The organism is Bradyrhizobium sp. (assembly GCF_035935975.1).
Lineage (GTDB): Bacteria > Pseudomonadota > Alphaproteobacteria > Rhizobiales > Xanthobacteraceae > Bradyrhizobium.
The window spans coordinates 1-55,800 of the sequence record NZ_DASYWN010000051.1 but is presented as its reverse complement, the minus strand read 5'-3'; the positions used below and the strand labels follow the sequence as shown (position 1 = coordinate 55,800).

The window sequence follows — 55,800 nt, the reverse complement described above, 5'->3', positions numbered from 1 at the left end:
TGCTGGGCGAGTTCGGGTACTCCAAGGCCGAGATCGACGCGATGGTCGAGAAAGGCACGGTCTGCGGCCCCGAGCGCAAGCGCTAGGGGCCCTCGCCTCCTCCAACAACCGATGCCGCAGTGCGGCGCAGGCACGCAGGTGTGCACTGCGAACGGAGGAGGCTGCCCGCGTCGCATTCGCCTATTTGACGGCTTCCCTTTGGGCAGCGCTTGCTGCTTTCGTTTCTCCCGCTTACACAGTCATGTGAACGTCATATGGCGCTGCTAGCGCAAGCGCTTCTTTTTGACGGCCAAGGGAGGTTTACTTGATGGCTCTTCGACATTTTGGAGCGGCTGCTGCATTTGCAATCACGGTCGGCATGGGCGCTTCGCCGGCCCTGGCCGTGACTGAAATCCAGTGGTGGCACGCGATGACCGGCGCCAACAACGACGTCATCGTCAAGCTCGCCAACGACTTCAACGCGTCGCAGACCGACTACAAGGTCATCCCGACCTACAAGGGCAACTACCCCGACACGATGAACGCCGGCATCGCGGCGTTCCGCGCCGGCAACGCCCCGCACATCATGCAGGTGTTCGAAGTCGGCACCGCGACCATGATGGCTGCGACCGGCGCCGTGAAGCCGGTCTACAAGCTGATGGCCGAAGCCGGCGAGAAGTTCGATCCCAAGATCTATCTGCCCGCGATCACCGGCTACTACTCGACCTCGAAGGGCGAGATGCTGTCGTTCCCCTTCAACTCGTCGTCCACCGTCATGTGGGTCAATCTCGACGAGCTGAAGAAGGCGAATGTCGAGATTCCCAAGACCTGGCCCGAAGTGTTCGAGGCCGGCAAGAAGCTGAAGGCTGCCGGTCACGACACCTGCGGCTTCTCCGGCTCCTGGGTCACCTGGGTCAATCTTGAGCAGCTCTCGGCCTGGCACAACGTGCCGCTCGCCAGCAAGGCCAACGGCCTCGACGGCTTCGACACCGTGCTCGAGTTCAACGGACCGCTCCAGGTCAAGCACCTCGAGACCCTGGTCGAGTTGCAGAAGACCAAGGTCTACGACTACGCCGGCCGTACCAACACCGGTGAAGGCCGCTTCACCTCGGGCGAGTGCGCGATCTACCTGACCTCGTCGGCGTTCTTCGGCAACGTCAAGGCGCAGGCCAAGTTCAACTTCAACGCCGTGCCGATGCCGTACTATCCGGACGTCAAGGGCGCGCCGCAGAACTCGATCATCGGCGGCGCTTCGCTCTGGGTCATGGGCGGCAAGTCGGCTGAGGAATACAAGGGCGTCGCGAAATTCCTGACCTTCCTCTCGGACACCGATCGCCAAGTCTACATCCACAAGGCGTCGGGCTATCTGCCGATCACCAAGGCGGCCTATGAGAAGGCCAAGGCCGAGGGCTTCTACAAGGATCAGCCCTATCTCGAGACCCCGCTGCTCGAGCTGACCAACAAGGAGCCGACCGAGAACTCTCGCGGCCTGCGCCTCGGCAACATGGTTCAGCTGCGTGACGTCTGGTCGGAAGAGATCGAGCAGGCGCTGGCCGGCAAGAAGACCGCCAAGCAGGCGCTCGATGCCGCCGTCGAACGCGGCAACACGATGTTGCGCCAGTTCGAAAAGACTGCCGTCAAGTAAGGCGATGAGCGGCGGGCCGGTCACCCGGCCTGCCGCTCACCCGGCATCATGCAAAAGCAAGCCATTTTCCAGTCAAAGCTGTTGCCCTACGCGCTGGTTGCCCCGCAACTCGCGATCGTCCTGATTTTCTTCTACTGGCCGGCCCTGCAGGCGGTGATCCAGTCCTTCCTGCTCCAGGACGCCTTCGGCCTGTCCACCACCTTCGTCTGGTTCGACAATTACATCGAGCTGCTCAAGGACCCCGCCTATTTCGAAGCGGTCGTCCGGACGTTCGTCTTCTCGTTCGCGATCGCAATCCTGTCGCTGTCCTTCGCGCTGCTGCTCGCCGTCATGGCCGACAAGCCGCTGCGCGGCTCGATGCTTTATCGCACGCTGCTGATCTGGCCCTATGCGGTGGCGCCGCCCGTGGTCGGCGTGCTCTGGATCTTCATGCTGCATCCCTCGCTCGGCGTGCTCGCGCGTTATCTGCGCGCGCTGGGGGTCGACTGGAATCCGCTGCTCGACGGCGATCAGGCCGCAGCGCTGATCATCCTCGCCGCCGCGTGGAAACAGATCTCCTACAATTTCCTGTTCTTCCTCGCCGGCCTGCAGGCGATCCCGAAAAGTGTGTTCGAGGCTGCCGCGATCGACGGCGCGCGCCCGATGCGCCGGTTCTGGACCGTGACCTTCCCGCTGCTGTCGCCGACCATCTTCTTCCTGCTGGTCGTCAACATCGTCTACGCCTTCTTCGACACGTTCGGCATCATCGACACCATGACCCGCGGCGGTCCGGGAACGTCGACGGTCACGCTGGTCTACAAGGTCTATTCCGACGGCCTGCTCGGCGGCAATCTCGGCAGTTCGGCGGCGCAATCGGTGATCCTGATGATCCTCGTCATCGTGCTCACCGGAATCCAGTTCCGCTTCGTCGAACGCAAGGTGACCTACTGATGGTCGAGGAAGAGGGCTTCCGGCGCTACGTCGCCCATTTCATCCTGTGGATCGGGATCGCGATCGTCGCGTTCCCGGTCTACATCGCCATCGTCGCCTCGACCCAGGACAACGCGCTGATCGCCAACGGCCAGATGTCGCTGCTGCCCGGCGGCCACTTCTTCGAGGTCTACTACCAGACCATCTTCGTCGGCACGAGCGGCTCGACCCGCGAGCCGGTCGGCAACATGATGCTGAACTCGCTGGTGATGGCGCTGGCGATCGCGATCGGCAAGATCGCGATCTCGATCATCTCGGCCTATGCGATCGTGTATTTCCGCTTTCCGTTCCGGATGTCGATCTTCTGGATCATCTTCATCACCCTGATGCTGCCGGTCGAGGTGCGCATCTATCCGACCTACAAGATCGTCGCCGACCTGCACATGCTCGATAGCTATGCGGGCCTTGCGCTGCCGCTGATCGCATCCGCCACCGCGACGCTGCTGTTCCGGCAGTTCTTCATGACCGTGCCGGACGAGTTGCTGGAGGCCTCACGCATCGACGGCGCCGGCCCCTTGCGCTTCTTCTGGGACACGCTGCTGCCGCTGTCGCGCACCAACATGGCGGCGCTGTTCGTGATCCTCTTCATCCTCGGCTGGAATCAATATCTCTGGCCGCTGCTGATCACCACGCGCGACGACATGCAGACCATCCAGGTCGGCATCCGCAAGATGATCACCACCACCGACGCGCTGACGGAATGGCCGATCGTGATGGCGACCGCCGTGCTGGCGATGCTGCCGCCGGTGTTCGTCGTCGTCGTCATGCAGAAATTGTTCGTGCGCGGTCTGGTCGAGACCGAAAAGTGAGTTTCAATGGCTAACGTCACCTTGCGCAACGTCCGCAAGACCTACACGGGCGGCTTCGAGGCAATCAAAGGCGTCAACGTCGACGTCGCCGACGGCCAGTTCTGCGTGCTGGTCGGCCCCTCCGGCTGCGGCAAGTCCACGCTGCTGCGCATGGTCGCAGGCCTGGAGACCGTCACCGGCGGCGAGATCGACATCGGCGGCCGCGTCGTCAACCAGATCGAGCCCGCCGATCGCGACATCGCGATGGTGTTCCAGAACTACGCGCTCTATCCGCATATGAGCGTCTTCAACAACATGGCCTACGGCCTGCGCAACCGCGGCATGGCGGAGGCCGAGGTCAAGACCCGCGTCGCGGAAGCCGCGCGCGTGCTCGAGCTCACGCCGATGCTGGAGCGCAAGCCGCGCCAGCTCTCCGGCGGCCAGCGCCAGCGCGTCGCCATGGGCCGCGCCATCGTGCGCCAGCCAAAAGTGTTCCTGTTCGACGAGCCGCTCTCGAACCTCGACGCAAAGCTGCGGATCGCGATGCGCGTCGAGATCCGCAAATTGCAGCGCCGGCTCAACACGACGTCGATCTACGTCACCCACGACCAGCTCGAGGCGATGACACTCGCCGACATTCTCGTGGTGATGAACGGCGGCCAGGTCGAGCAGGTCGGCAATCCGCTCGCAATCTACGAGAAGCCGGCGACGACCTTCGTCGCCTCCTTCATCGGCGCTCCCCCGATGAATTTGATGTCGACGCGCGCAGATGAAATCAAATCGCAGCTCGGTGGCACCGCCAGCGAAGCCGGCATCCTCGGCATCCGCCCGGAAGACTTTGTGATCACCGACCAGACGCCCGCCGGCGGCGTTGCGCTGCCGCTCACCGTCGAAGCGATCGAGCGCGTCGGCGCCGAGACCTTCGTCTATGGTTCACGCGCCCAGGACGAGCAGCGCGTCGCCGCCACCCCGGGCGAGCTGCCGCCTGGCGAGATCATCGTCCGCATCCCCGGAACCGAGGCTCCCGCCATCGGCGCGAGGATCCGCGTCGCCGCCGTGCGGCCGAAGCTGCATTTGTTCAGCGGCGACGGACGGACGCGGATCGAGGCCTGAGCGGCTCCGGAACGGCCGATCAAGCAAAAAGGGCGAAAACAACCCCATGCACAGTAGAAGGGGGTCTGTTTCTATTGGGAAAATTCGCCGCGAAAAATCGTCCTGCCGAAGCTTGTCGTCTCAACGCTCCGAACGGGTGTTCGGAGACATAGCTGACACGTTAACGACGGCAGAATGACGCGGGCGACCGGGCATGCCCCATCCACAGGGCACCCGCTACGTGCTTGAACCCACTCAGGGATATGACCATATTGTTGACCAAGGGGCGCCGCTTCCGGGCCCTGAAACATCAAAGTCGCTTCGAAAGGACTTTGTAAACTATGTCTCGTGTTCCCACGTTATCCAGCCCGTTCCTTCTGGGCTTCGACGAGATCGAGCGCGTGCTCGACCGCGTCGTCAAAGGCGCCGACGGCTACCCTCCCTACAATATCGAGAGGTGCGACCGGTCGGACGGCCAGCCCGAGCGTTTGCGCATCACGCTGGCGGTCGCCGGATTCACCCGCGACCAACTCGATGTAACCATTGAGGAAAACCAGCTCGTGATCCGCGGGCGGCAGCAGGACGACAAGACCCGGCAATACATCCATCGCGGCATCGCCGCGCGCCACTTCCAGCGCACCTTCGTGCTGGCGGAGGGGATGCTGGTGCTGGGTGCGGATCTGAAGAACGGGTTGTTGTCGATCGACCTCGCCCGGCCAGAACCGGAGAGGATCGTTAAGACAATCGCTATCAATGAGCACGAATAATGGAACGAGTAGCGGACTCGACCGCTTAGTGTTCCAGAGGAGTCGAGACCATGAGTGAAGGTCACGTTGCGTTCGAATACGAAGCCAAGAACGTCTCGCCCGAGACGCTGGCAACCCTCGGCGAAGGTCACATCGCCTATGTGAAGCAGATCCGCTCCGAAGACGTGCCGGGCCTGTTTCCCGAAGCCCCGCAAATCGCGCCGGGCCTCAAGCTTTTCGCGCTCCACGCCGCCGACGGCACGCCGATCATGTTGACCGACAGCCGCGAAGCCGCAATCGCCAACGCCTGGAGCAACGAGCTGCAAGCCGTCAGCGTGCACTGAGCGCACGCGCGTCGCACGAATGAAGTTTTGACGGGCATGCCTTCGAACGAAGGCGTGCCCGTTTTGATTTGTAGCGATGACGTTTCCGCAGCGGAATTGCGAGGAGCGAAGCGACGAAGCAATCCAGAATCCCTCCGCGGAGAGATTCTGGATTGCTTCGCTTCGCTCGCAATGACGGAGTGTGAGGCGGCAGCGTGCTCAGCTCTCGTGTCCCGGACGCGCTGCAGCGTGCAACGCTGCTGCGCAGAGCCGGGACCCAGAAAGCAACACGGACATTGTGGAGACATGGGCCCCGGCTCTGCAGCGCACCGCTGAAGACGCGTTGCGCTGCGTCCGGGGCACGAGAGCGCGTTGCAACGCTCGCATTCTCGCCAGTCGGCAATGGCTGAAAGATCAGGCCGCGGTCGCCGGCGGCAGCGCGAGCACCGAATAGATCGCCTGGGCATCGCGCGAGGCGCGCAGCTTCTTGGCGATGTCCTGGTCGCGCAGCAGGCGAGCGATGCGGGCGAGGGCCTTGAGGTGATCGGCACCGGCGCCTTCGGGGGCGAGCAGCAGGAAGACGAGATCGACCGGCTGGCCGTCCATCGCCTCGAAATCGATCGGGCGATCGAGACGCGCGAACAGGCCGAAGATCTTCTCGAGCTTGGGCAGCTTGCCGTGGGGAATGGCGACGCCGTAGCCGACCGCAGTGGTGCCGAGTTTCTCACGCTGCAGCAGCACCTCGAACACCGAGCGCTCGTTCTGCCCGGTCAGCTCGGCGGCCTTCGCCGCAAGCTCCTGCAAAGCCTGTTTCTTGCTGTTGACCTTCAATGCCGGGAGAATCGCCTCGGGCGCGACCAGATCGGTAATCGGCATGAACGTCTTCCGAGGTGAATTAAACCGTCAGGTTCCGAATTGGCCTGCTCAGTGAACCGAGCCCGGCCGGCGTCAAGAAGGTGAAGCAGGAGGGGGACTTAGCCCAAGCCCAGCCAAGCCCTGATGTGGGGCGCTTCTACTCCAACGCAATCCCGGTGCCAACTCCTGCGTGCGGCTTTGCCCCGGTCATTGTTAAGGGCTGCGGGTCGTACGGGGCCGGTTCCGGCCCTAACCACCCGCATTGCCGTCCGGTTTCGCGCCCGGCGGGTCGATCCAGCCGACATTGCCGTCGGCCCGGCGGTAGATGATGTTCACCCGTCCGCTGGAGCCGTGCTGGAATACCAGGCAGGGTGCCCCGCTGAGGTCGAGTTCCATGACGGCCTCGCTGACCGAGAGCTGTTTCAGGGACGTCGTGGCCTCGGCGATGATCACCGGGCTGTAGCCGGTGACCTCATCGTCGTCCTCGCCCTCGCCCGGGGCTTCCAGCACGTAGCTGGTGGCATCGAGCGCGGCCAGCGCAGCGGAGGCGACATGGGCCTTGCGGGCCGAGCGGTCCTTCAGCCGGCTCTTGTAACGCTTGAGGCGCTTCTCGATCATGATCAGCGCCTGGTCGGCGCTGGCATAGGCGTCCTGAGCGTTCGAATCGGCCTCCAGCGTAATTCCCGAATCGAGATGCAGCGCGCAATCGGTTCGGAAGCCGAAGCCGTCCTTGGACAGCGTGATGTGGCCGGAATAATTGCCGTCGAAATATTTGCGCAGGACCTCTTCAGTCCGGTCGGTCACGCGGCCACGCAGGGCCTCGCCGACGCTGACGCTCTTGCCCGAAATCCGAAGAGTCATGTGATGCCTCGCTTGGTTGCCCAGCTTGGATCGGTCGCGGTGGGGGGATGAGAGTAGCGCGATTTCGCGCCAGCGCAATCAGGCCGGTTCGGTGTTGCGGGAGCGATCCGACAGTGCGGTAGAGAGGACGTTACCAAGAGCGCTCTGCTTATCGCGGCGGCGTTGCACCGAGGACGGAATGCGCATGGCTTCGCGATACTTCGCGACCGTGCGGCGGGCGATATCAATGCCCGAAGCGCGCAAACGTTCCACGATGGTATCATCCGACAGGATCGCGGACGGCTCCTCCGAATCGATCAGCTGCTTGATGTGGTGACGCACGGCTTCGGCCGAATGCGCCTCGCCGCCGTCGGCCGAGGCAATCGAGGCCGTGAAGAAATATTTCAATTCGAATGTGCCGCGATTTGTCGCCATGTATTTGTTGGCGGTGACGCGCGACACCGTGGATTCATGCATCTGGATGGCGTCCGCGACGGCCTTCAGATTCAGCGGCCGCAGATGCGCAACGCCATGCGTGAAGAAGCCGTCCTGCTGGCGAACGATCTCGGTTGCAACTTTCAGGATGGTACGGGCGCGCTGGTCGAGCGCGCGCACCAGCCAGGTCGCGTTCTGCAACGCGTCGGTGAAGTAGGACTTGTCGCCGTCCTTGCCGATCTTCTTGGATAGCTCGGAATAGTAGGTCTGGTTGACCAGCACGCGCGGCAAGGTGTCACTGTTGAGCTCGACATGCCAGCCGCCGTCCGGACCCGGACGGACATAGACGTCGGGCACCATGGTCTGGAGCCGCGCCGAGCCGAACTTCATGCCGGGCTTGGGATTGAGGCGGCGGATCTCGCCGATCATGTCGGCGATGTCCTCGTCGTCGACACCGCAGAGCTTGCGCAAGGACGCGATGTCACGCTTGGCGAGAAGATCGAGATGCTCGACCAAAGCCTGCATCGCGGGATCGTAGCGGTCGAGCTCGCGGAGCTGGATCGCCAGGCACTCACTCAGATTGCGTGCGCAGACACCGGCGGGATCGAATTTTTGCAGCACGGCAAGGACGTCCTCGACGTCGGCCTGCGTTGCGCCGAGACGCTCGGCGGCCTGGCCGAGATCGGGCGGCAGATAGCCGGCCTCGTCGACGAGGTCGATCAGGTACTGGCCGATCATGCGCTGCGCCGCGCCGGTGAAGGCGACCGAGAGCTGCTCGGCGAGATGGTCCGACAACGTTGTCTCAGCCGCGACAAAAGCTTCGAGATTGTAGTCTTCGTCACCCGAGGCGCCGCCGCCCCATTCGGTATAGGTGGTCGGCGCGGCATCCTGGGCGTTGCGCGCGGCGGCCTCGGCGGGCTCCTCGGAGAAGACGTTGTCCAGGCCCGTATCCAGGGTCTGCTCGATCTCGGCGCGGGTGCCGAGATCCTTGCTCATCCATTCTTCCTGGCCCGGCTCGAAGGCGTCACCGCTGCCGCCAAAGCCGTCGTCGCCGTGCCCCTCGCCCTGACCACCGGAATCGTCGCCATCGCCGAACTGGCCGGCCTCGGCCGGGGCCTCGCCGCCGGGGGCCTCGTCATTGGCCCGCTCCAGCAGGGGGTTCCGCTCGAGTTCCTCTTCCACAAAGGTCGTGAGATCGAGATTGGACAATTGCAGCAGCTTGATCGCCTGCATCAGCTGCGGCGTCATGACCAGCGACTGCGATTGCCGGAACTCTAATCTCTGCGTAAGCGCCATGAAGCAAGAACCGATCCAAAAAGTTGGTCCGATTTTTGCTTATCCTAGTCCGCGCCCGATGTATACGCCTTGACGAAATCGAAAAACGGGCTAGAGGCGGAATTCCTCGCCAAGGTAAAGCCGGCGAACATCCGGATCAGCCACGATCTCCTCCGGGCTGCCCTCCGTCAAGATCTCACCGGCATAGACGATATAGGCACGGTCGGTGAGACCGAGCGTTTCGCGGACATTGTGGTCGGTGATCAACACGCCGATGCCGCGGTTGGTGAGATGGCGGACGAGGTCCTGAATGTCGCCGACCGCGATCGGATCGATGCCCGCAAAGGGCTCGTCGAGCAGCATGTAGTTCGGACGCGTCGCCAGTGCGCGCGCGATCTCGACGCGGCGGCGCTCACCGCCCGACAGCGCGATCGACGGCGATTTCCGCAGGCGCGTGATGTTGAATTCGTCGAGCAGCGAGTCGAGCTGCTGCTCGCGCTTCTTGCGCGAAGGCTCGACCACTTCGAGCACGGCGCGGATGTTCTGCTCGACGGTGAGGCCGCGGAAGATCGAGGCTTCCTGCGGCAGATAGCCGATGCCGAGCCGCGCGCGCTGATACATCGGCAGCTTGGTGACGTCGTGGCCGTCGAGCTCGATCGCGCCGCGATCGGCCTTGATCAGGCCGGTGATCATGTAGAACACGGTGGTCTTGCCGGCGCCGTTCGGGCCGAGCAGGCCGACCGCTTCGCCGCGCCGCACATAGATGCTGACGCCGCGCACGACCTGGCGGCTGCCGAAACTCTTTTCCACGCTATGCACAGCCAGGAAGCCCGGCCGTTTCAGAAGCTGCGGTCCGCCTGAGCCATTCGGCCTGGCGGCTGCCCTGACCGGATGCTCCGCCTGGGCGCGCGGCGGCTCGGCCTGGTAATTGGCTTGATAGTCGTCCTGATAGGGATCGGGCGCATGGATCGCCTGGTCGCGCGCGATCGGCGGAGCATCACGCACCGGGCTTGGCACCGGACTTGGCACCAACCCGCCGACGCTGTCGCCGAGCGAGGTGATGTCACGCGCAAATCCTGGCCGGCCGCGTTTGGCGGGGCGCCGACGGAACATGCTGAAAAGATCGACCATCCCCGCCTACTAGCCTTCTACGGTGATCCCGCGCGGTGTTCGCGCGATCTGGCGCGCCGGCCTCTCGATTCGCCGACGCAGCATGAATGAAGGGATGTCTCATGCCCAGTGAAACACGCCCGAAAAGCGGCGGACCCCGCTTCGAAAGCCCTGCGCGGTAAATACAGTCTCGCCGGGCAAGCTTCAACCTCGGATCGACCGAATCCTGTCCAAGCCATTGAAATCGTGACCTGAATTTACTTTTTACCGGCCCCGGGCAGTTGCAGCGGCGCCGCCGCGGGCTTGCCAGAGCCACCCGATCCGCAGTCACTGCTGCCCCCCTGCGGCAGCAGGGCCTGCACCCGGCCGCTGTCGGATTCGACGCGCGAAACGCCGGTCGTCATGTCGACCGCCAGACGGTCGCCGCGCAGCACGTTCTTGCACTGCGTCAGGACCACACCGCCGAGCATGGTGATGAGATTGGTCCTGGTGTCGAACACGGCGGTCTCGCCTGTCACCACCTGGTCCTTCTGGGTGACCACGACATTGCCGCGCGCCTCCAGCCGCTTGATCGAGGAGCTGCCGCCGGGGCCGGGCGTCGACGACTGCATCGGCGCGCCCTTGGCGCCCTTCGCCGCAGGCTGCGGCGCGGCCGGCTTGCTGTCGCCGCCGCCGGAATCGTAAAACACCACCAGCGTCTTCGAGGTCATGGTGGTGTCGCCCTGGATGACCTTCACATTGCCGGAGAAGGTCGCCTCCTTCTTCTTGTCGCGCATCTCGAGCGAGGCGGCTTCGATCTGGATCGGCTGATCGCGATTCTGCGAGAAACCCTGCATCGCGTTCGGCACGCCTTGCATCGTGCTCTGTGCGAATACGGCGCCAGTTGCAGCAAGCACGACGATGGCGGCAAGCGCAGCCGCGCTGAGCATGGCGTTGCGCGTGTGGTTGCGCGGAAAAGACCTGGTCATGAAAATCACTTTGAATTGGCCGATTTGTTCTTTGACTTGGCCGGCGGTGGCGCCGGCGCCGGTTCGACCGGCGCAGCTTGTGCGGCGGGATCGTCCAGCTTGTCCAGATGCATCACCACATTGCCTTCGAAGCGGATGACGTCGCCGCCTTCGGTGATGCGCAGCCGATCGGCGGTCAGCGTGCCGTTGGTGAGCTTGACGTCGACGCGCTCATCCGAGCTGACCGTGCCCTTGCCCATGTCGACGAAGGCCGAGTTCAGCCGCGCCTCGTAGCCGGTCGAGGTGCGCAGGAAGATATCCTTGTGCAGATCGAGCTGCTGCTGCTTGTTGTCGAAGCGGCCGGTGCGGGCATCGAGGAACAGGCTCGATTGATCCTCCATCAGCACCTTTGCGCGCAGGTCGTTGAGATCGACATGGTCGGGGTCGGTGATGTCCTGCGTCGCGGTCTTGGCCCAGAGCTCGTAGGGCCGCTGGTCCGGGGTGAAGCCGGACAGATGCGGCGATTCCATCGTGATCTTGGTGCCTGTCACCACGAGGTTTCCGGAGTCGAGCTTCAGCGGGATCTGGAAGGGATTGAGGAAGGTCGAGACGATGACGATCGCCGCCATGGACGCGGCCACCGTCAGCGGCACCGCGACGCGCAGAATCCGGACCAGGCGGCTGTGGCGCGCCGCGCTGGCAAACTTCGCCGCAAGCGCGGCGTCGTAGGTTGGAATCTGGGCCGAATTCACCTGAGCTCCCGAGCTGTCGCTCGCCTGGTCCGGTTAGCAGGCACGCCATTGTACCCGGCGCCACCACAATATGCAGCCCGCGACAGGCCGCACGAAAGTGTCCGAAACGGGGCGATCACCCGAGCCTAGCCGCCGGATGACGGCTCAGGAATGCGCGAAAATGTCCTCTTCGTCCCAGCCCTGCAGGTCGAGCAGGGCGCGGGTCGGCAGGAAGTCGAAACAGGCCTTGGCCAGCGCGGTGCGGCCCTCCCGGACCAGCATGGCATCGAGCCGCTCGCGCAGGGCATGCAGATGCAGCACGTCGGAGGCGGCGTAAGCGAGCTGCGGCTCGGTCAGGCTGTCGGAGCCCCAGTCGCTGGACTGCTGCTGCTTGGAGAGATCGACATTGAGCACCTCGCGGACGAGGTCCTTGAGGCCATGGCGGTCGGTGTAGGTGCGGGTCAGGCGCGAGGCAATCTTGGTGCAATAAATCGGCCCGGTCATGACGCCGAAGGTCTGGTACAGCACCGCGACGTCGAACCGTGCGAAATGGAAAATCTTGGTGATGGCGGGATTGGCCAGGAGCGCCTTCAGGTTCGGCGCATCGGTGTGGCCCTTGGGGATCTGCACCACGTCGGCGCTGCCGTCGCCGGGCGAGAGCTGCACCACGCAGAGCCGGTCACGGTGCGGGTTCAGCCCCATGGTCTCGGTGTCGATCGCCACCGCTCCGGAGTAGCGCGTGAGGTCGGGCAGGTCGCCGCGATGCAGGCGTACGGTCATGGCGTGTCAAAACCTCAATCGAATCTGTCTGTCGGCATCATAAGATCATCGGATGGACCGCGATGTAGCCACTGGCGGCGGGCCGCGCAAGCTGCCGCCAGCTCAGATCGCCGCCAGCATGATGCAGATCATCGCCGCCACGGTGGTGCGGCTGGGGCCGTCGCGGAACGCGTAGAGAATGGGGTCGTCGGGCATCTCGCGGCGATGCGCCATCATCAGGGCCCGGCCGAACCAGTACAGCAGCAGCGGATTGAGCAGCCACAGCATCCAGGGCCGGCTGTAGAGCGGCGTCACCGCCGTCGACGAGACGTAGAGCGAGAACACGGTCACCGCGTTCATCGCGCTCGCGGCCGCCATCGCGGCAATGATCTGCAGGTCGGTGATCCTGTAGTCGCGGTTGGAGGGATCGGCGAGGCCGGCGCTCTCGCGCATGCTGAGCTCGCTGAAGCGCTTGATCAGCGCCAGCGAGGTGAACACGAACAGCGAGAAGATCAGCAGCCATTCCGACAGCACCACGCCGACACCGACGGCGCCGGCGATGATGCGCAGGCTGTAGAGGCCGGCGAGCGTGACGACGTCGACCAGCATCTTGCGCTTGAGCACGAGCGAATAGGCGATCGTGGTGGCGAGATAGGCGCCGAGCACGCCGAGGAACAGCGGCGAGATGCAGAGGCTGGCGACGAGCGCGAACAGCCACAGCGCCGGGATCGCGAGCAGCGCCGAGGAGATCGGCAGATCGCCGGCAGCCAACGCGCGATGACGCTTGGTCGGATGCTGCCGGTCCGCGGCGAGGTCGAGCAGATCATTCATCAGATAGGCGCCCGACGCACAGGCCGAGAACGCCATGAACGCCAGCAGCGCGTAGCCGAGCGTCGGCAGATTCATCTGATGCGCGGTGATCGCCGGCACGAACACCAGCGTGTTCTTGGCGTATTGATAGACGCGCAGCGCCTTCGTCCAGGTCTTGAGGCTGGCGCGGCGATGGCTTCGGCTCTCGACGCGTTCGATCGACGCACGATCGAACGGCAACCTGTCACCCGCGGCAAGATCAGCCGGCGTCACGACACCATCGAAGCCGAGATGCGCGGCGATGCCGGCGGCATGAGCGGCGAAGCGGCCGGCGACCAGATAGATCTTCTCGCCCCGCGCCCGCGCCGCCAGCGCCTGGTTCAGCACGTCGGAGTCGTAGGGCAGATGGGCGTAGTCGAGCTCGGCCTGCGCCAGGATATCCGTGAGCGCCGCCATGCCCGGACGTCCGCCCGCGCCGAACCGGGCCAGCATCAAGGCGGGCCTGGAGAACAGCGCTTCCATCAGCAGCTCGGAGCGGAGCAGGGCGCCTTCGAGATCGATGACGAGCGTCCGCGCAGCCGCCGACGGTGCCAATGGCTCCGTCGCGCCAGATTCGTAACTCCAGGCAGGCTGCTCCATCCGAAAACGCTCTGTTGACCGCAAACTGACCGGCCCTCAGGGCCGGGGAGCAGGGAAATGGACGCCCGCGAGCCTAGGGAGCATTCGCTAAGGGCGGCTTAATCCGGCCCGAACGGGCGGCTGGCCCTTGGAATACCAGAGCCGACCCGTCCAGCCGGCTGTTGCAGGGATCCCACAACCCGGCGGGAGCTTCGTGTTCCCGCTGGGCATTTGGCGTGCGCCCCGTAGACATCATCCCGGTCCACCCTATCTGCCAATCTCCCTCCCGCTCGCCAGAACCAGGTGCCATGACCGAACAGACGCTCGCCGCGCCTCTCGACGACCAGCAGGAACGCCAGCGCGGCTTCTCGCGCTACCAGGCGCTCCTCATCGCGCTGCTCGCGTTCACGCAGTTCACGATCATCCTCGACTTCATCATCATGTCGCCGCTCGGCGCCATCCTGATGCCCGCGCTCGACATCACGGCGACCCAGTTCGGCGTCGCGGTGTCGGCCTACGCATTCAGCGCGGGACTCTCGGGCATTCTGGCCGCCGGCTTTGCCGATCGCTTCGATCGCAAGCGGCTGCTGCTGTTCTTCTATGTCGGCTTCACGCTCGGAACCCTGCTGTGCGCGGCCGCGCAGAACTACCATGTGCTGCTGCTCGGCCGGATCGTGACCGGATTGTTCGGCGGCGTGATCGGCTCGGTCGTGCTCGCCATCATCACCGACCTGTTCCCGCTGCATCTGCGCGGCCGCGTGATGGGCTTCGTGCAGACGGCGTTCGCCGCGAGCCAGGTGCTCGGCATTCCCGCCGGGCTGTTTCTCGCCAATCACTGGAACTGGCACGTCTGCTTCGTTGCGATCGTCGGCCTGTCGATCGTCACGATCGCCGTGATCGCCTTCGCGATGGAGCCGGTCGACGCGCATCTGAAGCTGAAGCAGGACAAAAATCCGGTTCACCATCTGGTCGCGACGGTCGTCGAGCCGCGCTACACGCTGGCCTTCGCGGTCACGACGTTGCTGGCAACCGGCGGCTACATGCTGATGCCGTTCTCCAGCGCCTTCACCGTGCACAATCTCGGCATCGACATGGCGCATCTGCCGACGATCTATCTGGTCTCCGGCCTGTTCAGCATCGTCACGGGGCCGCTTGTGGGCCGGGCCAGCGACGCCTTCGGCAAGTACCCGACCTTCGTGTTCGGCAGCGTGGTCTCGGTGATCATGGTGCTGATCTACACCCATCTCGGCCACGTCACGCTGACCACGGCGATCCTCGTCAACGTGCTGATGTTCGTCGGCATCTTCTCGCGCATGATCCCGTCGCAGGCGCTGATGTCGGCGATCCCCGACCAGACCCAGCGCGGCTCCTTCAGCGCCATCAGCGCCTCGCTGCAGCAGCTTTCCGGCGGCCTCGGCTCGGTCCTCGCCGGCGCCATCATCGCGCAAGCCCCCGACGGCTCCCTGATCCATTTCGACCGGATCGGCTACGTCGTCGTCGCCTCGGCCATGGTCGCGCTGGTGGCGATGTATTTTGTGCAGAAGGCGGTGGCGGAGAAGGCGGGGAAAAGGGTGGTGTGAGGGGGGCGCTGGAGGGGGCGGCCAGCGGGAGTCGGCTTGATGCAGAGGGGATTCAATAATAGTTATTAAGTACCAGCGCTGGCGGGAGAAGCAGCATGGCGGTAAGTGCAGATCTAGGCGAAGCCCTTGAAAACTTTGTCACAAAGCTAGTCGCCTCGGGTCGCTATCACTCCAAGAGCGAGGTGCTGCGCGAGGGCGTGCGGCTGATTCAAGAGCGCGAAGTGCGGCTGGCCGCGTTGGACGCCGCGATTGCTCGCGGGCTCGATGACGCTGACGCGGGTCGGCTGAAGCCGAGCTCTGAGGTTTTTGACCGGCTGGAAGCGAGATTGGCCGGCAAGGCCGACCGCTCGTGATCGTCGTCCTCACCGCGGAAGCCGAACGAGACCTTGAGGACATAGCGTCGTACGTCGCCCAGCAAAGCCCGCGAGGCGCTCTCACACTTATCCGCGGACTACGTGAAAAGTGCGAATCCCTGGCCGACGCCCGCGGGGCTATCCGCTGGTGCCGCGCTACGAAAACAAGGGCGTTCGTCGGCGCCCGTTCGGCAGCTATCTGATTTTCTATCGGGTCGGTCGCGATGCGATCGAAGTGATCCACATCCTTCAAGGCGCACGGGACTACGAGCCGCTGCTTTTCCCGGAGGACTAGATCTTCTTCGAGATGGCGCCCGCCGAACAACAGTCGCACCGACCTAAAGTGGTGCCCAGGAAAGGACTGGATCGCCACTAACCAAGAAGCTTGAATTTGCTAGGGTTTCTGGTTCGCCCGGCGAACCCGTGTGCCGGTTTTGTGTACCGGGAGCAAACGACTTTGATCCAAATCAAGCCGATGAACCGAGCGCATTCCATGTTCGCATTTTTCGGCTTTTGATCACTGATCAAGGAGTCAACAATATGCAGACACGGGGCTCATTTTCGCATCGATCCTTCATAAAAGCTCTCCTGGTCGCAAGCTCATTTGCGATCACCAGCCAGGCGCTGGCACAGCAAATCACTGGCACGCCCGGCTCGCCCGGCGCCACGTCTACGATCGATGGAAAACAGCTCCCACCGCCCGACCCGACATTCGGCGGCGTGATCAAGAACGACGCGCTGCAATCGAAGCCATGGTGGGCGCCGCGCGTCGTGCCGCCGCAGGCCGCGCCGAACGTGCTGCTGATCATCACCGACGACGCCGGCTTCGGCGTACCCAGCACTTTCGGCGGTGTCATCCCAACCCCGACGATGGACCGCATCGCCAGCGAGGGACTGCGCTACAACCGCGTCTTCTCCACCGCGCTGTGCTCACCGACCCGTGCGGCGCTAATCACCGGGCGCAATCACCATTCGGCCGGCTTTGGCGTGATCTCCGAGCAGTCGACCGGCTTCCCGGGCTACAACAGCATCATCGGCAAGGACAAGGCGACGATCGGGCGGATCCTGCTCGACAATGGCTACGGCACGTCCTGGTTCGGCAAGGACCACAACACGCCGGTCTACACGGCCAGCCAAGCCGGCCCGTTCGACCAATGGCCGACCGGCATGGGCTTCGAGTATTTCTACGGCTTCGTCGGTGGCGACGCCAACCAGTGGGAGCCAAATCTCTTCCGCAACACGACGCAGATCTATCCGTTCCAGGGAAAGCCGCCCGGCACCTGGAACCTCGTCACCGCGATGGCCGACGACGCCATCGACTGGATGACGCGGATGCACCAGACCGACCCAAGCAAGCCGCTGTTCATCAAGTACGCGCCCGGCGCCACGCACGCGCCGCACCACCCGACCAAGGAGTGGGTGGACAAGATCAGCGCGATGCACCTGTTTGACGACGGCTACGAGAACGTGCGCGACCGCATCCTGGAGAACCAGAAGCGGCTCGGCGTCGTCCCGAAGGACACCAAGCTGGCACCCTGGCCCAAGGACATGCTGAAACCGTGGGACCAGTTGAGCACCGAGGAAAAGAAGCTCTTCGTCCGCCAAGTTGAAGTCTACGCCGCCTACGCCGCCTATAACGACCACGAGATCGGCCGCGTCATCCAGCACTTCCAGGATATTGGCCGGCTCGACAACACGCTTGTCGTCTACATCAACGGCGATAACGGCACCAGCGCCGAAGGCGGACCGCTGGGCACGCCGAACGAAGTGGCGTTCTTCAACGGCATCAACATGATGCCGGTCGACGTGCAGATGAAATTCTACGACGTCTGGGGCACCGAGCAGACGTACAACCACATGTCTGCTGGCTGGTCTTGGGCGTTTGACACGCCGTTCGACTGGTTCAAGCAGAACGCCTCACGGCTCGGCGGCATCAACCAGAACATGGTGGTGTCGTGGCCGGCACGCATCAAGGACAGAGGCGCATTGCGCGAGCAATTCGTCCACGTGATCGACGTCGTGCCGACGATCCTCGAGGCCGCCGGCATTCAGGCCCCCGAGTTCGTCGACGGCATCAAGCAGGCGCCGATAGAGGGCACGAGCTTTGCCTACACGTTCGATGGGCCGAACGCCAAGGTGCCATCGCGCCACCAGACGCAATACTTCGAGATGTTCGGTCAATGGGCGCTCTATGACAACGGCTGGATGCTTTCCACCAAGGTCAACCGCGCGCCCTGGGAGGCGTTCGGTCCGGCCAATCCGGATCCGCTGAACAACCAAGTGTTCCAGCTCTATGACCTGACCAAGGACTTCAGCCAGGTCGACGACATCGCAGCCACGAACCCGCAGAAGGTCAAGGAGATGAAGGAGGCTTTCATCGCCGAGGCCAAGAAGTATCAGGTCTTCCCGCTGGATGCATCGGTCGCGGCGCGCATCGTCGCACCGCGCCCGAACATCACCGCGGGCCGCAAGGAGTTCGTGTACACGCGGCCGATGACAGGATTGCCGCAGGGAGACTCGCCGCTGCTGCTCAATACTTCCTACTTGATCACCGCCGATATCGACGTGCCGCAGGGAGGCGCCGAGGGCATGATCCTGACCTCGGGCGGGCGCTTCGCCGGTTACGGCTTCTACCTCTTGAAGGGCAAGCCTGTGTTCCTGTGGAACATGGTCGACCTCGAGCGGATCAAGTGGGAGGGGCCGGATGCGCTGTCACCGGGCCGACACACGGTCGAGTTCGACTTCAAGTACGATGGCATTGGCGTCGGCACGCTCGAATACAACAACTTCAGTGGTCTCGCCCAGCCCGGCACCGGCACGCTCAAGGTCGACGGCAAGGAGGTCGCCACGAAACGGATGGAGAAGACGCTGCCGATGATTCTGCAGTGGGACGAAAGCTTCGACATCGGCTCGGACACGCTGACGGGCGTCAACGATGCCGACTACAAGCCACCGTTCCCGCTGACCGCCAAACTCAACAAGCTGACGATCAAGGTGGACCGGCCGGAGCTGTCGGCCGCAGACATCAAGAAACTCCAAGCGGCGATGACTGAAAAAGCGAAGAGCGACTGATAGGTGGCCGGCATTGATCGTTTTCGGCGCGAGCCCCCGACCGACCAGGTGATCCTTCCATGCAACGACACCGGACACCTGTAGGCGCCCGATCTCATCGTGTCCCTGAGCGACTTGAAATTGCCGCGCCACATTGACGGGGTGCTCGGTGCCGGCCGGGCTTCCCGTTTCCAATCCTCGAACGCCTGCGCGATGGCCCTGCCGGTCCTCTGCTCAAAAACCGGATATCGCGCGAGGCGGTGATCCACGCCGTAGTCACCGGCAATTTTGTCACTGAGTTTCCGAGCCCCGGTAGTCGCATGCGCTACCAGCGCCAGCAGGCGCTTCCGCGTTTGGCCGGCTGAACATGAACTCTGGAAATTGGATCAGGACGCCCCGGTTCATCCCGCCGTGCGCCAGGACATCGGCAGGCGTTCCGAGTAGAAAGATGTGGCTGGAAGAATCAGCCCGAGAGGTGATGTTGGCTATTCCAAACGCCATTAGAGCTGTGTCCCGGTGTTGGGTACCGGTCAGCGGCTGAAATTCCCAGCAAATGAGTGATTTCAGACCCTTAAAGGGTAGGTGGTGCCCAGGAAAGGACTCGAACCTTCACGGCCGTTAAGCCACTGGCACCTGAAGCCAGCGCGTCTACCAATTCCACCACCTGGGCATGCCGTTTGGGGCACGGAGGCGGTTACTACGGTTCGGTGACGCCGTTGTCAATTCATGCTTGCCCGGTTTTGGCGATGCGGATTGCGCATCGCAAACCGGACCGGTAGAAGCCTGATAACACGCACTCTTCCCGCAGGAATGGACCTCCATGGCAACGAATTCGGAAACTCTCGTCACGGTTTTCGGCGGATCGGGGTTTTTGGGCCGGAATGTCGTCCGGGCGCTGTGCCGGCGGGACTACCGGGTCCGTGTTGCGGTGCGGCGGCCGGAACTAGCCGGTTACCTCCAGCCCTCAGGCAAGGTCGGGCAGGTCCACGTCGTGCAGGCCAATCTGCGCTACCCGGCCTCGGTCGAGGCGGCGGTGCGTGATTCGGACGTCGTGATCAATCTGGTCGGCATCCTCACCGAGGGCGGCGCGCAGAGCTTCGACGCCGTCCAGGCCAAGGGCGCCGAGACCGTGGCCAAGGCGGCCGCGGCTGCCGGGGCCCGGCTGATCCACGTTTCGGCGATCGGCGCCGATGCCGAATCACCCTCACGCTACGCCAAGGCCAAGGCGGCCGGCGAGGCGGCGGTGCTCGCCGCGGTGCCGACAGCCACGATCTTCCGCCCCTCCGTGATGTTCGGCCCCGAGGACCAGTTCACCAACCGCTTTGCGGCGCTGGCGCGGATGTCGCCGGTACTGCCGCTGATCGGCGGCGAGACGAAGATGCAGCCGGTCTATGTCGGCGATGTCGCCACCGCGATTGCCGATGCGGTCGACGGCAAGGCCAAGGCGGGCGCGACCTACGAGCTCGGCGGGCCGGAAGTGCTGACCATGCGCGAGATCATCGAGGCGATCGTCACCATCGCCGATCGCAAGCCGACGCTGATGCCGATGCCGTTCGGCCTCGCCCGCCTCAACGCCTCCTTCCTGCAATTCGCGCCCGGCGCGTTCAAGCTGACGCCGGACCAGGTCACGCTGCTCGAGCGCGACAATGTCGTGTCGGATGCGGCGAAGGCCGCGGGCCTGACGCTGGAAGGCCTCGGCATCACCGCCGATTCGCTGGAAGCGATCGCGCCGCAGTACCTCTGGCGCTTCCGCCCGCAGGGGCAGTTCCAGCGCAAGAGCGCGTAAGTTGGTTTGACCTCTTCCGCTTGCGGGAGAGGTCGCCGCGCAGCGGCGGGAGAGGGCCTTCTCCTCTTGGGGGTTCTCGCCCGCGGAGATACCCCCTCCCCAGCAAGCGGGAGAGGGAGCGCACCGTCAGCGCGGCAACACCTCAAAACTTCAGCTTCTTGAACACCGCTTCCGGCAGCGTCTTGATGATCAGCATCACGAGACGCCATTTGCCGCTGACATAGACGACATCGGTCTTCTTCTCGACGGCGGCCAGGATCGCATCGCCGACGACAGGCGCTTCGACCGTCAGCGGGCCGATCAGCTTCATGCCTTCCGTCATCTTGGTGCGAACAAAGCCGGGTTTGACCGTGACGACGTGCACGCCGCCGCGGCTCGCACGCGCGCGCAAGCCTGAGAGGAAGGCGGAGAAGCCGGCCTTCGCCGAGCCGTAGACGTAGTTGGAGGCACGGCCGCGGTCGCCGGCAACCGACGACACGCCGACGATCGTGCCGTTGCCGCGCGCCATGAATTTTTCGGCGAACAGGCCGAGGATCAGCGACGGCCCCTCGTAGTTCGAGCGCATGATCGTGGTGGCGTGCGCGAGGTCGCTCTCGGCGTTTTGCTGCACACCAAGGAGACCGATGATCGAGACGACGACGTCGGGCAAGGCGGGAAGGCCGGCAACGAAGCCGTCGAACGAGGCGGTGTCGAGCACGTCGAATGTCAACGTGCGCGCTTCGATATTGTAGCGCGCGCGCAGATCCGCCGCGTCAGGCTCCAGCGCAGCAGCGTCGCGGCCTGCGAGGCCGACATCGTAACCGGCCTTGGCGAAAGCGCGCGCCGCGGCGCGGCCGATATCGGAGGAGCCACCGAGCACAATTGCGGACTTGCGTGACGTCACGGCCTAGACCTCATCGAACAGGCGTTGTGAAAGCTTTGAGCGGATGTTGCCGGCGGGATCGAGCGATCTGCGGATCGCGTTGAAGCGGGGCAGGGCGGGATAGCCGGCCTCGAAGGTCGCACGCGACTGGCGCGCATCCTTGGCGAGATAGAGCCGGCCGCCGCTCGCGACGACGAGGCGATCGATCTCGTCGAGGAAATTCAGGATGTCGCCCTTCAGCGGAAAGTCCAGCGCCAGCGTGTAGCCGGGCAGCGGGAACGACAGGATGCCGTCGCCATGACCGAGCTTCTTGAGCACCGCGAGGAAGGACGCATCGCCGCGCCGCGTGATGCGGTCGAGAATGTCGGCGAGCACGGCGCGCGCGCCAGCTTCCGGGATCACGCATTGATGCTGCAGGAACCCGCGCCTTCCATAGATGCGATTCCAGTCGGCAATGCTGTCGAGCGGGAAGAAATAGGGATAGAGCGAGACGATCTGGCTGCCGCCGGCGCGGCGCGCACCCATGCGGTAATAGAGCTCGTTGAAGGCGCGGATGCTGTAGCGATTGAGCGTCATCGACGGCAGGTCCATGGGCACCGCGAGCCCGGGATTCCTGCCGACGGGAAACGCAGCGGCGGCCTCAGTGAGCTCGTCTTTGCCGGCGTGCTCGCCGAGATAGATCAGCGAGCGGCCGAGATCGGGCCCTCGCGCGGCGCAATCGATCCATGCCACCGAATAGGTCGCGGAATCTCCGGCATCGAGCGCGCGCATCGCGGCATCGAGGTCGGATGTCGCGATCACGCGTTCGCGGATCCAGCCGGTCTCGACGGGACGCAGCCGCATCGATGCTTCAAGGATGACGCCGGTGAGGCCCATGCCGCCGACGGTCGCGAAGAAGGCATCGGAATTTTGCTCGCGCGAGGCTTCGATGACGTCGCCCTGTCCGGTGCGAAGCAAAATGCTATCGACATAGCGGCCGAAGCCGCCTTCGCAATGATGGTTCTTGCCGTGCACGTCGGCCGCGATGGCACCACCGATCGAGACGAAACGCGTGCCCGGCACGACGAAGGGCAGGAAGCCGCGCGGACCAAAGGTGTCGATCAGGTCCGCGAGCAGCACGCCGGCTTCGAGACGGATGCGCCCGGTCGCGGGATCGAACGACCTGACCCGGTCGAACCCGGTCATCCCGATCGTCCTGACCGCACCGATCGCGGCATCGCCATAGGCGCGGCCATTACCGCGCGCCACAGAGCCGGCCACCACGGCGTCGCCCACGGCCTCGAACGACCGCGGCCGCAGCACATCGCTATCGACGACCGGGAAACGCCCCCAGCCGCTGACGAGGGTCATGGCTCAGCTCCTGCGCCGGACGCGCGCCACCCGGCTCTGGAAACTGCCTACCGATCAAAAGCTTATTTTGCGTTGAGGCTTATCGGCAAGTTGCAAAGGTTAACGGCCGAGCGCGAGCCCCGTAGCCCGGATGGAGCGCAGCGTAATCCGGGGCCGGCAGAGCTTGTGGCACGATCCCGGATTATGCTTGCGCTCCATCCGGGCTACGGACCTCAATCCGGGCTATGGCCGTGCGCTTAATGGCCGAGCGCGAGCGCGATCAGGCCGAGCGTGCCGACGATGACGCGCCACCAGGCGAACACGACGAAACCGTGGCGGGTGACGTATTCCAGGAACGTCTTCACCACGATGATCGCTGTGATGAACGACACGATGAAGCCGATCGCGACGATGCCCATGTGGTCCATCGTCATCTCGGAGCGGTTCTTGTAGAAATCGTAGGCGAACGCGCCGATCATGGTGGGGATGGCGAGGAAGAACGAGAACTCCGCCGCGGCGCGCTTGTCGGCGCCCAGGAACATCGCGGCGACGATGCTGGCGCCGGAGCGCGACACGCCGGGGATCATGGCGACGCACTGCGCGATGCCGATATAGAGATACATCAGCAGCGGGAACCGCGTCGCGTCGTGCTCACGCGGCTTGAGGTCGAGCTTGTCGACCCAGAGCAGGATGGCGCCGCCGACGATCAGCGTGAAGCAGACGACCCACGGATTGAACAGCACGCTCTTGATGTATTTGCCGGCGACGAGGCCGACGACGACAGCGGGCAGGAACGCCACCAGCACGCCGATCACGAAGCGGCGGGAATAGGTGTCGCCCGTGAAGAAGCCGATCACGACGTCCCACAGCTTCTTGAAATAGAGGCCGACGATCGCGAGGATCGCACCCAACTGGATCAGAACAGTAAACGAATCCCAGAACGCGCCCTCGCCGAGATGGAAGAAGCGCTCCGCGAGCAGCAGATGGCCGGTCGAGGAAACGGGAAGGAACTCGGTCACACCCTCGATGATGCCGAGGATCACTGCCCGTATTACATCTGACATATTTACGGTCCATTTCCGCTGGAAAAGCGGGGCTCTTCTCGCCTATTCCCCCCAATGCTGCAATCGCAAAATGCGGCATCTCGCACTTGCTTCGCGGTTTTGAAGGACTAGTGTGGCGCCGCACAAACATTGATGGATTCTTAAGCACCATCAAATAGTCAAAGGCTTCATGTTTACGCTGTTTCATCATCCGTTCTGTCCGCATTCGCGATTCATCCGCCTGATCGCGGGCGAATACGGGCTCGACGTGAAGCTGGTCGAAGAGCGCAGCTGGGAACGGCGCGAGGCATTTCTGCTGCTCAATGCAGCCGGCGCGACGCCGGTCCTGCTGGACGACGAGCAGCCCCCGATTCCGGGCGCGGCCATCATCGCCGAATATGTCGACGAGGCCTATGGCGCCGACATGGGACCCAAGCGCCTGATGCCGCAGACGGTCACCGAGCGCGTCGAGGTGCGCCGGCTGATGGCCTGGTTCAACGAGAAGTTCTTCGAGGAGGTCTCGCACCCGCTCGTCACCGAGCGCATCTACAAGCGCTTCATGAGCGAGGAGAACGGCGGCGGCCCGCCTTCGGCCGACGTGATGCGCGCGGCGAAGGCCAACGTGCGCTATCATCTGGCCTATATCGGCTGGCTGGCGCAGACGCGTAATTTCCTCGCCGGCGACCGGCTCACCTACGCGGATCTCGCCGCCGCGGCGCATCTCTCGGCGATCGACTATCTGGGCGACGTGCCATGGAGCGAGGACGACGCAGCAAAGGCGTGGTACGCGCGGGTGAAATCCCGCCCGTCGTTCCGTCCGCTGCTGAGCGAATGGCTGGCGGGCGTGCCGGCGTCGCGCACCTACGTGGACCTGGATTTCTGAACTCCGATCCGACTGAACTGAAGGCGGCGCTGGCGCGCGAGGCGCGCACCCTCGGCTTCGACTGTATCGGCGTGACCGCGCCAGGCACGATCGAGAACGCCGGAAAGCATTTTCTCGAGTTCATCGCCTCGGGCGGCCATGGCGACATGGACTGGCTCGCCAACCAGCCGGAGCGCCGCGTCGATCCGCGCGGGCTGTGGGCCGACGTGCGCAGCGTCATCATGCTCGGCCTCAATTACGGTCCCGACCAGGATCCGCTCGCGATCCTCAAAGAGCGCACGCGCGCGGCGATCTCGGTCTATGCGCAGGGCGACGATTATCACGACCTCATCAAGAAGCGCCTGAAGGCACTGGCGCGCTGGCTGGTCGCGACCGCGCCGTCGGAAGTGAAGGTGTTCGTCGACACCGCGGCGGTGATGGAGAAGCCCTTAGCGCAGGCCGCGCATCTCGGCTGGCAGGGCAAGCACACCAATCTGGTCTCGCGCGAGTTCGGCTCGTGGCTGTTTCTCGGCGCGATCTACACCACGCTGGAGCTGCCGCGCGATCATGCCGAGATCGATCATTGCGGCTCGTGCCAGGCCTGTCTCGACATCTGCCCGACCTCGGCATTCCCCGCACCCTACAAGCTCGATGCGCGGCGCTGCATCTCTTATCTCACCATCGAGAACAAGGGGCCGATCCCGCACGAGTTTCGCAAGAGCATCGGCAACCGCATCTATGGCTGCGACGATTGTCTTGCGGCATGCCCGTGGAACAAGTTCGCGCAGGAAGGGCGCGAGGCCAAGCTTGCCGCGCGTGATGAATTGCGTGCGCCTGGCCTTGCGGAGCTTTCTCGACTCGACGATGCAGCGTTCCGCGCGCTGTTCACGAAGTCGCCGGTGAAGCGCATCGGCCGCGATCGCTTCCTGCGGAATGTGCTGATTGCGATTGGCAATTCGGGTGACGCGGCGCTGGCGGAAGAAGCACGGCGACTGCTGGACGACGCGAGCCCGCTGGTGCGTGGGGCTGCGGTGTGGGCGTTGGGGCAGTTGGTGACGCGGGATGCGTTTGACGCGATGAAGAGCGCTGCGATGAGCGGCGAGCACGACGAGAGCGTGCGCGAGGAGTGGCAAGCCGCTCTCTGACCCTCATCCTGAGGAGCCGCGTAGCGGCGTCTCGAAGGATGGAGGCCACGATGCAGCAGCGGGGACCTGCATCCTTCGAGACGGCGCTTCGCGCCTCCTCAGGATGAGGATTGGCCACCCTTGATTTCCCCACCCGTTCCCGCAATGTCGCGCGCCATGACAAACATGCCTTTCTTCACGCGCGACGGCGACACATTCCACCCGACGGAAGTTGCCAACGGTCCCTGGGATCCGAAATCGCTGCACGGACGCGTCATCATCGGCCTGCTCGGCTTCGCCATCGAGGAGCGCCATTCCGGTCCGGACTATGTGCCGGCGCGGCTCACGGTCGACATGTTTCGGCTGCCGACCATCGATAAGCCGATCGAGGTGACGACGCGGCTGGTGCGCGACGGCTTGCGCATCCGCGTGATCGAGGCGGAATTCTTGTCCGGCGGCGTCAGCATGGCGCGCGCTTCCTGCCAGTTGCTGCGGCGGACGCAGAATCCCGACGGCAATGTCTGGTCGCCGCCGAACTGGGACGTGCCGAAGCCTGATGACATTCCAAAGCCGACCGATCCCAGGCTCGGCATGAACGGCAAATGGACGACGCGGCCCATCGTCGGCCATATGGGCTCGCTCGGCCCGCGCCGATTGTGGATGAGCGAGGTGCGTGAGCTCGTTGCGGGCGTGCCGATGACGCCGTTCGTCCATGTCGCCACCGGCGCCGATTTCGCCAGCCCCTTTGCCAATGCCGGCGACAAGGGGCTCGGCTACATCAACAGCGACGTGACGATCTATCTGCACCGTCTGCCGGTGACGAACTGGATCGGCTTCGACGTGGTGAACCACCAGGCCACCGACGGCGTCGCGATCGGCGAGTGCTGGCTCTATGACGAGCAGGGGCCGATCGGCACCGCGACCGTCGCCGCGCTGGCGCAGCGCAAGCCGATGGCGAAGCCACCGCCTCGGTAGGTGTTGTCATTCCGGGGCACGCGAAGCGTGAGCCCGGAATGACGGGCGGAGAGAGGCGCACCTACACCAAATGCCGCTTCATCTCCGGCCGCGCCTTCAGCTCCGCGCCCTGCTTGCCGACGATCTTCGCAATACGCTCAGGCGCAAATTTCAGATCGACGAATGCCGGCGCAGTATTGGCGACCTCGTGATAGCTCACGATGCTGCCGTCACGCAGCGTCATGATCGCGACGCCCTCGAACATCGCCCGCGCGCCGGCGGCTTCCGGCAGCGTCGATCTGTAGCTGAACGTGTAGCGCGCATAGAGCGTGGTGCCGTCGGTGACGGGATCATGCATGTCCCAGCGGAAATCGGTCGCCGTGCGATAGAACCAGTCGTCGACCATCGCCGCGATCTTCTCGCGGCCTTCGAAGGCGCCGTAGAACACGTCGTGATAGACGCCGTCCTCGGTGAAGAGCTCGGCAAAGGCACGGCCGTTGCGCTGCTCGACAGCATCGCAGAAGGCGCGGAGCATGGCGGCGGTGGTTGTCATTGACGTTTCTCCCTTCCCGTTTCTGTCATGCCTCGCTTCGCGAACAATGACAGGGCGTCCTACAACTTCACCCGATCTCGGCCACGGCGGCAAGAATGCGCGCGATGTCCTGCGGGCGGGAGAGGCGGTGGTCGCCGTCCTGGATCAAGGTCAGCACGACGTCGTCGGCCGGCAGGCGATGCGTCAGCGCGAAGGCGTGCTGCCAGGGCACGTCGGGATCCTGCGCGCCCTGCAGGATGCGGACGGGGCAACCGAGATCGATGGCGCTGCCGAGCACGAGATGATTGCGGCCCTCCTCGATCAATTTGCGCGTGATCGGATAGGGTGAGCCGTCGCCATATTCGGACGGCCTGAGCCAGAAGCCTTTGGTCTCGATCTCCTGCTTCACCTCGGGCGAGAACTTCTTCCACATCAGCTCCTCGGTGAAATCGGGCGCGGGCGCGATCAGCACGAGACCGGCCAGCGATCCCTTCAACGATCCCTTTAATGATTCCTTGCCGGAACGCTTCCTGATCTCGCGCGCGAGCAGCAGCGCCATCCAGCCGCCCATGGAGGAGCCGATCAGGACCTGCGGGCCGTCGCAGAACCGCTCGAACACCGCAACGCTGTCCTCAAGCCAGCTTCCGATGGTTCCATCGGCGAAATCGCCACCGGATTCGCCGTGACCGGAATAGTCGAACCGGACCACGGCGCGGCCGCGGTCCCCGGCCCAGGCGTCCAGCGCGACAGCCTTGCCGCCCTGCATGTCCGACTTGAACCCGCCGAGCCACACCAGCCCGGGTCCACCGCCGGCGCGATGGCGCACCGCGATCCTGCGTGCAGCCTTGCCCTCACCTGCCTTGCCTTCGCCTACTTCGATGAAGTCGAGCGTGGCCTCGGGAATTATATCGGTCATGGAACGTTTACTCTGGCTGTGCGGTTTGAGCTGTTCGGACCTGTTCCGCAGCCCGGTGTCGTCTATTGCCCTTTGGGACGCTTGCGGAACAGAAGCAACGTGTCTATGTCGGTCAGCGTGCCCAGGCGTGACTAAAATGCCTCGCATTTGAGGGTTTTTCGAGCGGGGCACGAGCGAATTGCTTGCCGCCAAACGCATCTTCCTTCAAGATAGCCGCTTCTTTCACAACTTTGGAGAACCACCCATTCGCCGTCCCAATAAAGCCCCGCCCGTTGCCAGCAAAGACGGGCCGCGCATCAATGATGATATTCGCAATGCGCAGATCCAGCTGATCGATCAGGCCGGTGACAACAAAGGCACGGTCGAGACCGTCATGGCCATCCGGATGGCCCAGGAAGCTGGCATGGATCTGGTCGAGATCTCGCCGAATGTCAGCCCTCCCGTCTGCAAGATCATGGACTACGGGAAGTACAAATATTCCGCCCAGAAAAAGGCCGCCGAAGCCCGGAAGCGGCAGAAGATCGTCGAGATCAAGGAGATCAAGCTCCGTCCGATGATCGACGATCACGATTACGACGTGAAGATGCGCGCGATGCAGCGGTTCTTCGAAGAGGGTGACAAGGTCAAGATCACGCTGCGCTATCGCGGCCGCGAAATGGCGCACCAGGAAATCGGCACCAAGCTGCTGGACAAGATCAAGACCGACGTCGCCGAGCTCGCCAAGGTCGAGCAGGACGCACGGTTCGAAGGTCGCCAGGTCGTCATGGTGCTGGCACCGCGCTGATAGCGCTCATTGGGACTTGAGAGTTCAACGGCCCGTCCGGATCTCCGGCGGGCCGTTTGTGTATCAGCTCCTCGTCGCCTGCCAGGTGCCGCTGCACTGGTCGCCGGAGATGATGCCGCGCCACGAGCCGACACCGTTCACGCCGGCGAGCCGGCCACCGCCGCTGGCATGGGACGCGCCGACCGAAACCTGGACGGCGACGGAGCCGGCGCGGTTGACGGTGCCCGAGACCCGGCCGCCGCCGGCGGAGGTGACGCGGCTGCCCGTGACGGTGAAGGGGACGCTGTAGCCCGAGCTGCAATTGCCGCGGGTGGTGGCGAAGGTGACGTTCCAGATGCCGTCATAGCGGGCGATGCGCGCGTCGGCGGTCGATGGCAGCGCCGCGGTGGCGAGCACGGCGAGCAGCGCCAGATGGCGCGGGCGGGCGAAATCGGTCAAACGGGAAAGAAGCTGCGGGGAATGGGCCATTTTAGTCCTGCTCCGAGCGACACGGCTCGGACATGAGTGTACCAGCTCCGGATAGTCGGCCGGTAGGTTCCACCGGTTCATCGTTGCCAATTCGCCCGTTCTCTGTCATAAGCCCGGCCTTCATCGCCCGGCTGATTAAGGGCTGCCGTGGCGGTGTTTCGTGCGGGTTTCGCGCTTGTTCGTAAAACCTGAGCACAATCAACGCTCTAACGAGCATTTTTGACGGCCACGCCGCCTTCGCGGGCGGATTTCGTTGGCCATTAGGAGAGCCAAATGCCCAAGCTGAAGACCAAATCGGGCGCTAAAAAGCGCTTCAAGGTGACTGCCACCGGCAAAGTGATGTTCGCCCATCGCGGCAAGCGTCACGGCATGATCAAGCGGACGAAGAAGCAGATCCGTCAGCTGCGCGGCACCTCGGTGCTGTTCAAGACCGACGGCGACAACGTCAAGAAGTACTTCTTGCCGAACGCCTGATCGCGTCCACGATCATTGCCAGCTCCGCCGCGTCCTGCGCGGCGATCCGAAAAACAAGTCATCTCTGAAGGATATTCGTCATGGCTCGCGTCAAACGCGGTGTGACCGCCCACGCCAAGCACAAGAAAGTCTACAAGGCCGCCAAGGGTTTCTACGGCCGCCGCAAGAACACCATCCGCGCCGCCAAGCCGGCCGTGGAGAAGGCCCAGCAGTACGCCTTCCGCGACCGCAAGCGTAAGAAGCGGACGTTCCGCGCGCTCTGGATCCAGCGCATCAACGCTGCCGTCCGTCCGTTCGGCCTGACCTACAGCCGATTTATCGACGGCATGGCCAAGTCCGGGATCACCGTGGACCGCAAGGTGCTGTCGGATCTCGCGATCAGCGAGCCCGCCGCGTTCCAGGCGATCGCCGAGAAGGCCAAAGCCGCTCTCGCCGCCTGAGGCTTGCGCTAGCGGGCCTTCCGGCCCGCAGCCTTCAGCGCGCGCTGCGAGTAACGCTGGGCGACCTCCGCCCGGCAGAACGCCCCAAACGACAGATACATGGTGCCGGATTTATTCCGGTACTTGAGGTCGCATGCGCGCATCTCGCGCTTGTAGGACTGTTTTCGGAGGGCGCTGAGGCCGGGCATGAAATCCGCCTCGCATTTCTTCTCGACGGCGGCCCCGAGTTGGACATCGCCGCTCGCGGTCAATTGGCAATCCTGAGCCAGCTTCATCGCGCTGTCGCAGCTCTTCTGGTCGCCGATGGCGGCCACGACCTCGTCCAGCGTCATGGACTTGTCCATGCAGACCATGGCGTGCGCCGGTGTGCCGGCAACCGACAGAACGACGGTCGAAGCGGCAAAAAGAACGGCCAGACTGGGTTTCGTGAGCATCGCAAAAGTCTCCTCGTATCCCCGTTGGTGCCGGGCCCCCGCGCGAGGTTCAACCCAGCCGTTCAGAGCGCCAAATGACCGGCTTTTCGCTTGACGTTACGCCCTTCTCGCGGCGACAACCCAGCCGAATTTAGCAGCAAGGATTTGACTGTGTCCGACCTCGCAACGCTCGAAACATCCATCCTCGACCAGGTCGCCGGCGCCGGCGACGAAGCCGCGCTCGAAGCGGTGCGCGTCGCAGCGCTCGGCAAGAAGGGCTCGATCTCGGCGCTGCTCGCCACGCTCGGCAAGATGTCGCCCGACGAACGCAAGACGCAAGGCGCCGCGATCAACCAGGCCAAGGACAAGGTCACCGAGGCGCTCGCCGCACGGCGCGACGTGCTGAAGTCGGCGGCGCTCGATGCGCGGCTCGCCTCCGAAACCGTCGACGTCACCCTGCCGCTGCGCGATGCGCAGGCCGAAGCCGGCCGCATCCATCCGCTCAGCCAGGTCTGGGATGAGCTGACCACGATCTTCGCCGACATGGGATTCTCGGTCGCCGAAGGTCCCGATATCGAGACCGACGACTACAACTTCACCAAGCTGAATTTCCCGGAAGGCCATCCGGCGCGTGAGATGCACGACACGTTCTTCTTCCATCCGAAGGAGGACGGCTCGCGCATGCTGCTGCGGACCCACACCTCGCCGGTGCAGGTGCGCACCATGCTGAGCCAGAAGCCGCCGATCCGCGTGATCTGCCCGGGCCGCACCTACCGCATCGATTCGGACGCGACCCACACGCCGCAATTCCACCAGGTCGAAGGCCTCGTCATCGACAAGAGCTCGCATCTCGGCCACCTCAAATGGATCCTGCACGAGTTCTGCAAGGCGTTCTTCGAGGTCGACCACATCAACATGCGCTTCCGCCCGTCGTTCTTCCCGTTCACCGAGCCGTCGCTGGAAGTCGATATCCAGTGCCGCCGCGACAAGGGCGAGATCCGCTTCGGCGAAGGCGAGGACTGGCTGGAGATTCTCGGCTGCGGCATGGTGCATCCCAACGTGCTGCGCGCCTGCGGCATCGATCCCGACGAGTACCAGGGCTTTGCGTGGGGCATGGGCATCGACCGCATCGCCATGCTGAAATACGGCATCGCCGATCTGCGCCAGCTGTTCGACAGCGACGTCCGCTGGCTGTCCCACTACGGCTTCAAGCCGCTCGAAGTGCCAACGCTTGCCGGAGGGCTGAGCTCGTGAAATTCACCCTCTCCTGGCTGAAGGATCATCTCGACACCGACGAGCCGCTGGACAAGCTCGCCGACAAGCTCACCATGATCGGGCTTGAGGTCGAGAACATCGAGGACAAGGCGAAGGCGCTCAAGCCCTTCACCATCGCGAAGGTGATCTCGGCCGAGCAGCATCCGAATGCGGATCGACTGCGCGTCTGCATGGTCGACACCGGTGACGGTGGCGCGCCGGTGCAGGTCGTGTGCGGCGCGCCGAATGCGCGCGCGGGTCTCGTCAGCGTGTTCTCGCCGCCCGGCACCTACATTCCCGGCAAGGACATCACGCTCGGCGTCGGCACCATCCGCGGCGTCGAGAGCCGCGGCATGCTGTGCTCGGCGGCGGAGCTGCAGATCTCCAACGACCATGACGGCATCATGGAATTGCCGGCGGACGCGCCGATCGGCGCAGGCTACGCCGAATGGGCCGCGCTCGGCGATCCCGTGGTCGAGATCAATCTGACGCCGAACCGGCAGGACTGCACCGGCGTGCACGGCATCGCACGCGATCTCGCCGCCGCCGACATGGGCAAGTTCAAGGACCCCACGATCAAGCCGATCAAGGGCGAATTCCCTTGTCCCGTGAAGGTGACGGTCGAGGACGCGACACTGTGCCCGGGCTTTGCGCTACGCCTCGTGCGCGGGGTGAAGAACGGCCCGTCGCCGGAATGGCTGCAGAAGCGGCTGACCGCGATCGGGCTGCGTCCGATCAACGCGCTGGTCGACATCACCAACTTCATGACCTACGACCGCGCGCGCCCGCTGCACGTGTTCGACGCCAAGAAGGTGAAGGGCAATCTCGTGGTGCGCCACGCCCGCGACGGCGAGACGCTGCTGGCGCTCGACGGCCGCACCTACAATCTCGATCCTGCCATTTGCGTGATCGCCGACGAGCATGGCGTCGAATCGCTCGCCGGCATCATGGGCGGCGAAGCCTCGGGCTGCGACGAGAACACCACTGACGTGCTGATCGAGTCGGCGCTGTGGAACGAGATCAACATCGCGCAGACCGGCCGCAAGCTCGGCATCAACTCCGATGCGCGCTACCGCTTCGAGCGCGGCGTCGACCCGGCCTTCATGGTGCCAGGACTGGAGCTCGCGACCAGGCTGGTGATGGAGATGTGCGGCGGCGCGCCGTCCGAGAACGTCGTGGTCGGCAAGGCTTTTGGCGACGACCGCGTGATCGATTTCCCCGTGACCGAGGTCAAGCGCCTGTCCGGCATCGAGGTGCCGCAGCCCGAGATGAAACGCATCCTGACCCATCTCGGCTTCATGATGGCGGGCCCCGGCCCGGTCGTGAAAGTCGCGGTGCCGTCCTGGCGCTCCGACGTGCACGGCAAGGCTGACATCGTCGAGGAGGTCGTCCGCATCTTCGGTGTCGACAAGGTGCCGATGACGCCGTTCGAGCGCGGCGACGATGCGCGGAAACCCGTGCTGACGCCGCTGCAGCTTCGCACCCGCCGCGCGCGGCGCGCGCTGGCAAGCCGCGGCATCATCGAAGCGGTGACCTGGTCGTTCATCACCAAGGCCGCGGCAAAGCTGTTCGGCGGCGGCCAACGCGAGCTCGAAGTCGCCAACCCGATCGCATCCGATCTCTCCGACATGCGCCCGACGCTGCTCGCGGGCCTGATCGCGGCAGCGCAAGCAAACGCCAATCGCGGCGCAAGCGATGTCGCGCTGTTCGAGGTCGGCCAGATCTTCAGGGGCGATCGCCCGCAGGATCAGTTCATGGCGGCGAGCGGCGTGCGCCGCGGCTTTGCCTCCTCGGAAGGTCTCGGCCGGCACTGGACGGGCTCGGCGCAGGCCGATGTGTTCGACGCCAAGGCTGATGCGCTGGCGGTGCTGGCAGCGGCCGGCGCGCCGATGCAGGCGCTGCAGATCGTGGCCGGCGGACCTGGCTGGCTGCATCCCGGCCGCTCCGGCACGATCCAGATCGGCCCGCAGAACGTGCTCGGCTATTTCGGCGAGATGCATCCGCGTGCGCTCGAGGCGCTCGGTGCCGACGGCCCGCTTGTCGTGTTCGAGGTGATCCTCGACCGCATTCCCGAGGCCAAGAAGAAGCCGACCCGCGCCAAGCCGCTGATCGAATTGTCGGCATTCCAGCCGGTGTCGCGCGACTTCGCCTTCATCGTCGATCGTGGTGTCAAGGCCGGCGACATCGTCCGCGCCGTGCAGGGCGTCGACAAGAAGCTGATCACCGGCGTCAACGTCTTCGACGTCTATGAAGGCAAGGGCATCGACGACGGCAAGAAGTCGATCGCGGTCGCGGTCACGCTGCAGCCGCGCGAAAAGACGCTGACCGATCAGGAGATCGACGCCGTCGCGGCGAAGATCGTCGCGGAGGTCACGAAGAAGACCGGCGGCACGCTGAGAGCGTGATGCTCTGGAATAGCGGAGCATGAGCATCACCGACTTCCTGCCGAAGGATGTCAGCCTCACCATTGCGATGGCGCTCTGCGCCGTCGCTTTCGTTTCGGGCACCGCCCGTGGTTTCTCCGGTTTCGGCTCGGCGCTGATCTTCATGCCGCTGGCGAGCAGCTTCGCTGCGCCGCGGCTCGTTGCCGCGCTCCTGCTCGTGATCGATTTCGTCGCGGCGGCCCCGCTGCTGCCCGACGCGTGGCGAAAGGCCGATCGCAAGGCGACCGCCGTGATCGTGTTCGGTGCGCTGATCGGCGTGCCCGTCGGCACCTATTTCCTCAGCGTGCTCGAACCCGTCACCACGCGCTGGATCATCTCCTGCTTCGTCGCGGCGCTCTTGCTTCTGCTGCTGTCGGGCTGGCGCTATCGCGGCAAGGACCACGCATGGCTCTCGATCGGCATCGGCGGCCTCTCGGGCTTCTGCAGCGGCCTTGCACAGACCGGCGGCCCGCCGATCGTCGGCTACTGGCTCGGCCGCCCCATCGCGCCGATCGTCGCGCGCGCCAACATCCTGCTGTTCTTCGGCGCGTCGGATTTCTTCTCGATGGTCAGCTACGCCACGACCGGCCTGATCAGCCGCGAATCGCTGCTGCTCTCGCTGATCGTCGGCCCGGTCTACGCGCTCGGCGTCGCGTTCGGCGCCTCGCTGTTCGGCCGCGCCAGCGAGAAGGTGTTTCGCGGCATCTGCTACGCGCTGATCGCGATGGCAGTCGTGTTCGGGCTGCCGGCGCTGGACGGGATCTTGCGCTAGTTGCCTTACTGCCGCGGCGCGCGGCGGCGTTTGGTCGACTGCGTCGGCACGTCCGCCGACTCGTCCTTGAGCGCGCCGATCTTGCGCAGGGCTGCATCCGCGGCGCGCTCGCCGCTTTCCCAGGCGCCGTCGACGGTGCCCCACAGCGTCTCGTGGGTGGCTTCGCCGGCGAGGAACACACTGCCGACCGGCTCGGTCAGGATCTTTCGCGAGAGCTGGCCGCCGGGCGACGACGCCGACATCGCGCCCATCACGAAGGGCGAGGCATTCCAGCGGGTCGCACTGGTCTTCTGCACCGCGGCCGCGGCCTCGCTGCCGAACAGTTTTGTGATCCATTCCTTCGCGAAGGCGCCCATCGCCGCTTCACCCTGCTCGGAGAGATCGCGGCCGAACGAGCCGCCGACGTCGATCGCGCACAGCGAGGAGCCGCCGATATTGGCGTACATCAGCGCCGTGCGGGTCGAATTGCTCTGCTCGATGAGAATGTCGTCGCGCGACAGCCCAAGCGGATTGCCCGGCAGTTGCAGCACGATGTGGTCGTAGCTGCCGAGGCTGAGCTTCGACGCCGCGTCCAGCGTCCGCTTGGGAATGTCCGGCGCGAACTTGATCGCACCTGACATCAGCACATTGGTCGAGACCGTGACGATGGCGGCGCGCGCGGCGATCTTGCCGGATTGCGTCTCGACACTGACGTCGCGGTTGCTCCAGACGATCCGGCTCGCCGGCGTCGACAACGCAACCGGCGCCTGCTCGCCGAGCTTGCTGATCAGGGTGCCCAGACCCTGGCGGCAGGCGATCGCGGCGTTGCGGTCCTGGGCGCGGGCCTTGTCGATCGCCGACAACTCCTTCAGGTCCTTGCCTGCAAAGCTCGCGCCCAGCATGAATTCGACAGCACCAGCCCAGTCGCCGAGATCCTTCGGCAGCACGGAGGCGCAGGACGTATCGAGCTTGCCGCGCGCGGCTTCGTCGATGGCGCGGTTGGCGCGCACCAGCGCCGCCAGAAATTCCTCCGTCTCGCCGGCGCGCGCGTTGCGGCGGCCGATACGCATCTTCTGGCCTGACGGCGCCGGCACCAATTCGAGCCCGGCGTTTCGCGCCAGCCGGATCATCGGATTGGTCTCGGGATTGTGCAGCCAGCGCGCGCCGCGGTCGAACGGCGTGTTGAAGGTCGTCGTATCGGTGATGCAGCGCCCGCCCACTTGCGAGGCCGCCTCGACCACCACGACCTTGCGGTTGGCCGCCATGACGCGTCGCGCCGCCGCTATTCCGGCCGCCCCGGCGCCGATCACGACGATGTCGGCGTCGCGCGGCAGGGGTGCGGCAGTCGCGCGCAGGACCGGCATCGCGGCAAGGCCCGCCGAGGCCGAAAGGAAACCGCGGCGCGTGATTGTCATGTCATGGTTTCCGGAGACTTGCGGCGAACGGGAACAGCCCGCGAACCTTGCCGCATCTGATGTTGCACGGCAACCATCATGGTGAATCAATCGTGCTTGATCTCACAGACTGATGAACCGAATGGCAACACGTTTCGACCATGATAGAGAAGGAGAAAAAGTGGCCAGAAAGGCCTGGGGGAGTTCGATATGGGGACGGTCCTGGATTCAGTCGGCAAGTTGATTGCCGCGTACCTCTCGAAGGAGGTGCCGGGCTATGAGCCGTTCACGCCGAGCGACCCGGAGCATCTGCGCGGCGTCATCGAGCCCGGCGACGTACTGCTGGTCGAGGGCAACAACCGCATTTCCGGCATCATCAAATATCTGACGCAGTCGACCTGGTCGCATGCCGCGCTCTATGTCGGGCCGGTCGAAGGCGCCGTAGAGCCCGACGGCGAGCCGCATGTGCTGATCGAGGCCAATATCGGCGAAGGCGTCACCTCTGCGCCGCTGTCGAAATACTTTCCGTATCACACCCGCGTCTGCCGCCCGGTCGGGCTGTCCTATGAGGACCGCACCACGGTCTGCCGCTATGCGATCAACCGCATCGGCTTCGGCTATGACACCAAGAACATCATCGACCTGATGCGCTTCCTGTTTCCGCTGCCGATTCCGCAGCGCTGGCGGCGGCGCATGATCGCGCTCGGCTCGGGCGATCCGACCAAGATCATCTGCTCCGCGCTGATCGCACAGGCGTTCGACGCCGTGCGCTATCCAATCCTGCCGAAGATCACCAAGGCCGGCAGCCGCGCCGCACGGCGCGAGATCCTGCACATCCGCGATTCCTCGCTCTACATGCCCCGCGACTTCGACATCTCGCCCTATTTCGAGGTCGTCAAACCCACCATCGTGCACGGTTTCGACTACACCGCGCTGCATTGGGCCGACAAGCAGAAGCCGCTCGAGGAGGTAGCGGGCACGTTCAGTGTGTTTCCAGAAACGCTCCGTGCGCCGCCGCTCGTTCCTGAAGCGATTGACGAAGAAGCGCCGGCTGAGACTGAGCAAGTGACGGATGCCGTGCAGCCGGCCGAGATGGTTGAGAGCACCACGGTCGCCAGCCATTTCCCGCTGCTGAGGAAGCTGGCGATGTACCGCCCAAGGCGCCGTGGCCGCGCGCGGGAGATCGCGGCGTAGGCATCGCCCCGTCCGCGCCTAGTATGGCGTGCTCGCGTGTCCACAGCCGTCATTGCGAGGAGCGCAGCGACGAAGCAATCCAGACTATCTCTGCGGAAACAGTCTGGATTGCTTCGCTACGCTCGCAATGACGGTGAAAACCTACCGCTCCGCCCGTCCGATCACTGCCATCAGCTCCGCGATCTTCTCGCGCTGATCCGCCTTGTCGCCGCTGGCGATGGCGTGCTCGACGCAATGGGCGACGTGGTCCTTCAGAACCTCTTCCTCGACCCGGCGCAGCGCGGCGCGCACCGCCGAGATCTGCGTCACGATGTCGATGCAGTAGCGGTCTTCCTCTACCATTTTCGACAGGCCGCGAACCTGGCCCTCGATCCGGCCGAGACGTTTTCCGACAGATGCCTTGATGTCTTTGCGCATACGCTCTATATACCCCTACCGGGTATGGGTTGCAAGATAGTTGCAGGCCGATTGTGAAAACCGGAGCATGGGAATGAACGACGTGGATCACGAGCATCATCACGACGGGGACAAGCAATCCGGATGCGGTTGCTCCTCAGCCAAGCCCGCGCTACCCGCCGCCGCGTCCTCGTGCTGCGGCGGGCACGGCGATCACGCCGGTCATTCCCATCATCACGCGCACGACCATGGCGCCGCGACAAAGGTCCTCGATCCCGTCTGCGGCATGACGGTCGATCCCGCGACCTCGAAGCACCGCTTCGAGCATCACGGCGAGACCTTCCATTTCTGCTCGGCCGGCTGCCGCACCAAGTTCGCGGCCGATCCCGCAAAATATCTCACCAAGGACAAGGCGCCCGAGCCGGAGATGCCGGCCGGCACGATCTACACCTGCCCGATGCATCCCGAGATCCGCCAGGTCGGGCCCGGCAGCTGCCCGATCTGCGGCATGGCGCTGGAGCCGGAGGTGGCAAGCCTCGAGACCGGCCCCAATCCCGAGCTTGCCGACATGACGCGCCGGTTCTGGATCGGCGGCGCGCTGGCGCTGCCGGCCGTGGTGCTGGAGATGGGCGGTCATCTCGTGGGGCCGCACAACTGGATCGACCAGACGCTCTCGAACTGGATCCAGCTTGTCTTCGCCACGCCCGTGGTGGTGTGGGCCGGCTGGCCGTTCTTCGTTCGCGGCTGGCAGTCGCTGCTGACGCGCAACCTCAACATGTTCACGCTGATCGCGATGGGCACCGGCGTTGCCTATGTTTACAGCCTGATCGGCACCATCGCGCCGCAGATCTTTCCTGAAACCTTCCGCAGCCATGGTGGCGCGGTCGCCGTCTATTTCGAGGCCGCTGCCGTCATCACCGTGCTGGTGCTGCTCGGGCAGGTGCTGGAGCTGCGCGCCCGCGATGCGACCTCCGGCGCGATCAAGGCGCTGCTGCAGCTCGCGCCGAAGACCGCACGCCGTGTCGATGAGTCCGGCGGCGAGCATGAAGTCGAGATCGACACGCTGCATGCCGGCGACCGCCTGCGCGTCCGCCCCGGCGAGAAGGTGCCGGTCGACGGCATCATCCTGGAGGGACGCTCCTCGCTCGACGAATCGCTGGTGACGGGCGAATCCATGCCGGTGACCAAGGAGACCGGCGCCAAGGTGATCGCCGGCACGTTGAACCAGTCCGGCAGCTTCATCATGCGCGCCGACAAGGTCGGGCGTGACACGCTGCTGTCGCAGATCGTGCAGATGGTCGCCGACGCGCAACGTTCGCGCGCGCCGATCCAGCGGCTGGCCGACCAGGTCGCCGGCTGGTTCGTGCCTGCCGTCATCGTCGTCGCCATCGCCGCCTTTGCCGCCTGGGCCTGGTTCGGGCCGGAGCCGCGGCTGGCGTTCGGCCTCGTCGCCGCCGTCAGCGTGCTGATCATCGCCTGTCCCTGTGCGCTGGGACTGGCGACTCCGATGTCGATCATGGTCGGCGTCGGCCGCGGCGCGCAGGCCGGCGTGCTGATCAAGAACGCCGAAGCGCTGGAGCGGATGGAGAAGATCAACACGCTGGTGGTCGACAAGACAGGCACGCTGACCGAGGGCAAGCCCAAGGTGGTCGCGATCGTGCCGGCGCCTGGCTTCACGGAAGACGACATCCTGCGCTGGGCAGCCAGCGTCGAGCGCGCCAGCGAACATCCGCTGGCCGACGCCATCGTGCGCGCGGCCAAGGAGAAGCAACTGACCCTCGGCCAGGTCGATGAGTTCGACTCGCCGACCGGCAAGGGCGCAACCGGCAAGGTCGACGGCAAGAGCATCGTGCTCGGCAACGCAAAGTACATGTGGTCGATCGACATCGACACCAAGGCGCTCGATACCGAGGCCGAACGGCTGCGCCAGGACGGCGCCACCGTGATCAACATGGCCGTCGACGGCGCGTTGGCCGGCCTGTTCGCGATCGCCGATCCGGTCAAGGCTTCGACCCCGGAGGCGCTGAAGGCGCTGGCGGCCGAAGGCATAAAGGTCATCATGCTGACCGGCGACAACCGCACGACCGCGGAAGCGGTGGCGCGACGGCTCGGCATCGCCGAGGTCGAGGCCGAGGTGCTGCCGGACCAGAAGAGCGCGGTGGTCACAAAACTGCAAAAGGCCGGCCGCAGCGTCGCGATGGCCGGTGACGGCGTCAACGACGCGCCGGCGCTGGCGGCGGCCGAGGTCGGCATCGCCATGGGCACCGGCACGGATGTGGCGATGGAGAGTGCGGGCGTCACCCTGCTCAAGGGCGACCTCACCGGCATCGTCCGGGCGCGAAAGCTGTCCCAGGCGACCATGAGCAACATCCGGCAAAACCTGTTCTTCGCCTTCATCTACAACGCGGCCGGGATTCCGATCGCCGCCGGCATCCTCTATCCGACCTTCGGCGTGCTGCTGTCGCCGATCATCGCGGCCGCCGCGATGGCGCTGTCCTCGGTGAGCGTGGTCGGCAATGCGCTGCGGCTGCGTGCAACGCGGCTGTGAGGACGCGACTTCGCCCTCGCCCCGCTTGCGGAACCAGGTAAGATGCGCGTAGCCCGGATGGAGCGAAGCGAAATCCGGGTTCTGTCCGCGTGTTGAAATAGTCCCGGATTACGCTTCGCTCCATCCGGGCTACGGACACGACCCAGCGGCACCCCCGGAGAGGACCTGATGCAGCGGATTACGATCACGATCGAGGACGATTTGCTGGCGGAGATCGACGCCGCGGCCGAAGCGCGCGGCTACCAGAACCGCAGCGAGATCATTCGCGATCTCGCCCGCGCCGGGCTGCAGCAATCGAGCGAGGACACGGCACAGACCGGCCCCTGCGTCGCCGGCCTCGTCTATGTCTACGACCACGCCGCGCGCGATCTCTCAAAGCGCCTGGTGCAGGAGTTCCACGGCCATCACGACCTCGCGCTGGCGACGCTGCACGTCCATCTCGACGACAACAATTGCATGGAGATGACGGCCCTGCGCGGCGATGCCGGCGAGGTCAAGCACTTTGCCGACCACATCATCGCCGAGCGCGGCGTGCGCTATGGCCGCGTGGTGATGATTCCGACGGGCGAAGCGAAGCCGGGCAAGATGCGGAAGCACGGGCATGGACATCGGCATGAGTAGGCCCAAGCTCTCGTGCCCCGGACGCAGCGCAGCACCATAAGCGCGTTCACGCGCGTCTTCGACACGCTATGGTGATGCGCTGCTGAGCCGGGGGCCATCTCGCCAAGAGCGCAAGCTCCTGGGTCCCGGCTCTGCGGCGCGCCATTTCATGCCGCGCCGCGTCCGGGACGCGAGAGCTACCTTTGTTGCTCTGGGATCACGCCGCCTTCGCCGCACTCCCGCCGGGCAAACCTGCCCGCGCAAGGCCGCCGTAGAGCTGCTCGTTCGGCATCTCGCTCTTCAGGATCGATCGCACCGCAATCAGCCTGTCGAGATCGATGCCGGTCGCAAAGCCCTTGCTTTCGCAGAGGAAGGCCAGGTCCTCGAACACGACATTGCCGGTCGCGCCGGGGGCGAAGGGGCAGCCGCCGAGGCCGCCGAGCGAACCGTCGAGGATGCGCACGCCCTCGTCGAGCGCCGCTGCGGCATTAGCGATGCCCATGCCGCGGGTGTCGTGGAGATGGATACAGATCGGCTTTTTGCCTGCGAGCTTCACGGCAGCGCGCGACAAGTCACCCACCTGCTTCGGGCCGGCATAGCCGACGGTATCGGCGATCGCGACGAAGTCGACGCCGGCCTCGAGGCACTTGTCGACCAGACGCAGCACCTCGGCGGGATCGACCGCGCCTGTGATCGAGCAGCCCAGCGCCATCGAGATCGCGGCATTCACAAGCGGCTTGTGGCTGCTGGCGTCGCGCATCTCGCAGAGCCGCTTCACATTGGCGATCGCGGATTCGCGCGAGCGATGGGCGTTGGCCTGGCTGTGCTCCTCCGTGGCCGAGACGACCGAGGCGATCTCGCCGACCCCGGATTCGAGGGCCTCATTGACGCCGCGCTCGTTCAGCGCGAGCGCGATGCCGTGAGCCCCACGCAGGCTCGCCACTGTTCCGATGACATCGCGGACGTCGACGAATTGCGGGAAGGTCTTTGCCGGCAGGAACGAGCCGACCTCGAAATGCCTGATGCCGGCGGCGTATTCCTCACGCACCCAGCGCTGCTTGGCCTCGGTGGAGGGAAACTTCTTCACGAGCTGCAGCCCGTCGCGCAGGCCGACCTCGCGCAGGCTGACGCGGTCAGCGGGGTAGATTGTCTCGATCCGGCTCATGCGCGCCTCCCAGCGGCTTTTGACGTGATGTCGTTATTACCGCCGATCTCGGCACGAACCGCCGATGTGTCGGCGCCGAGCGGCGCGACCTTCAGGCCTTCGCCAAAATGGCTGCCGTTCCACTCGAGCGGCAGCGTCGGCACGTGGAACGGCTTGCCGTCGGCGTTGACATTGGTGACGAGCCCACCCGGCCGCAGCACGTGCGGGTCGGTCAAGAGATCCTCAGGTCTATTGATCGGCGAGAAGCAGATGTTGAGCCCGTCGAGCTTTTGCGAGAGATCCGCGACGTTCCACTGCCGGATGATCTCGGCCACGCGCGGAAGAATCCGCGGCCGCGCCAGGATACGGTCGGTCGTGGTGCGCAAGGCGGGATCATCGAGAAGATCGGCCAAGCCGAACTCACGGCAAAAGCTCTGCCAGTGGCCCTCGGTCACGACGCCGATGAAGATGCGGCCGTCGCCAGCGGCATCGAAGATATCGTAGATCGGCCAGGCGTGCTCGCGCTCCGGCATCGAGCGCGGCTTGTTGCCGGTCATCTCGTATTCGACCATGTGCTGGGCGACCAGGAACAGGCAGTTCTCGAACAGGCCGATGCGGATGTCGGCGCCGTCGCGCTTTCCGCCGCGCTTCTGGAACAGCGCAGCCAGGATCGCGATCACGCCGAACATGCCGCCCATGATGTCGTTTGCGGAGGAGCCGACACGCTGCGGCTTCTCCTTAGTGCCGGTCATGGCAGCGAGCCCCGACATCATCTGCACGACCTCGTCGAGCGCGGGGCGATGCTCGTAGGGGCCGGACAGGAAGCCCTTGTGGCCGGCGATGATCAGATGCGGATGAAGGCGGCGCAGTTCCTCGGCACCCAATCCTTGCTTGTCGAGCTGGCCGTCGCGAAAGTTTTCGAGGAACACATCGGCGGTTTCGAGCAGCCGGTGCATGGTGTCGCGATCCTCGGGCTTCTCGAAGTCCAGCACGACGCTTCGTTTGCCGCGGTTGAACAGCGGAAAGAACGCCGTCCCCATGCCGCCCAGGCTCCGCGTCTTGTCGCCTGAGGGCGGCTCGACCTTGATCACGTCGGCGCCGAGCTGCGCGAGGATCATGCCGCAGGTCGGGCCCATGACCATGTGGGTCATCTCGACGACCCGTACGCCTTCGAGCGGCAATCCGGATTCGGTCATGTGGCACTCCCTGTTCGTTCGCCCATGAGACTAGGCCTTCACAAGCCATCGTAAAAATATAATCTGTCGAAGAATACCTTCGCAGATCTAGAACGCTAGACCGACATGGATTCACGCCAGCTCCGCTATTTCATCGCCGTCTACGAGCAGCGGAACCTGTCGCGTGCGGCCGACCAGGTCAACGTCGCGCAATCCGCGCTCAGCCATCATATCTCGAATTTGGAAGCCGAGTTCGCAACGCCTTTGTTCGAGCGCAAGTCGCGCGGCATGGACCCGACCGCGGCCGGCGAGCGGCTTTACGAGCATGCCCGCATCATCCTGCGCGCGATGGCGGAGGCAGAGACCGAGGTGCGCGAGGGCGCCCGCGTCATTGCCGGCGAGATCTCGATCGGCATGGCGAATTCCGGCGTCAAGGCCATCGGCGTCGAGCTGATGCGCACGGTGCTGACCAAATATCCAAAGCTCAAGCTGTCGCTCACCGAGAGCCTGTCCGGCGCGACGCTGATGCACCTGATGGTGTCCAATGTCGACCTGGCGCTGGTCTACAACCCGCCCTCGGAGAAGGAGCTGATCACCGAGCCGGTGCTGGAGGAGGAGATGTTCCTCGTCGGCATCCCAAAGCTGGTCGGCAAGGGCAAGGCGCCGATCCGCTTCGAGGAGCTGAACCGGCTGCCGCTGATCCTGCTGCGCTACGGGCTCGGCCTGTCCTCGCGCGCGCTGCTGGACGATCCGGTCCTGCTCAAGCGGCTGGAGGGCGGCGCCATTCTGCATGCCAACTCGATCACCGGCATGACCGGCGCGCTGGTGGAGGGGCTCGGCTGCACCATCGCGACAAAGCTGTTCGCGCGAGAGGAGCTCACCGCCGGCCGACTGGTCGCGCGTCGCGTGGTTGATCCGAAGCTGACCCGCACGCTCTATCTCTGCCGCCTGCGCAACCGTCCGATGACCTATGCGATGGAGGAGATGCGCCGCCTGATGCTGGCGCTGATCGCCGAGCAGGTGCGCAGCGGCGGCTGGCAGGCCGAGCTGGTGGGGTGAACCGTCATTGCGAGCGCAGCGAAGCAATCCAGAGTGTTTCCGCGCAGCGATTCTGGATTGCTTCGCTGCGCTCGCAATGGCGCGTTGAGAGCTTCGTTCGAAAATCTCGAACGCTTCCATCGATATGTTCTTCTGGATTTCCGGCATCGCTCCGCCAACATGGCGCGATCCGGCAGAGCTTGCGCACGACAACAGAGATGAGCCGCCGGGAAACGCGCGCGATCCGCGCGCCACGGGGAGGACATCATGAGCGTTGTCGGTATCGACACAGGCTTTGAGCTCGGCGCGGCACCATCCGTACCCGACGAGATCTCGCAGCGGCTCGAGGCGATGCCGGGCACGGTCTATGTCTGGCGCCTCGTCATCCTGCTCTCGCTCGGCGGCTGCTTCGAGATCTACGACCTGTTCCTCACCGGCTATATCGCGCCGGGCCTGAGCCGCAGCGGATTGTTGAGCACGACGACGCAGGCCTTCTTCGGCTTCGCCGGCATCGGCGCCTTCGTCGCCTCGACCTTTGCCGGCCTGTTCGTCGGTACTTTCTTCCTCGGCTTCCTAGCCGACCGCTTCGGGCGGCGGGCGATCTTCACCTACGCGCTGCTCGGCTATACCGCGGCGTCCGTGATCATGGCCTGTCAGACCTCGCCGGAGGGGCTGCTGTTCTGGCGCTTCCTCGCCGGCATCGGCATCGGCGTCGAAGTCATCACCATCGACGCCTATATCACCGAGCTGGTGCCGAGCCGGATGCGCGGGCGCGCCTTTGCGGTGAACCAGTCGATCATGTTCACCGCCGTTCCCATCGTCGCCTTCCTCGCCTGGTGGCTGGTGCCGCTCGCGCCTTACGGTGTCGAGGGCTGGCGCTGGGTGGTGTTGATCGGCGCCGCCGCCAGCATGATCATCTGGGTGCTCCGCCTGTACCTGCCCGAGAGCCCGCTCTGGCTGGCGCGGCACGGCCGCAACGAGGAAGCGCTTCGCATCCTGGCGACGCTGGAGGCCGCCAGCGGCGGCGCCGGCGCGCGGCCCGCGACGTCGCCTGCGCGTCACGTCCGGCAAGCCGCGCGCGTCGGCTTCGCCGATCTGTTCCGGCCGCCCTATCTGTCGCTGGTCGTGCTCTTCATGGTGTTCAATCTGTGCCAGGCCTTCGGCTTCTACGGCTTTGCCAATTGGGTGCCGACGCTGCTGGTCGAAAAGGGCATCAACGTCACCAAGAGCCTGCAATATGCCTTCATTGTCGCCTTCGCTTACCCGATTGCGCCGCTGCTCGCCGCGAGCTTTGCCGACAGATTCGAGCGGCGCTGGATCATCGCCGGCGCCTGCGTCGCGATCATCGTATTCGGCATGGCGTTCGCGCAATTGACGGCGCCCGCGCTGCTGATCGTCTGCGGCGTGCTGCTGACGGCCTGCAACACCACGATGTCCTACGCCTATCACGCCTACCAGACCGAGGTGTTTCCGACCCAGATCCGCGCGCAAGCCTCGGGCCTTGTCTATTCGATGAGCCGGCTCTCCGCGACGTTCTCGGGCTTCATCGTCGCCTACATGCTGAAGGAAGGCGGCGTCACCGGCGTGTTCGGCCTGATCACCGCGGCGATGCTGATCGTGGTGATCGCGATGGCGCTGTTCGGACCGAACGTGCGCGGCAAGGCGTTGGATACGGTGTAGCTCCACCGTCATTGCGAGCGCAGCGACTTGTCCGCCGAAGCCTTTGGCGAAGGCGGAAGCAATCCAGAGTCCCACCGCGGAGACGATCTGGATTGCTTCGTCGCTTCGCTCCTCGCAATGACGGAGGAGAGAGCGTCGTCTAGCTCACGCCACCAGCAAATTCTGCAACGCCGCGCCGTTGGGAACGCCGAGGCCGGAGCAGGCATCCCAGCCGGGGCCGGCCTTGTACATACCGTGCAGATCGCCGGTGATGTCGTTGTTGCCGACCGTGATGTCGCGGAACACGCCTTGCGCATGCGAGGCGTAGATCAGCGGGTTGATGAAGCCGACGGTCTTGCCGAACTTCTTGGTCGTGGCCTCGTTGATACGGGCGATCAGCCCGGCCATCAGCGGCGCCACCGCGCTGGTTCCGCCGATCGTGGTGCCGACGCCGTTGAGGAAGATCTGGTAGCCGGTTGCGGGATCGGCATCGCCCGCGACGTCGGGCACGCCGCGCCCGACCGAGTGCGACGGCGATTTCGGCACATGGGCGTTGGCCTGGTAGGCCGGCCTGGGGAAGACGACGCTGACGCCGCCGCCACCGGCGCCATCCTGCGGGCCGCCGTTCCAGACCACTTCGGTGAGCGCGCCGTTCGAGGCCTTCAGATTGGTTCCGCCGCAGCCGAGCGCGAACGGGCTGGAAGCCGGGAAGTCGGCATGGGGCCGGCCATCCCAGTCCTCGCCCATGTCGGCCGAGCCATTGTCGCCGGAGGCGACGCAGACGGTGACACCCATCGACGCGGCGTCGCGGATCGCCTCGTTGAGACCGTCGACGAATTGCTGCGAGCCGGCCGGATCTTCCGGCCCGCCCCAGCTGATCGAGATCACCGAGGGCTTTCGCGCGGTGTCGTGGACCGCGGCCTTCACCGCGTCGATGAAGCCGTTGGTGGTGTTGGGCGCGAAATAGACCACGATCCTGGCGCCCGGCGCGATCGCACCGGCGACCTCGATGTCGAGCACGACCTCGCCGTCGGCCTCGGAATGACCGGGCTTGTTGGCGCCGCCGTCGACGCTCGCGGGCGCGATCTGCGGCATCGGGATCCCCGCCTTCTTGAAGAAGGTTTTCAGGTCGGACGTCTTGTAGCCGGCGCCCGTCGGATGGCCCTTGCTGTCGATGTCGTTGAGCTCGATGATGGCGATGCACTGGCCGGCCCCGGTCTCGCCGCCCGGGAAGTTGTAGATCTGGGCGATCTGTTCGACCGAGAAGCTGCCGCCCTGCGCCGCGCGGGCCGTCGCGCCCTTCTTCGCCATCCTGCGCCGGAAGTGCGGCTGCGCCACCGGGCGGTTATCGAGGCCGTGCACGCCGACCACGATACCTTCGAGCTCGGCCGGGATCTGGACGCTGCCCTTGCGCATGCGATAGGTCGCGCCGTCATGCTTGACCTTGATGAGCTTGACGCCGAAGGCCGCGCTCATCGCCTTCACCGTGCCGGTCAGCTTCACCGTGCGGGAGGCCAAGTGCACGCTCTTGACGTTGAGATCGTGAAGATGGGCGAAGTCGTCGATCCTGGCGACGTCGGCGGGGTCCGCGCCCCTGTGCGCGGCGAATTCCGCGCGCGAAAGATATTGCCGCTCGCGCGGCGGTTGCGCGCCCAGCGCCATCACCTGCTCATCGTCGGCCGGCTGCGCGCTCCCGGCGCGAAGCCGGACGCTGATCTCGATTTCCTGCTTGGGGTCGGCCGCGCCGACGAGCTTGGCCCCTTTCGGCAATTGACGGGCGCTGTTCACCAGCGCGACTCGCTTGGTCGAGCTTGCCATGACTTCCTCCGTTTGTGATTGGAAGACAGATTGTCGCACCTCAACTATAGGTGTAATCTGAAACGCGATTTGGTTCAGATACTGCGTCAGATTTTTTTCGGGAATACCGTTGCTGGGCAGGAGAAATTATCCGTGACCCAAACCGGCACGCGATCGGTCAATCATTGCGACCCATCCGCCGCCAACAAATTCGATCTAAGATTGTAACCATTGGCGCGCTTGGCCGACCAACGAAAGACGTTTGTCGAAATCTAAACTGCAAAATCATTGACGGAGATGATGCGATGTTGGCCGACCGCAAATGGGTTGAGAGGAATCTCGGTTTCGATCCGATCACGACACCACCGCCGCCCGGGACCTTCGTGGTGAAGCGTGTGAAGGAAGCCGCGGTGAAGAAGACCGCGAAGGTCACGGCCGAGGACTTCCGGCGCGAGATCATCGATTTCGATTCGGAGTCGGAGGAGGGCCGCGAGTTCATGGCCTTCTCGACTTCGACCGGCCTGTCGCGCTTCACCGACATCTCCTGGCCGAAAGGGCTCGCGCCGCAGACCGGGCCGAAGCCGAAGGGCAATGGCAAGGGCCCGCTGCCGCGCGCCGACGTGCTGGTCGTGACCTGGACCGTCGACGAGGGCCACGCGCTCAGCCGGGTGCTGACGCCGGGCAAGGACTCGCACAACGATTACGTGCCCTACACGCACAATTATGCCGCCATCTCGAAGAAGATGCGCAACGGCTGTCCGGCCAAGGAGCTGAAGCGCCTCGGCACCTACTGGACCACGACGATCGGCAAGAAGAAGTGCGTGATCTTCAAATCCGACTCGCACATGTCGCAGGACGGGCCGGACTTGCCGAACATCGACGTCTGGCGCCAGATCATCACCGAGGTGCAGCCGACGCTGGTCATCACCACGGGAACGGCCGGCGGCATCGGCAAGCAGTTCGAGGTCGGCGACGTCGTGGTGTCACCTATCGTGCGCTTCGACTGCCTGTCGAAATTCAAGAAGGAGCCGTTCGCGCAGGAGCACTTTTCCAGCGAGTCCGCCGTGACGAAGAAATTCGCGCAGGCCAAGACGCTGTTCAAGGCCAATGCCGGGCAATTGCCGAAGGACAACACCAGGGCACCGAAGATCTTCGTGGTGAAGCCGAGCGGCCTGTCGTCCTCGGTGGTGACCACCGACTTCTTCGGCTTCGACACCTCGGACGATCATTTCCACCTCCAGGGGCTCGGCGACGTCTCCGAGATGGGTGACGCCGTCCTCGGACTCGTGGCCCAGGAGATGGGCGACAAGGCGCCGCGCTGGCTCGCGATCCGCAACGTCTCCGATCCCCAGATCAAGGCCGAGGGAACGCTGAAGCAGCAGGAGCAGGTCGCCGCCCAGATCTACAAGGGCTTCGGCCGCTGGAGCACAGTGTGCAGCGCCATCACCTGCTGGGCCAGCATCGCGGCGGAGCGTTAGGCCGCAGAGGTTGACCGGTCAGCCTCCCTTGCCGAAGGCGTCTTGGGTGTCTACCTCTCGCGGGTGATTTCGTGAGAGGTTCCCCATGCTGGATGCCGCCATCAAGGCGCTGTCGCAAATGATCTCGCCGCCGATGCGCTCGATCCTGTGGCGCTCGATCGGCGTTGCGTTGGTGCTGATCACCGTGCTGGCGATCGGCCTGCAGCGGCTGCTGAGCTGGTTTGCGACCTCTGGCGAGGTCTGGCTGGAAGGCCTGCTCGGGCCGGGCTGGCATTCCTCGCTCGAGGTCCTGTCCTGGATCGTCTCGATTGCGGCCGGCCTCGGCGTCGTGTTTGGCGGCGTATTCCTGATGCCCGCGATCACCTCACTGGTGGCGAGCCTGTTCGTCGACGAAGTCGCCGATATCGTCGAGCGCGAGTATTATCCCGCCGAACGGCCGGGCGTCGCGCTGCCGTTCAGCCAGGCGATCCTCGAGGGCGTCAAGACGGCGTCGCTGACGATTCTGGTCTATCTCGCCGCGCTGCCGCTGGTATTTTTCGCCGGCGCCGGGTTCCTGATCTTCTTCCTCGCCGCCGCCTGGCTGCTCGGCCGCGAATATTTCGAGCTCGCCGCGATGCGCTTCCGCTCGCCGGAGGAGGCCAAGGCGATGCGCCGCGACCATGCCGCGACCATCTTCACCGCCGGCCTCTTCATCGCCGCCTTCGTCTCGATCCCGATCGTGAACCTGGCGACGCCGATCTTCGGCATGGCCTTCATGGTCCACATGCACAAGCGCCTGTCGGGCTCGCGGCCCGAGCTGATCGAGCCGGCGCGGCAGATGCGGTGACGCGCCTTACGTCACCTGCACTCCGCATTTCCTGAGAAGCATCTTGGCGAAGCCGAACGGCGCCGGCGTGAACGGGCCGGGCGGAGCGCGCGTGATCAGCGCGATGAAGCCGAGCGCGGCCATCGCGAGCCAGAAGCACAGCCAGAAGCCGTCGATATAGGCGAGCACATTGGCCTCGCGCGCGACGAAGCTTGCGAGCGTGCCGACCGCGCGCGCCGGCGCCGAGCCCGCACCATGGGCCGCGAAGTGATCTGAAAGCCGCTTCAGTATCCGCACCACGTCGACATCGCCCACCAGGAGGTTCTGGCCGATATAGAAGGAGTGGACCTGCTCGCGCACGCGCAGCCACGTTCCCATCAGCGCCACGCCGATCTCGGCGCCGCCGAGCCGCATGATCTGGATATAGGCGGCAAAGGAGGTGGCGCGACTCGGATCGGAGTTCGACAGCGCGATGATGATGAGCGGCAGCAGCGTCGTCGACTGGCCGACCGCCTGCAGCAGCACGATGCCGATGAAATCCTCGCGCGCCCAGTCATGAGTGAGCTGGGTGCCCCAGAGATTGGCAGCGGCAAAGCAGGCAAACCCCAACACCGTCACCGTGCGCGCGTCGAAATGGCGGAGCAGCCAGATCGAAATTGGTACCAGCACGAACATCGGCAGCGCGCCGTAGGTCAGCAGCAGGATCCCGCTCTGCTCCGGCCGGAGCAGGCCGACATTGCCGAGGAAGTTCGGTACCAGCGATGAATTGGAAAGCGACGTCAGCGTGTAGAGCAGGATCACGACCAGCGACAGCCCGATATTGCGCGAGAACAGCACGTTCACATGCGCCCAGGGCTGTCGCACCAGCGACTCGTTGACGAGGAAGGCGACGAACAGCACCGCGCCGGCAGCGAGCAGCGCCATCACGGTGCCGTTGCCGAGCCAATCGAGCCGGTTGCCCTGGTCAAGGCCGGCATAGATCATGCCCACCGCCGCACCGAGCAGCAGCATGCCGCCCCAATCGGCCTCGCGCAGCAGCGCGCGGTTTACCGGCTCGCTCGGCGTGCCCAGGTAAACCATCAGGCCCATCAGCGGCGCGATCACGACGCTCTGCCAGTACAGCCATTGCCAGCCGAGATGATCGACATAGAAGCCGACCAGCGAGCTCGACGTATCCAGCGCGAAGCCGACACGGATCGAGTAGAGCGCGATCGCCGGCAGCCACCAGCGGATCGGCAGGTTGCGGAACACGATCATCAGCGTCGCCGGCACGAAGGTGCCGAGCAGGAGCCCGTGCGCAACGCTGAGCACGAGCAGCGTCGGATAATCGTGCACGAAGGGAATGATCGCCGACACCGCGGCGTAAACCAGACTGGGAATGCCGAGCACGCGGCGCAGGCCGAACACGGTCGCAAGCCATGCGACCGCGGGCGCGATGAAGATCTGCGAGCCGATGCCGGCAGTGGAGAGCCAGGCGCCTTCATCGAAGGAGAGCGAGAACGCGCCGCGCAAATCGGGCAGGCCGACCGTGGTCAGGCGGCTGTCGAAATTGGCGAGGAACGAGCCGAGCAGCACCGCCGCCACGGCGAACAAAGGCCGCGGCGCGATGCCGCCGCGCGAGATTGGTCCGCGATCGACATCGTCATTTCCCGCCATTGCCGGCCTTCGTGTCGATGCTGGTGACGACCGACATGCCCGGCACCAGCCGCGCCAGCAACGGCTGATTGTCGTCGAACTGGATGCGAACCGGGATGCGCTGCACGACCTTGGTGAAATTGCCGGTCGCATTGTCCGGCGGCAGCAGCGCGACCTGCGCACCGGTTGCGGGGGCAATGCGCTCGACCCGGCCGCGCAATTTTTCACGCGGGAAGCTGTCGACGGTGATCTCGACCGGCTGCCCGGGCGTCACATGCGTGAGCTGGGTCTCCTTGTAGTTCGCGATCACATAGACCTTCGGCAGCGGCACCACGTTGATGAGGTTGGTGCCGATATTGACGTAGTCGCCGGGCTGGACCTGGCGCTCGCCGACGACGCCGTCGAAGGGCGCGGTGATCCTGGTGTAGCCGAGCCTGAGCTTTGCGCTCGCCAGCGTCGCCTTGGTGGCCTCGAGATCGGCGGCGCGCTGCTTCTTGGTACCTTGCAGGACCTCGAGCTGATGCTGCTGGGCCGCTATCACCGCGCGGCTCGCGCGCACATCGGCCTGCGCCTTGGCAAGGCCCGCGACCGCCTGCTCGAGCCGCTGCCGCGTGCCGGCTTCGGCCTGCGACAGCGATTGCTGGCGCTGCTGCTCCTGCCTGGCTTCGACCTCCAGGGCTTCCGCCGACAGGCGCGAGGCCTCGGCCTGCGCGATCGTCGCGTATTGCAGCTCGATCTGGTTGGCGAGATTGTCGAGCACGGCTTGCGCGGCGGCCACCGCGGCCTCGGATTGCGCGACCTGGGCCTGATAGTCGGCAGGGTCGATCTGGATCAGGAGATCGCCGGCCTTCACGCGCTGGAAGTCGGTCACCCCGACAGTCAGCACCTCGCCGGAGACACGGCTTGCCAGCCTTGTCAGCTCGGAACGCACATAGGCGTCATTGGTGCTCTGGACCACGGCATTGCCGACCCATTCATCGAAGCGCAATGTCGCCAGCGCGACGAAGCCGAGCGCGACGATGACGGCGAAGAGGGGGATGGCGAGCCGGCTCCAGAGCGAGCTCGCTGGCGGTTGCGTGGGCTTTGGTGGCGGGGCCGGTGCGGCGGCAGGCGGCGGTGACGAAACTTGTTCCTGCTGACTCACGATAGGCCCCTAAAACCACTTTGCCCGAGTGCCGTTCTCACACCGTCTTCTCCGGCCACCGGCAGAGATCGTTGATCAGGCACACTTCGCAGCGCGGCTTGCGCGCGAGGCAAGTATAGCGGCCGTGCAGGATCAGCCAATGATGGGCATGCAGCATGAACTCTGCCGGGATCACCTTTTCGAGACCAAGCTCGACTTCGAGCGGCGTCTTGCCGGGCGCGAGCCCGGTGCGGTTGCCGACGCGGAAAACATGTGTGTCGACCGCCATGGTGTGCTCACCGAAGGCCATGTTGAGCACGACATTGGCGGTCTTGCGCCCGGCGCCGGGCAGCGACTCGATCTCGGCGCGCGTGCGCGGCACCTCGCCGCCGAAATCGCTAAGCACTTTGGCCGACAGCGCGATGACGTTCCTGGCCTTGGTGCGATAAAGGCCGATGGTCTTGATGTATTCGCGCAGGCGTTCTTCGCCGAGGTCGAGCATCTTCTGCGGCGTGTCGGCGATCTCGAACAAGGCCCGCGTCGCCTTGTTGACCCCGGCATCCGTCGCCTGCGCCGACAGCACGACGGCGACCAGCAGCGTGAACGGATTGACGTGCTCGAGCTCGCCCTTCGGCTCCGGATTGGCCTTGCGAAAACGGCTGAAGACGTCGTGGATCTCCGCAGGCGTCCAAGGTTTGATCGACTTGGGCTTTATGGCCTTGAGTGATTTTTTGGCGGGAGCCGATTTCTTAGCGGAAGGCTTGGGTTTCGCGACCGCCGCCTTTGCCTTTTTCTTCGGCACGGCGGCTTTGCGCGGGGCCGGCTTGCGGGTGATTTTCGCCATGATCGGGATATACTGAGGGACGATGAGCACAGGCAACGAAATTGAGCGGGACAGCGAGCAGCAGATCTTCTCCGCGCTGCTGACGCCGCACCGCTCGCTGAACCGCACCGGCTTCCTCGCCGTGATGCTGTTCCTGAGCGTCGTCAGTTTCGTCACCGGCCTCGTCTTCCTGATGATGGGGGCCTGGCCGGTGTTCGGCTTCTTCGGCCTCGACGTGCTGGTGATCTGGTGGGCTTTCAGGGTCAATTTCCGCACCGCGCGGGCGCGGGAGGAGATCACGGTCACACCTACGGAATTGCGGGTGCGGCGGGTCAGCCATCGCGGCCAGGTCGCCGAATGGACCTTCAACCCGCTCTGGGTCCGCCTCGACATGGAGGTCGACGAGGACTTCGGCATCGAGCATCTCTATCTGATTTCGCGCGGCCACCAGATCCGGATTGCCAGGTTCCTCGGGCCCGAAGAAAAGACAAGCTTTTACAAAGGCTTGGTTGAGGCACTGAACGCCGCCAAACGCGGCCCGACCTATAACCCGATCAGCTGATGCCACGTCGGAAATCGGGTGGTTTCGCACCCGTGCCGCGCATACATTTCCGGTCATGATGACACTCGCCATTCATGACCAGCGCCTGGCCAGGCCGGGCTCCCAGAACGCCGCGCTCCGCGATTACGATTCGGTGCGCCGGGCCATCGCGTTCATCTCGGAGAACTGGCGCACGCAGCCGACTATCGAGGCGATGGCGGATGCGGCCGGCGTCACGCCGGATGAGCTGCACCATCTGTTCCGCCGCTGGGCCTCGATCACGCCGAAGGCCTTCATGCAGGCGCTCACCCTCGACCACGCCAAGGGATTGCTGCGGGACTCCGCGAGCATCCTCGATGCCGCGCTCGACTCAGGTCTGTCGGGTCCGGGCCGGCTGCACGATCTCTTCGTCACGCATGAAGCGATGTCGCCGGGCGAATGGAAGAACGGCGGCGCCGGCCTCACTCTGCGCTACGGCTGCCATCCCTCGCCGTTCGGCACCGCGATCGTGATCGCGACCGACCGCGGCCTGTCGGGCCTTGCCTTCGCCGATCCCGGCGAGGAGCAGGTCGCATTGGCCGACATGACGCGGCGCTGGCCGAACGCGACCTATGTGGAAGATCACGACGGCACTGCGCCGCTGGTAGCGCGTATCTTCGACACAAAATTGTGGCGGCCGGATCAGCCGTTGCGCGTCGTCATGATCGGCACCGATTTCGAGGTGCGGGTGTGGGAGACGCTGCTGAAGATCCCGATGGGCCGCGCGGTGTCCTATTCGGACATCGCATGCAACATCAACAGCCCGAAAGCCTCGCGCGCCGTCGGTGCTGCGGTCGGCAAGAACCCGGTCTCGTTCGTCGTGCCGTGCCACCGCGCGCTCGGCAAGAGCGGCACGCTCACCGGCTATCACTGGGGCATCACGCGCAAGCAGGCGATGCTGGGCTGGGAAGCCGGGCAGCTGGGGATGCAGTAGGGGCAGCAAGCACACTGCCGTAGCAACCATTAAACGCCGAGGAGTTTTTCGGTCCACGGCGTGCCTCGTTGCAGGACGGTATTGGCATAGATCAGGAGCTTTCGCGCGCAGGCGATGAGAGCGGCGTTGTGGGCCTTTCCGGCTGCCGTGAGGCGT

Annotated in this window: 52 protein-coding genes, 1 tRNA gene and 1 pseudogene (1 of these 54 only partly in view); 30 read left to right on the top strand and 24 right to left on the bottom strand. The window is 64.7% G+C overall.

Features of this window, described 5'->3' with window-relative positions; all coding sequences use genetic code 11:
* The 7 genes from VGR99_RS30380 to VGR99_RS30350 all read left to right on the top strand — a co-directional run.
* Window positions 1–86, top strand: the end of a protein-coding gene (locus VGR99_RS30380) for a CaiB/BaiF CoA-transferase family protein (protein WP_326903632.1). 1,117 nt of this gene lie to the left of the window's left edge; only the last 86 of its 1,203 coding nucleotides appear in the window; its start codon lies off the left edge, out of view; it ends in the stop codon at window positions 84–86.
* A 221-nt stretch (window positions 87–307) separates the two neighbouring features.
* Window positions 308–1,624 carry a sn-glycerol-3-phosphate ABC transporter substrate-binding protein UgpB gene (ugpB, locus tag VGR99_RS30375; protein WP_326903631.1) on the top strand — a complete coding sequence of 439 codons (1,317 nt, stop codon included), beginning with the start codon at window positions 308–310 and terminating at the stop codon, window positions 1,622–1,624.
* A 48-nt stretch (window positions 1,625–1,672) separates the two neighbouring features.
* Window positions 1,673–2,554, top strand: coding sequence for a sn-glycerol-3-phosphate ABC transporter permease UgpA (ugpA, locus tag VGR99_RS30370; RefSeq protein WP_326903630.1), 882 nt, complete (start codon window positions 1,673–1,675; stop codon window positions 2,552–2,554).
* On the top strand, window positions 2,554–3,402 hold the full coding sequence (gene ugpE, locus VGR99_RS30365) for a sn-glycerol-3-phosphate ABC transporter permease UgpE (RefSeq protein ID WP_326903629.1): 849 nt from the start codon (window positions 2,554–2,556) through the stop codon (window positions 3,400–3,402). Before ugpA ends, ugpE begins: the two co-directional genes overlap by 1 nt.
* 6 nt (window positions 3,403–3,408) lie before the next feature.
* Window positions 3,409–4,494: a sn-glycerol-3-phosphate import ATP-binding protein UgpC gene (locus tag VGR99_RS30360; protein ID WP_326903628.1), complete on the top strand. Its 1,086-nt coding sequence runs from the start codon at window positions 3,409–3,411 to the stop codon at window positions 4,492–4,494.
* A 320-nt stretch (window positions 4,495–4,814) separates the two neighbouring features.
* Entirely contained in the window at window positions 4,815–5,240 is a 426-nt protein-coding gene (locus VGR99_RS30355) for an Hsp20 family protein (RefSeq protein WP_011083554.1), read from the top strand.
* Window positions 5,241–5,290: 50 nt separating this feature from the next.
* Window positions 5,291–5,563 (top strand): DUF1150 domain-containing protein, encoded by a 273-nt coding sequence (locus VGR99_RS30350; RefSeq protein ID WP_326903627.1) that lies wholly within the window; start codon window positions 5,291–5,293, stop codon window positions 5,561–5,563.
* Between the two features lie 393 nt (window positions 5,564–5,956).
* Here the strand turns inward: VGR99_RS30350 and ptsN are convergent, their stop codons facing one another.
* From ptsN to VGR99_RS30310, 8 genes are all read right to left on the bottom strand, one after another.
* Window positions 5,957–6,418, bottom strand: a complete 462-nt coding sequence (gene ptsN, locus VGR99_RS30345) for a PTS IIA-like nitrogen regulatory protein PtsN (protein ID WP_008141251.1) — start codon at window positions 6,416–6,418, stop codon at window positions 5,957–5,959.
* 228 nt (window positions 6,419–6,646) lie between these two features.
* Window positions 6,647–7,258, bottom strand: a complete 612-nt coding sequence (gene hpf / locus VGR99_RS30340) for a ribosome hibernation-promoting factor, HPF/YfiA family (protein ID WP_326903626.1) — start codon at window positions 7,256–7,258, stop codon at window positions 6,647–6,649.
* 78 nt (window positions 7,259–7,336) lie between these two features.
* Window positions 7,337–8,968, bottom strand: coding sequence for an RNA polymerase factor sigma-54 (rpoN, locus tag VGR99_RS30335; RefSeq protein ID WP_326903625.1), 1,632 nt, complete (start codon window positions 8,966–8,968; stop codon window positions 7,337–7,339).
* 90 nt (window positions 8,969–9,058) lie between these two features.
* The gene (gene lptB / locus VGR99_RS30330; protein WP_326903624.1) at window positions 9,059–10,078 is read right to left on the bottom strand and encodes an LPS export ABC transporter ATP-binding protein; all 1,020 of its coding nucleotides are present in this window, start codon (window positions 10,076–10,078) and stop codon (window positions 9,059–9,061) included.
* A gap of 236 nt (window positions 10,079–10,314) precedes the next feature.
* Window positions 10,315–11,025: an LptA/OstA family protein gene (locus tag VGR99_RS30325; RefSeq protein WP_326903623.1), complete on the bottom strand. Its 711-nt coding sequence runs from the start codon at window positions 11,023–11,025 to the stop codon at window positions 10,315–10,317.
* 5 nt (window positions 11,026–11,030) lie between these two features.
* Window positions 11,031–11,756: an LPS export ABC transporter periplasmic protein LptC gene (gene lptC / locus VGR99_RS30320; RefSeq protein ID WP_326903622.1), complete on the bottom strand. Its 726-nt coding sequence runs from the start codon at window positions 11,754–11,756 to the stop codon at window positions 11,031–11,033.
* Window positions 11,757–11,900: 144 nt separating this feature from the next.
* Window positions 11,901–12,515, bottom strand: a complete 615-nt coding sequence (locus VGR99_RS30315) for a ribonuclease D (RefSeq protein ID WP_326903621.1) — start codon at window positions 12,513–12,515, stop codon at window positions 11,901–11,903.
* 102 nt (window positions 12,516–12,617) lie between these two features.
* Complete coding sequence (locus tag VGR99_RS30310; RefSeq protein ID WP_326903620.1) at window positions 12,618–13,898, bottom strand: UbiA family prenyltransferase; 1,281 nt, start codon at window positions 13,896–13,898, stop codon at window positions 12,618–12,620.
* 332 nt (window positions 13,899–14,230) lie between these two features.
* Between VGR99_RS30310 and VGR99_RS30305 the strand changes: the two genes are divergently transcribed.
* The 4 genes and pseudogenes from VGR99_RS30305 to VGR99_RS30290 all read left to right on the top strand — a co-directional run bounded on the left by VGR99_RS30305 (window position 14,231) and on the right by VGR99_RS30290 (window position 18,927).
* The gene (locus tag VGR99_RS30305) at window positions 14,231–15,502 is read left to right on the top strand and encodes an MFS transporter (protein ID WP_326903619.1); all 1,272 of its coding nucleotides are present in this window, start codon (window positions 14,231–14,233) and stop codon (window positions 15,500–15,502) included.
* Window positions 15,503–15,597: 95 nt separating this feature from the next.
* Entirely contained in the window at window positions 15,598–15,855 is a 258-nt protein-coding gene (locus tag VGR99_RS30300; RefSeq protein ID WP_326903618.1) for a type II toxin-antitoxin system ParD family antitoxin, read from the top strand.
* Window positions 15,852–16,150, top strand: a pseudogene (locus VGR99_RS30295) (type II toxin-antitoxin system RelE/ParE family toxin). Before VGR99_RS30300 ends, VGR99_RS30295 begins: the two are co-directional and overlap by 4 nt.
* 245 nt (window positions 16,151–16,395) lie before the next feature.
* A complete protein-coding gene (locus VGR99_RS30290) occupies window positions 16,396–18,927 on the top strand; it encodes an arylsulfatase (RefSeq protein ID WP_326903617.1) in 2,532 nt (843 codons plus the stop codon).
* Between the two features lie 562 nt (window positions 18,928–19,489).
* On the opposite strand, the gene VGR99_RS30285 is transcribed toward VGR99_RS30290, so the two are convergent.
* Window positions 19,490–19,576: transfer RNA gene (locus VGR99_RS30285), tRNA-Leu, on the bottom strand.
* Window positions 19,577–19,726: 150 nt separating this feature from the next.
* On the opposite strand from VGR99_RS30285, the gene VGR99_RS30280 reads away from it, so the two are divergent.
* A complete protein-coding gene (locus tag VGR99_RS30280; protein WP_326903616.1) occupies window positions 19,727–20,692 on the top strand; it encodes a complex I NDUFA9 subunit family protein in 966 nt (321 codons plus the stop codon).
* A 142-nt stretch (window positions 20,693–20,834) separates the two neighbouring features.
* On the opposite strand, the gene VGR99_RS30275 is transcribed toward VGR99_RS30280, so the two are convergent.
* The 3 genes from VGR99_RS30275 to VGR99_RS30265 all read right to left on the bottom strand — a co-directional run bounded on the left by VGR99_RS30275 (window position 20,835) and on the right by VGR99_RS30265 (window position 23,947).
* A complete protein-coding gene (locus tag VGR99_RS30275) occupies window positions 20,835–21,575 on the bottom strand; it encodes an SDR family oxidoreductase (protein ID WP_326903615.1) in 741 nt (246 codons plus the stop codon).
* Between the two features lie 3 nt (window positions 21,576–21,578).
* On the bottom strand, window positions 21,579–22,904 hold the full coding sequence (locus tag VGR99_RS30270; RefSeq protein ID WP_326903614.1) for an FAD-binding oxidoreductase: 1,326 nt from the start codon (window positions 22,902–22,904) through the stop codon (window positions 21,579–21,581).
* A 236-nt stretch (window positions 22,905–23,140) separates the two neighbouring features.
* On the bottom strand, window positions 23,141–23,947 hold the full coding sequence (locus VGR99_RS30265; protein WP_326903613.1) for an undecaprenyl-diphosphate phosphatase: 807 nt from the start codon (window positions 23,945–23,947) through the stop codon (window positions 23,141–23,143).
* A 169-nt stretch (window positions 23,948–24,116) separates the two neighbouring features.
* Between VGR99_RS30265 and VGR99_RS30260 the strand changes: the two genes are divergently transcribed.
* The 3 genes from VGR99_RS30260 (at window position 24,117) to VGR99_RS30250 (ending at window position 26,887) form a co-directional block, all read left to right on the top strand.
* The gene (locus tag VGR99_RS30260; protein ID WP_326903612.1) at window positions 24,117–24,809 is read left to right on the top strand and encodes a glutathione S-transferase family protein; all 693 of its coding nucleotides are present in this window, start codon (window positions 24,117–24,119) and stop codon (window positions 24,807–24,809) included.
* Complete coding sequence (queG, locus tag VGR99_RS30255; RefSeq protein WP_326903611.1) at window positions 24,758–25,933, top strand: tRNA epoxyqueuosine(34) reductase QueG; 1,176 nt, start codon at window positions 24,758–24,760, stop codon at window positions 25,931–25,933. Before VGR99_RS30260 ends, queG begins: the two co-directional genes overlap by 52 nt.
* A 156-nt stretch (window positions 25,934–26,089) precedes the next feature.
* Window positions 26,090–26,887, top strand: a complete 798-nt coding sequence (locus tag VGR99_RS30250; protein WP_326903610.1) for an acyl-CoA thioesterase domain-containing protein — start codon at window positions 26,090–26,092, stop codon at window positions 26,885–26,887.
* Window positions 26,888–26,948: 61 nt separating this feature from the next.
* Here the strand turns inward: VGR99_RS30250 and VGR99_RS30245 are convergent, their stop codons facing one another.
* Together VGR99_RS30245 and VGR99_RS30240 are read right to left on the bottom strand one after the other, a co-directional pair.
* Window positions 26,949–27,419 carry a nuclear transport factor 2 family protein gene (locus VGR99_RS30245; protein WP_326903609.1) on the bottom strand — a complete coding sequence of 157 codons (471 nt, stop codon included), beginning with the start codon at window positions 27,417–27,419 and terminating at the stop codon, window positions 26,949–26,951.
* Window positions 27,420–27,486: 67 nt separating this feature from the next.
* Window positions 27,487–28,314 carry an alpha/beta hydrolase gene (locus tag VGR99_RS30240; RefSeq protein WP_326903608.1) on the bottom strand — a complete coding sequence of 276 codons (828 nt, stop codon included), beginning with the start codon at window positions 28,312–28,314 and terminating at the stop codon, window positions 27,487–27,489.
* A 244-nt stretch (window positions 28,315–28,558) separates the two neighbouring features.
* On the opposite strand from VGR99_RS30240, the gene infC reads away from it, so the two are divergent.
* Window positions 28,559–29,098 carry a translation initiation factor IF-3 gene (gene infC / locus VGR99_RS30235; protein ID WP_080670072.1) on the top strand — a complete coding sequence of 180 codons (540 nt, stop codon included), beginning with the start codon at window positions 28,559–28,561 and terminating at the stop codon, window positions 29,096–29,098.
* Between the two features lie 63 nt (window positions 29,099–29,161).
* Here the strand turns inward: infC and VGR99_RS30230 are convergent, their stop codons facing one another.
* Complete coding sequence (locus VGR99_RS30230) at window positions 29,162–29,566, bottom strand: hypothetical protein (protein ID WP_326903607.1); 405 nt, start codon at window positions 29,564–29,566, stop codon at window positions 29,162–29,164.
* A 273-nt stretch (window positions 29,567–29,839) separates the two neighbouring features.
* Between VGR99_RS30230 and rpmI the strand changes: the two genes are divergently transcribed.
* Window positions 29,840–30,040 (top strand): 50S ribosomal protein L35, encoded by a 201-nt coding sequence (gene rpmI / locus VGR99_RS30225; protein WP_027535561.1) that lies wholly within the window; start codon window positions 29,840–29,842, stop codon window positions 30,038–30,040.
* Between the two features lie 80 nt (window positions 30,041–30,120).
* On the top strand, window positions 30,121–30,480 hold the full coding sequence (gene rplT / locus VGR99_RS30220) for a 50S ribosomal protein L20 (RefSeq protein WP_220012688.1): 360 nt from the start codon (window positions 30,121–30,123) through the stop codon (window positions 30,478–30,480).
* A gap of 8 nt (window positions 30,481–30,488) precedes the next feature.
* On the opposite strand, the gene VGR99_RS30215 is transcribed toward rplT, so the two are convergent.
* Window positions 30,489–30,914, bottom strand: a complete 426-nt coding sequence (locus tag VGR99_RS30215; RefSeq protein ID WP_326903606.1) for a hypothetical protein — start codon at window positions 30,912–30,914, stop codon at window positions 30,489–30,491.
* Window positions 30,915–31,064: 150 nt separating this feature from the next.
* Here VGR99_RS30215 and pheS point away from each other — a divergent pair, with 150 nt between their 5' ends.
* From pheS to VGR99_RS30200, 3 genes are read left to right on the top strand one after another with little or no spacing between them, the layout of a single operon-like run.
* Complete coding sequence (gene pheS / locus VGR99_RS30210; RefSeq protein ID WP_326903605.1) at window positions 31,065–32,147, top strand: phenylalanine--tRNA ligase subunit alpha; 1,083 nt, start codon at window positions 31,065–31,067, stop codon at window positions 32,145–32,147.
* Window positions 32,144–34,552, top strand: a complete 2,409-nt coding sequence (pheT, locus tag VGR99_RS30205; protein ID WP_326903604.1) for a phenylalanine--tRNA ligase subunit beta — start codon at window positions 32,144–32,146, stop codon at window positions 34,550–34,552. The genes pheS and pheT overlap by 4 nt, the downstream gene beginning before the upstream one ends.
* 19 nt (window positions 34,553–34,571) lie before the next feature.
* Window positions 34,572–35,342 carry a sulfite exporter TauE/SafE family protein gene (locus tag VGR99_RS30200; protein WP_326903603.1) on the top strand — a complete coding sequence of 257 codons (771 nt, stop codon included), beginning with the start codon at window positions 34,572–34,574 and terminating at the stop codon, window positions 35,340–35,342.
* A 5-nt stretch (window positions 35,343–35,347) separates the two neighbouring features.
* Here the strand turns inward: VGR99_RS30200 and VGR99_RS30195 are convergent, their stop codons facing one another.
* Window positions 35,348–36,736 (bottom strand): NAD(P)/FAD-dependent oxidoreductase, encoded by a 1,389-nt coding sequence (locus VGR99_RS30195; RefSeq protein WP_326903602.1) that lies wholly within the window; start codon window positions 36,734–36,736, stop codon window positions 35,348–35,350.
* A gap of 189 nt (window positions 36,737–36,925) precedes the next feature.
* Between VGR99_RS30195 and VGR99_RS30190 the strand changes: the two genes are divergently transcribed.
* On the top strand, window positions 36,926–37,909 hold the full coding sequence (locus VGR99_RS30190) for a YiiX/YebB-like N1pC/P60 family cysteine hydrolase (protein WP_326903601.1): 984 nt from the start codon (window positions 36,926–36,928) through the stop codon (window positions 37,907–37,909).
* Between the two features lie 141 nt (window positions 37,910–38,050).
* Here VGR99_RS30190 and VGR99_RS30185 read toward each other — a convergent pair whose 3' ends face one another.
* A complete protein-coding gene (locus tag VGR99_RS30185) occupies window positions 38,051–38,326 on the bottom strand; it encodes a metal-sensitive transcriptional regulator (RefSeq protein WP_007598521.1) in 276 nt (91 codons plus the stop codon).
* A 73-nt stretch (window positions 38,327–38,399) separates the two neighbouring features.
* On the opposite strand from VGR99_RS30185, the gene VGR99_RS30180 reads away from it, so the two are divergent.
* Window positions 38,400–40,853 carry a heavy metal translocating P-type ATPase gene (locus VGR99_RS30180; RefSeq protein ID WP_326903600.1) on the top strand — a complete coding sequence of 818 codons (2,454 nt, stop codon included), beginning with the start codon at window positions 38,400–38,402 and terminating at the stop codon, window positions 40,851–40,853.
* 168 nt (window positions 40,854–41,021) lie between these two features.
* Window positions 41,022–41,474, top strand: a complete 453-nt coding sequence (nikR, locus tag VGR99_RS30175) for a nickel-responsive transcriptional regulator NikR (RefSeq protein WP_326903599.1) — start codon at window positions 41,022–41,024, stop codon at window positions 41,472–41,474.
* 196 nt (window positions 41,475–41,670) lie between these two features.
* Here the strand turns inward: nikR and VGR99_RS30170 are convergent, their stop codons facing one another.
* Both VGR99_RS30170 and VGR99_RS30165 read right to left on the bottom strand, forming a co-directional pair.
* The gene (locus tag VGR99_RS30170; RefSeq protein WP_326903598.1) at window positions 41,671–42,618 is read right to left on the bottom strand and encodes a hydroxymethylglutaryl-CoA lyase; all 948 of its coding nucleotides are present in this window, start codon (window positions 42,616–42,618) and stop codon (window positions 41,671–41,673) included.
* Window positions 42,615–43,793: a CoA transferase gene (locus VGR99_RS30165; protein ID WP_326903597.1), complete on the bottom strand. Its 1,179-nt coding sequence runs from the start codon at window positions 43,791–43,793 to the stop codon at window positions 42,615–42,617. Before VGR99_RS30165 ends, VGR99_RS30170 begins: the two co-directional genes overlap by 4 nt.
* A gap of 105 nt (window positions 43,794–43,898) precedes the next feature.
* Between VGR99_RS30165 and VGR99_RS30160 the strand changes: the two genes are divergently transcribed.
* Complete coding sequence (locus tag VGR99_RS30160; protein WP_326903596.1) at window positions 43,899–44,831, top strand: LysR family transcriptional regulator; 933 nt, start codon at window positions 43,899–43,901, stop codon at window positions 44,829–44,831.
* A 246-nt stretch (window positions 44,832–45,077) separates the two neighbouring features.
* The gene (locus VGR99_RS30155; RefSeq protein ID WP_326903595.1) at window positions 45,078–46,490 is read left to right on the top strand and encodes an MFS transporter; all 1,413 of its coding nucleotides are present in this window, start codon (window positions 45,078–45,080) and stop codon (window positions 46,488–46,490) included.
* A gap of 144 nt (window positions 46,491–46,634) precedes the next feature.
* On the opposite strand, the gene VGR99_RS30150 is transcribed toward VGR99_RS30155, so the two are convergent.
* On the bottom strand, window positions 46,635–48,287 hold the full coding sequence (locus VGR99_RS30150; RefSeq protein WP_326903594.1) for a S53 family peptidase: 1,653 nt from the start codon (window positions 48,285–48,287) through the stop codon (window positions 46,635–46,637).
* 284 nt (window positions 48,288–48,571) lie between these two features.
* Here VGR99_RS30150 and VGR99_RS30145 point away from each other — a divergent pair, with 284 nt between their 5' ends.
* Together VGR99_RS30145 and VGR99_RS30140 are read left to right on the top strand one after the other, a co-directional pair.
* Window positions 48,572–49,744 carry a hypothetical protein gene (locus VGR99_RS30145; protein ID WP_326903593.1) on the top strand — a complete coding sequence of 391 codons (1,173 nt, stop codon included), beginning with the start codon at window positions 48,572–48,574 and terminating at the stop codon, window positions 49,742–49,744.
* Between the two features lie 85 nt (window positions 49,745–49,829).
* Window positions 49,830–50,570 (top strand): sulfate transporter family protein, encoded by a 741-nt coding sequence (locus VGR99_RS30140; protein ID WP_326903592.1) that lies wholly within the window; start codon window positions 49,830–49,832, stop codon window positions 50,568–50,570.
* 6 nt (window positions 50,571–50,576) lie between these two features.
* Here the strand turns inward: VGR99_RS30140 and VGR99_RS30135 are convergent, their stop codons facing one another.
* The 3 genes from VGR99_RS30135 to nth are packed head-to-tail and all read right to left on the bottom strand — an operon-like array spanning window position 50,577 to window position 54,151.
* Entirely contained in the window at window positions 50,577–52,205 is a 1,629-nt protein-coding gene (locus tag VGR99_RS30135) for an MFS transporter (protein WP_326903591.1), read from the bottom strand.
* Window positions 52,192–53,328, bottom strand: coding sequence for an HlyD family secretion protein (locus VGR99_RS30130; RefSeq protein WP_326903590.1), 1,137 nt, complete (start codon window positions 53,326–53,328; stop codon window positions 52,192–52,194). Before VGR99_RS30130 ends, VGR99_RS30135 begins: the two co-directional genes overlap by 14 nt.
* Before the next feature lie 37 nt (window positions 53,329–53,365).
* Window positions 53,366–54,151 carry an endonuclease III gene (nth, locus tag VGR99_RS30125; RefSeq protein ID WP_326903589.1) on the bottom strand — a complete coding sequence of 262 codons (786 nt, stop codon included), beginning with the start codon at window positions 54,149–54,151 and terminating at the stop codon, window positions 53,366–53,368.
* Window positions 54,152–54,173: 22 nt separating this feature from the next.
* On the opposite strand from nth, the gene VGR99_RS30120 reads away from it, so the two are divergent.
* Window positions 54,174–54,692: a DUF2244 domain-containing protein gene (locus VGR99_RS30120; RefSeq protein WP_326903588.1), complete on the top strand. Its 519-nt coding sequence runs from the start codon at window positions 54,174–54,176 to the stop codon at window positions 54,690–54,692.
* Window positions 54,693–54,747: 55 nt separating this feature from the next.
* Complete coding sequence (locus VGR99_RS30115; protein WP_326903587.1) at window positions 54,748–55,644, top strand: bifunctional helix-turn-helix domain-containing protein/methylated-DNA--[protein]-cysteine S-methyltransferase; 897 nt, start codon at window positions 54,748–54,750, stop codon at window positions 55,642–55,644.
* Window positions 55,645–55,800: the final 156 nt, after the last annotated feature.

What these genes read in the sequence shown, in the direction of transcription:
- VGR99_RS30270 (WP_326903614.1), bottom strand. Translation starts at nt 22,904, where the DNA reads ATGACCCTCGTCAGCGGCTGGGGGCGTTTCCCGGTCGTCGATAGCGAT.
- VGR99_RS30195 (WP_326903602.1), bottom strand. Translation starts at nt 36,736, where the DNA reads ATGACAATCACGCGCCGCGGTTTCCTTTCGGCCTCGGCGGGCCTTGCC.
- rplT (WP_220012688.1), top strand. Translation starts at nt 30,121, where the DNA reads ATGGCTCGCGTCAAACGCGGTGTGACCGCCCACGCCAAGCACAAGAAA.
- hpf (WP_326903626.1), bottom strand. Translation starts at nt 7,258, where the DNA reads ATGACTCTTCGGATTTCGGGCAAGAGCGTCAGCGTCGGCGAGGCCCTG.
- VGR99_RS30280 (WP_326903616.1), top strand. Translation starts at nt 19,727, where the DNA reads ATGGCAACGAATTCGGAAACTCTCGTCACGGTTTTCGGCGGATCGGGG.
- VGR99_RS30200 (WP_326903603.1), top strand. Translation starts at nt 34,572, where the DNA reads ATGAGCATCACCGACTTCCTGCCGAAGGATGTCAGCCTCACCATTGCG.
- VGR99_RS30155 (WP_326903595.1), top strand. Translation starts at nt 45,078, where the DNA reads ATGAGCGTTGTCGGTATCGACACAGGCTTTGAGCTCGGCGCGGCACCA.
- VGR99_RS30290 (WP_326903617.1), top strand. Translation starts at nt 16,396, where the DNA reads ATGCAGACACGGGGCTCATTTTCGCATCGATCCTTCATAAAAGCTCTC.
- VGR99_RS30135 (WP_326903591.1), bottom strand. Translation starts at nt 52,205, where the DNA reads ATGGCGGGAAATGACGATGTCGATCGCGGACCAATCTCGCGCGGCGGC.
- VGR99_RS30165 (WP_326903597.1), bottom strand. Translation starts at nt 43,793, where the DNA reads ATGACCGAATCCGGATTGCCGCTCGAAGGCGTACGGGTCGTCGAGATG.
- VGR99_RS30230 (WP_326903607.1), bottom strand. Translation starts at nt 29,566, where the DNA reads ATGGCCCATTCCCCGCAGCTTCTTTCCCGTTTGACCGATTTCGCCCGC.
- VGR99_RS30140 (WP_326903592.1), top strand. Translation starts at nt 49,830, where the DNA reads ATGCTGGATGCCGCCATCAAGGCGCTGTCGCAAATGATCTCGCCGCCG.
- ugpA (WP_326903630.1), top strand. Translation starts at nt 1,673, where the DNA reads ATGCAAAAGCAAGCCATTTTCCAGTCAAAGCTGTTGCCCTACGCGCTG.
- VGR99_RS30115 (WP_326903587.1), top strand. Translation starts at nt 54,748, where the DNA reads ATGATGACACTCGCCATTCATGACCAGCGCCTGGCCAGGCCGGGCTCC.
- rpoN (WP_326903625.1), bottom strand. Translation starts at nt 8,968, where the DNA reads ATGGCGCTTACGCAGAGATTAGAGTTCCGGCAATCGCAGTCGCTGGTC.
- ptsN (WP_008141251.1), bottom strand. Translation starts at nt 6,418, where the DNA reads ATGCCGATTACCGATCTGGTCGCGCCCGAGGCGATTCTCCCGGCATTG.
- VGR99_RS30180 (WP_326903600.1), top strand. Translation starts at nt 38,400, where the DNA reads ATGAACGACGTGGATCACGAGCATCATCACGACGGGGACAAGCAATCC.
- rpmI (WP_027535561.1), top strand. Translation starts at nt 29,840, where the DNA reads ATGCCCAAGCTGAAGACCAAATCGGGCGCTAAAAAGCGCTTCAAGGTG.
- ugpB (WP_326903631.1), top strand. Translation starts at nt 308, where the DNA reads ATGGCTCTTCGACATTTTGGAGCGGCTGCTGCATTTGCAATCACGGTC.
- VGR99_RS30120 (WP_326903588.1), top strand. Translation starts at nt 54,174, where the DNA reads ATGAGCACAGGCAACGAAATTGAGCGGGACAGCGAGCAGCAGATCTTC.
- VGR99_RS30160 (WP_326903596.1), top strand. Translation starts at nt 43,899, where the DNA reads ATGGATTCACGCCAGCTCCGCTATTTCATCGCCGTCTACGAGCAGCGG.
- VGR99_RS30315 (WP_326903621.1), bottom strand. Translation starts at nt 12,515, where the DNA reads ATGACCGTACGCCTGCATCGCGGCGACCTGCCCGACCTCACGCGCTAC.
- VGR99_RS30170 (WP_326903598.1), bottom strand. Translation starts at nt 42,618, where the DNA reads ATGAGCCGGATCGAGACAATCTACCCCGCTGACCGCGTCAGCCTGCGC.
- VGR99_RS30240 (WP_326903608.1), bottom strand. Translation starts at nt 28,314, where the DNA reads ATGACCGATATAATTCCCGAGGCCACGCTCGACTTCATCGAAGTAGGC.
- ugpE (WP_326903629.1), top strand. Translation starts at nt 2,554, where the DNA reads ATGGTCGAGGAAGAGGGCTTCCGGCGCTACGTCGCCCATTTCATCCTG.
- VGR99_RS30355 (WP_011083554.1), top strand. Translation starts at nt 4,815, where the DNA reads ATGTCTCGTGTTCCCACGTTATCCAGCCCGTTCCTTCTGGGCTTCGAC.
- VGR99_RS30300 (WP_326903618.1), top strand. Translation starts at nt 15,598, where the DNA reads ATGGCGGTAAGTGCAGATCTAGGCGAAGCCCTTGAAAACTTTGTCACA.
- VGR99_RS30185 (WP_007598521.1), bottom strand. Translation starts at nt 38,326, where the DNA reads ATGCGCAAAGACATCAAGGCATCTGTCGGAAAACGTCTCGGCCGGATC.
- VGR99_RS30145 (WP_326903593.1), top strand. Translation starts at nt 48,572, where the DNA reads ATGTTGGCCGACCGCAAATGGGTTGAGAGGAATCTCGGTTTCGATCCG.
- VGR99_RS30215 (WP_326903606.1), bottom strand. Translation starts at nt 30,914, where the DNA reads ATGCTCACGAAACCCAGTCTGGCCGTTCTTTTTGCCGCTTCGACCGTC.
- VGR99_RS30325 (WP_326903623.1), bottom strand. Translation starts at nt 11,025, where the DNA reads ATGACCAGGTCTTTTCCGCGCAACCACACGCGCAACGCCATGCTCAGC.
- VGR99_RS30360 (WP_326903628.1), top strand. Translation starts at nt 3,409, where the DNA reads ATGGCTAACGTCACCTTGCGCAACGTCCGCAAGACCTACACGGGCGGC.
- VGR99_RS30150 (WP_326903594.1), bottom strand. Translation starts at nt 48,287, where the DNA reads ATGGCAAGCTCGACCAAGCGAGTCGCGCTGGTGAACAGCGCCCGTCAA.
- VGR99_RS30305 (WP_326903619.1), top strand. Translation starts at nt 14,231, where the DNA reads ATGACCGAACAGACGCTCGCCGCGCCTCTCGACGACCAGCAGGAACGC.
- VGR99_RS30245 (WP_326903609.1), bottom strand. Translation starts at nt 27,419, where the DNA reads ATGACAACCACCGCCGCCATGCTCCGCGCCTTCTGCGATGCTGTCGAG.
- VGR99_RS30265 (WP_326903613.1), bottom strand. Translation starts at nt 23,947, where the DNA reads ATGTCAGATGTAATACGGGCAGTGATCCTCGGCATCATCGAGGGTGTG.
- lptB (WP_326903624.1), bottom strand. Translation starts at nt 10,078, where the DNA reads ATGGTCGATCTTTTCAGCATGTTCCGTCGGCGCCCCGCCAAACGCGGC.
- VGR99_RS30190 (WP_326903601.1), top strand. Translation starts at nt 36,926, where the DNA reads ATGGGGACGGTCCTGGATTCAGTCGGCAAGTTGATTGCCGCGTACCTC.
- nikR (WP_326903599.1), top strand. Translation starts at nt 41,022, where the DNA reads ATGCAGCGGATTACGATCACGATCGAGGACGATTTGCTGGCGGAGATC.
- VGR99_RS30350 (WP_326903627.1), top strand. Translation starts at nt 5,291, where the DNA reads ATGAGTGAAGGTCACGTTGCGTTCGAATACGAAGCCAAGAACGTCTCG.
- queG (WP_326903611.1), top strand. Translation starts at nt 24,758, where the DNA reads ATGGCTGGCGGGCGTGCCGGCGTCGCGCACCTACGTGGACCTGGATTT.
- nth (WP_326903589.1), bottom strand. Translation starts at nt 54,151, where the DNA reads ATGGCGAAAATCACCCGCAAGCCGGCCCCGCGCAAAGCCGCCGTGCCG.
- VGR99_RS30260 (WP_326903612.1), top strand. Translation starts at nt 24,117, where the DNA reads ATGTTTACGCTGTTTCATCATCCGTTCTGTCCGCATTCGCGATTCATC.
- VGR99_RS30250 (WP_326903610.1), top strand. Translation starts at nt 26,090, where the DNA reads ATGACAAACATGCCTTTCTTCACGCGCGACGGCGACACATTCCACCCG.